The sequence below is a fragment of the Protofrankia sp. Cr2 genome, assembly GCF_963555885.1.
In the GTDB taxonomy this organism is placed as follows: Bacteria; Actinomycetota; Actinomycetes; order Frankiales; family Frankiaceae; genus Protofrankia.
Genome location: NZ_CAUVXG010000026.1, coordinates 3707 through 61377, shown reverse-complemented (window position 1 = coordinate 61377; position 57671 = coordinate 3707). Strand labels below are relative to the sequence as shown.

Genomic DNA, 57671 nt, shown 5'->3' with positions numbered 1-57671 from the left:
ATCCGCGGCATCGGCCAGCTCTACCGTGACCTGTGGACGAGCGCTCGGGGACGCAGGGTGCGGCTCGTGCTCATCCTGCTGGCGCTGATCGCATCGCGGCTTATCAAGTTGGCTGGACCGCTGCTGTTCGCGCTCGGCCTCAACAGGCTGCAGGAGTCATCGGGCCGATCGATCGGCCCGATGATGTGGTCCATCGCCGCGGTAGCCGGGACGATGGTCGTGTATCTTTGCTTATACGCCCCGGCCCGCACCGCGGAACGGTACCTGGCCCTCGAAGTGCGCCGGCTGTTCACCGATGCGCTCTACGGACATCTGATCAAGCTGCCGCTGGGTTGGCACGCCCAGCACCACTCGGGTGAGCTCGCCCACCGGGTCCGTAGTTCGTCGGAAGCCTTGTTCGAGTTCGCCCAGAATCAGACATTCTATATCCAGATAGTCGCGACCGTCGTTGGCTCGATCGGCACGCTGCTGTTCTTCGATCCGCTGACCGGGTTGATCGCACTGGTCGGCTATGTGGGTATCTTCATCCTCCTGATCCGCATGGACCGGTCACTCGTGACTGAGATATTGGCCCAGAACGAGGCAGAGGCTCGACTTTCCGCGGAACTCTCCGATCACACCGGAAATGCTGCGACGGTGGTCGCACTTGGGCTGGCGGAAAACAGCCGCACGATGTTGCGTGAGCGTCTCGCCGAAGTGGTCCTGGCGAGCCGCGGGGTGTTTCGGCTGCAGCGGCGCAGATGGACGACGGTGGACGCGTTCAACGAGATGATGTGGTGCCTCCTCGTCGCGACCGCGGTTTTGTCGCGGTGGCTCACCACCGGGCAGGTCGCGGTGGGCACGCTCGTCCTCGTGAGCCAGTACGCCCGCGAGATCACCTTGTCCGTGTCCATCACCGTCGTCTACTGGCAGCAGCTCCAGACGTTCAGCGCCGACCATGCGAACGCCGACCCGATCCGGCAGACCGCCCAAGAGCACCGGATTGAGCACCGGTTGTCGCGAGGGTGGCGCGACGTCGAGGTCCATGAGTTGACCTTCAACTATTCCGGCGGAGGCCGCGGCTCCGGCGAAAGCGGCGGGGTGCGCGATGCGTCGCTCGTGTTGGGCCGAGGGGAACGCGTGGCGGTGGTCGGGTCGAGCGGATCAGGCAAGAGCACCCTGCTGCGGGTACTCGCCGGGATATATCCGGCCGAGACCGGACGCATCCTTGTCGACGGCGTGCCCCTTGTCACGCCGGACCTGCGCGGGGCTGCCACGCTCGTGCCGCAGGAGCCGGAGATATTCACTGCGACGGTCCGGTACAACCTGACTCTGGGCGTCGAGTTGCCCGAGGAGGTGGTGCGGCGCGCGTGCGACGTCGCCCAGCTCAACGCAGTGCTCGCCGACCTCCCGGACGGGCTGGACACCATGCTCGCCGAGCGGGGAGCGAACCTGTCCGGTGGGCAGCGGCAGCGGATAGCTCTTGCCCGCGGCCTGCTTGCCGCGCGCGACCGGTCCATACTCCTGTTCGACGAACCCACCAGCAGCCTGGACCCCGCGACGGAACTCGATCTCTACCAGGCCGTCTTCGCCGAGTTCACCGACGCCTGCATCGTGTCCGCCGTCCACCGGCTGCATCTCCTGCCGTCGTTCGACCGGGTGATACTGATGGATTCCGGACGTGTCGTCGACACCGGCACCCATATTGATCTGCTGACCCGCCAGCCCGTCTTCCAGGCGATGTGGACGCGCTCTCAGGGCAACCGCCAGGAAGTCGGCCAGCCCCGGTCGCTGCGCCTGGTCGCGTGATAGTCGGCACCGAAGCCGGCGGCCCGGGGTATCTCACCCCGGGCTCCACACCTGGTACCAGCGCAGGGAGGCACCGCGTGTCATGGCACTGCCATGGCGTGTCATGGCATGATCGGCAACGGTACTTCATCACGTTCACCGTCCGGCCACACCACGGTCGCGCCACCCGGCGTGGCCTCGACCGCGATCCGGACGTCCGCGCTCCACATGTCCGCGCTCCGGACGTCCTCCTGCTGTGCGCCAGCCCCGCGTAGCAGGACCAGCGCGGCGTACACTTCGCCCGGCCGCGCCGGCCCCTCGGTGGCGACCCACGGCGTGACGCTGTGTCGACCGAGCGCGTTGCGCCCCTCGGCGCGGTGGCATCCGGTGACCGTGAACCCGCGCAACCCGATCACGGTCGAGGACAGGCCGTCGGGGCGCTCGGCGCGCGACGTCGCGCCTGCCATGGCAACCTGCGGTGGCAGGTCGGCGGCGAGCGCCCAGCCCCCGATGCGCAGCGGCCATCCGGGCTCCGGCGCACCGACCACGGCGAGACGCACCTCGTGCGCACCGCGTAGCACGGAGGCGGTGGTGAGCCAGGGGCCGGTCCGGTACTCGCCCTGCTCCGGCCACAGGTACGGCTGCGGCTCCTCGCCGGCAAGCCAATGCGCGCGGTGCCGGGAGACCGCCACCCGCCCGGCCAGGTACAGCCGCTGCCAGGGGCGGCGCAACGACGGGCGGCCATCCGGGGCGAGCAGCGCGACGTGGTTGTCCACCGGCGCCGCACGTTCGACGTCGGGCGCCGCGTGCGTCGCGTATCCGTGCCGGGCGTACCCGGCGTCGTCGATGCTCGGGCGATCCGGCCGGGCGCGGTCACCACCGTGCTGCACGATGCGCACGATGCCGTCCGCCGCGGTACCGGAGACGAGCCAGCCAGGGGCGGGGAGAGCCAGCGCCACGTCGTGCTCTTCGATCGGGAGCAGCTCCGCGGCGTCCGTCCACACCGGATCGTCGGCCGGTAGCACCAGGCCGGCGAAGCCCTTGCTCGCCCAGTAAGGCGACCCGGGACCCGAGTACGGCTCGCGCATCAAGGGGAAGGCGCGGTGCCAGCCGAGCGGCAGCAAGCCGGACTCGTCGAGGCAGCCGGCATCGACGAAGTGACACAGCACCTTGCCGGCCAGGCGCCGGGTGCGCCCGGGCGGCAGCGGCGTGGCGTCGAAGATGGCCCCCGCCCAGAACGGCGCGAGCATCGCGAAGCGGTAGGTCTGCGAGCGCCCCTGCAGCAGCGGCGCGCCGTCGGCGCCGACGAGGTGCTGGGCGTCCTGGAGGAAGCGGGTAAGCCGCCGCCGGTACCGGGAGGCGAGCGCCGGGTCCGCATCGGTACCGGAGATCCGGCAGTACCACAGCGGATAGAAGTGCATCGCCCACCAGCAGTAGTAGTCAAAGCTGCGCAACTGGCCGGGGAGCAGCTCGCCGTCGGAGTACCAGCCGTCTCCGGCGTACCAGGCCTCCGTGCGCGCCACGGTCAGCTCGATGTCTGCGGGTTCCCATGGCCCGCCCACCGAGCGTAAGAACGCCTCGGTTACGGCCTGGAACCAGCGCCAGTTGTTGTCCCAGACGGGCGCGCCGATGATGGGTGCCATCCAGTCGACGACGCGCTGGCGGGTGGCGTCGTCGAGCCGGTCCCAGATCCACGGCCGGGTCTCGTGCAGTGCCAGGGCGATCGAGGCACACTCCACTTTCGCCTGGTTCTTCTCGGCGAAGGTGGGCCATCGGTGTGGCGAGCCGGGGTCGGTACCGGCGGCGAGCCCGGCCGCATACCACTCGGCGAAGTTGTGCGGGTCCTGCTCGCCCGACTGAGCGAGCCGGAAGGCAGCAAGCAGGAAGGTGCGGGCGAAGCCCTCCAGCCTGTCACTCCACCTGCCGGAGTGGCTCTCCGGGCCGGGCAGGTCGATCAGCGCGTGGTCGGGGGTGGCGTGCGGGCGCACCGCGAGCAGCATCCGGTCGGCGAGCGCCTCCCAGTCGCGGCGGGTCCAGTCGGCGCAGGGCAAGGCCACGCGGCCACGGTACCGCCGGGGCTGCGCCAGAACATTCCAACGCCGAGATCACCCCCAACCCCAGCGGGCAGGCGTCCCAGAAGAACCCGCTTGACGTGGTGCGCCGCCCGGGTCTCGGTGACCGACCCGGCCGGCAGCACCGTGCTCCGGTACCACGAGCGACCTACGACCGCGACTCACCCGCCGGCAGCTACCAGACCGAGTCTGCCTCCAGGACCGGGCGTCCTCAATCTGTCAGGTCGTCTTCCACCTGCGAATGGGAACGAGAGGCCGCCACGAATTCGGCGGCGACCGGCCAGTCCGTCGACCTCGGGTGACGGGCAGGACCCGCCCACCCGGAGAGACGCTCACCACAGGCCCGGCCAACGGCGCCGGCTACACCGACGACCTGTTCGGGCGCACCACCGGGCTGACGGTCGCAGGTGGGGCGATGGCCAGCGTGGGCTACTACGTCAACGACATGGTCGTCTCCCAAACCCAGGGATCGACCAGCCGCAGCTACGCCCTGGACCCGGCGCGCCGCATCCGCTCGTGACCGCAAGTCTCGACCACCTCGACGAATCATTACGCTGACGGCGGGGACAGTCCGGCGTGGATCGGGGTCTCCGACGACACCTGGACGACGCCTATTGGTAACTGCGTCAGGTTCTCTGAGGGTGACAGGGGAGTGGATGGCGGGCTTACGGACCCGTCCCGGCGGACGTCGAGGCGGTGCGGGGGAGGAACCAAGCGGAGTGGCCGCCCCGACGGCAACGGCACGGCTGTCGGCTGTATGGAGCTGGGTGCTCATCGCCGCGATGGGTGTGGTCGCTCATCCCGTCGCCGTCGTCGTCGGCATGGTGCTCATCGGGGTGGTGCTCTTTGTCCCAGATGTCCCCAATCGAGAACTTCTGGTGATGCCGATCGCGGGGACGGTGTTCAACGTGCTCGGCGCCGCTGCCCGCCGTAACCGGCCCCCCGGCCGGGTGGTGCGGCCGGCTGAGGAACCCGAACTCGCCGCGCTGGTACGCGGTGTGGCCGCGCAGCTTGACTTCCATGCCCCTCTGCTCGTCCGGGTCCTCCCCGTACCGGAAGTGGGCCTGGTGCCGGTGAAGGTCTCCAACCAGCGCGGGTACGCGCTCGTGCTCGGCTGGCCGCTCCTGCGCCGGCTCACCGCGGTGCAGCTCACCGCCGTGGTCGCGCACGAGATCGCCTACCAGCAGAATCTGCTCTCCCGGCGTGACCGTATGTTGGGCGTCACTCGCGGCATGGTTGAAGCGAGCCTGGACAACCGGATCCGCGCGCCGAGAGCCGTCTCCGGGTGGCTGCTGCGCGCCACCCAGGAATACCTCTGGCGTGCCGAGATCGTCGCCGACGCCCGGTCCGTGGAGGTTGTCGGCACTGCCGCCGTGCTCGGCGCACTGCGGCAGGTTCCCGTTATCACCACGACGTTCGAGCACTTCGTGGACGACTGGGTTTCCGTGCTCGCTGAGGACGGTTGTTATCCGGAGGATCTCTACGACGCTCTTGACGCGGCGTTGGACGACCCGCACGTCGTGCGGCGAACGCTTGCCGCGGTGGCCGACGACGAAACTGTGGACCCCTACTCGGCCGCCAGCCACCCACCGCTGCCGGTCCGCCGTGCCGCGTTACCCGAGGGGGTGAGTGCCGGCCGGGACGACAGCCGGCCTGTGCTGCTGCGTCAGGCCGACAATGTGCAGCGGTGGTGCCTGCGGGAACTTTTCCCCGCCGGAAGAGAAGATCTCAAAGTCGATAAAGAGGACGGCGCGGACAGTGCGGAGGGAGTCGGTGCCGGGAGTGAGGGGCTACGGCCCACCCGCGTGCTCGACACCTCCCCGGAACGCTTCGACATCGCCGTGGATGCCGGCGCGGAGCTGATGCGTGCGACCGGGCAGGATTCGATCTCCAGCGCTGTCGCCACCGCGGTCGACGCTCTCGCGGAAGGCAGCTGGCCACGGCTGGCCCGGGCGATCGAACCTGGTGTCGGTTCGGCGCCCCCGCCGCTGCGCGCCACCGCCGTTCGGGACGTCATGGTCGGTTGTCTCGCTCACACGATCAGCGGTCTTCTGCGTGATGCGGGGTGGGAGTCGGCGAGCCGGTGGCTGACCACTGTGCTGCTCGACCCGGACGGTGCGGTCGTCGACGTCCGCGAGTTGATCGAGCAGGCGGTCGACAGCGGTGACCCGGCCGCCGTGCGGGCGCTGCTCGGCGCTGTCACGCCCCGGGCCGCGGCATGAGTCGGCAACGCCCGGTCCTGCAGGTGGCCGTCCTCGGCATCGTGACCGCGATCGCCGGCTTCGCGGTCATCGCCGGCTACTTCGGCTGGCAGGTCCGCGACTATCAGGTGGCGCGGCACCGTGCCGTCGCGGTCGTCGACGGCACGGTCGTCGAGGACGGGATCGGTGATACCGGTGACATCCGGGTCCGGTGGATCGACCAAGCCGGCGGGGAGCACGTGCAGCGCTTCAGGATCGACAACACCGACCGGTACAGGCGGGGACGCGTGTTCGCCGTCGGCTACGACCCGACCGATCCGACACCGGCCGGTTTCCCGGCCGATCCGCAGGAGAGCGCAGCCGAGGAGGACCTGGTCGTACCGATCTGGCTCGTCGGCGCCGCGACAATGATGATTCTTGGATGGTGGATGTTGCGGGGCCTGCTGTTCCGGCGTTCCGCGGGGCTGCCCGGCCAGCCGATGGCGGCCGCGGTACTGGCCGGGCAGAGAGCCAACGGCGGGTGGGCGTTCCTGGGCATCAGTACCTGGATCGCGCTGTCGGCTCCGGACGGAGCCGACAACCCCCACAGGTCCGATCGCTGGCAGCGGGTGATGTGGCACCCGGCCGTGGATACGGTGCCCGACCGGATGGATGTGCTGGTCCACGGCGACATCTCATCAGGTAGGCGGGTTGTCGTGGAGTTGGCGGACTGCATCCGCCTGGTACCCGTCGGTCGCCTGCGACATCGTCCGCCCAAACGGATGCTTCTCAACGAGCATGCCGATGTACGCGTCAGTGTTGTGGACTCCTTCATCCTTCCGGCGGACGTGCCTGCGTCGTCGGCCTACAGGTGGTGGCGGTGGGGGATGGTGCTCGCCCTCGTCGGTGCGGCCGCTGGTGCGGTGATCAATGTTGTCTTCGCCGGGGGTACTGCCGTTCTCCCGTTCGCTGTCGGGATTTCCGCGCTTCTGGTCAACGGCTGGACGCTTGCCGGTACCGAATCCTGATCGCTTATGGGATCCGGTCGGGTGTGAGGGACGGGATATGGACTCTGGTTCAGGTCACAAGAGAGATATAATCGCCGTTCAGTCGTGGAACTGCGTACCTCACAGGACGCGCCGTGAAGTAAGAAAATATGCGCGGAAGGGGCGTCTTCATCCCGATCCTCGGGTTACGGAGATGTCCATAAAATGGGCGGAAGCCGTCCTTCGCAAGGTGCCGCGAAAAGAGCGTAGAATCGAGTTCGACGTGAACTTCATGTACATGACCGTGTACATGGTTTTTTTGGGGGTTGCCGATTTTCTGACGGGGGCGGACGGTGCTTTTCTCGGTGGCTCATCGGGGAACCGGGGGAAGCACAGTCTTCTTGAGAAGAGAACTGCTCGGCGAATTATGAACCTGCGTGACTAAAAAAGTCAGCCACCGATGATCATCTTTTCCTCCGCCAGCACCAGGGCGCAGGACGCAAGGTCGAGGAACACCTTTTCGTCCCGGATCAGCCGCGCTGACGCCTCCTGCGACTCCGGTGTGCTGACCAGCATGTCCGCCAACGAGTCCCACCATAACTCCGCGACCCCGTCGAACGGTCTGACCGCGCCGCGGGAACTGGCGAGAGTGGCCGAGATCCGGTCACCGACTATGTGCGACTGGACGTAGCGCCGGATGTGCAGGAGGTCGGCCACCTCACGGACGAGCGGTGCGTGCCTCTCGTACCAGTAGGCCGCGAACTCGTCGTGGGTCAGGTCGTTCCTGCGGACAAGCCCGAATATCACCTTTACCATCTGTCAACACTCCTCGGGGTTCCGGTGGTCGGCGACTACGTGCCCGGCGGCGATGGTGAGGGCGACCAGGTCGGCGGACAGCGTCCGCAGCGCGATGCGGCGGGGTGCTGCGAGCAGACAGAGGTCGGCGGGAGCGCCCGGGACGATCCGTCGCGAGGGTCCACCGGGCCGGGCGGGGTCGCCGAGATACAGGGCGAGCGCGGTGGCGGCGTCAACCGCTTCGTCCAGGCCGATCGGGCTGCCGGCGGTCGTGCGCCGGGCCACCGCGGCGCGCATCGACGACCACGGGTCCAGGTCGCCGAACGGAGCGTCGGTGCCCCCAGCCACCGCGACCCCGGCGCGGCGCAGTCCCGCGCAGCGGTACAGCCATGGAAGGTCCACGGGGTCGACCTCACGCAGGTACTCTTCGCCGCGTTCGGCGATGAAGTGCGGCTGGGTGACGACGGTCAACTCGCGCTCGACGAGCTGATCCAGCAGATCGGGCGGGATGACGGCGCCGTGCTCGATGCGGTCACCCGGGTGAGCGACCCCCGGTTCGTCGTCGGCGGCTTCGAGGACGGCGATGGTGAGGACGAGGGCGGCGCGGGTCACGCAGTGCACGGCCACCGCCCGTCCAGCGGCCCGCGCGCGACGTACGAGCGCAACCAGTTCGTCGAACTCGACCGGGGCACCATCGTCAATCACGATCTTCACTGGTCCCAGCCGGAGACGCGGGTGCGCTGGCGCCGCGAGCTCGGGGCCTCCGGTCACGGTCAGCCGTTGCGGGAGGTCACCGCGGGTCACGGCGGCGGTGAGCAGGTCGACCTCGGCCGGTCCGGTGCCGGCGGTGGCATCGGTCACGCCGGTGACGCCGAACCCGGCCAGCCCTCGCCCGACGGTTGTCAGATCGGGTGCCGGCGACGGCGGAAGGCGCTCGCGCAGCCAGCCGTCCAACCGGAACAGCCGGCCGTCGGGACGTCCATCCGGGCCGCGTCCTGCTCCGGGCGGTGCGCCGGCATGATCGTCGAGGCCGACCGCGGCGACAGCGGCGGAGTTGAGCATCCACAGTGCCCCGGAGCGGTGCTGCACCCGCACGGGGACGTCCGCGATCATCGCGTCGAGATCGGCTCTGGTCAGTGCGCCGGCAACGCTGTCGTGATAGCCGATGCCGCGGACCCAGCCACCGGGTTGGACCGTTGCTGCGGCTGCGGCTGCGCGCAGGGCCGCGGCCAGTTCCTCGCGGTTGCGCACGGCGGGCGGACCGCAGCACACCGAGCCGTCGGCCGCAGCCACCGCGAGTAGATGGATGTGATGGTCGTGCAGGCCGGGTAGGAGCATCCCGCCACCCGCGTCCACGACACGTTCGCCGAATGCGCGGGACAGATCCGGGCCGACGGCGGCGATCCGGTCACCACGGATCCGCACGGACATCCCGGATCGTCCGCTGATTTCGGCGTTTCGGATCAGCATCGGGTCACCGCGGTCGGGATCCTGCCAGCTCCGCGAGGACGCGCGCGGTGTCCGCGCCCAACGCCGGCGCCGTGCCGGGCGGTGTCCGGTGGCGGGGCGGTAGCACGGGCGCCCGGGCGCCGGCGGCGTCCACGAACCATCCGCCGGGTTTGCCTGCGCCCTCACCGGAGTCGGGAGACCACCGGGCGGCCGGGTCGCGTCGGGGGAGTCTCGGACGGGTCCCGAGCAGCGAACCCGCGGCCTCCCGCAGGGCGATGTCGACATGATGGCCGCCGCCGCCGCCGCCGACCACGCACGCGAGCGCCGCCACCGCCGCGTACAGCCCGGTCACCGGGTCGGCGATCGCGTCGGCGAGGAACATCGGCGTCCCGTCCGGCCCGACCGCGACCAAGCCGGCGGCGGCCGCAGCGTCGTCACCGAAGGCCACCCGCTGGCACCACGGGCCGGTCCGGCCGTATCCGGTGATGCTCACCCACGTCAGCGTCGGGTTCCGGGCGAGCAGCTCGGCCGGGTCGATACCGAGCTGGGTCAGCGCCCGCGGTCGGGACGCCTCGATCACCACGTCGGCCCGGCCGATCAGCCCGATGAGCGCCGACCGGCCGTCGGGCGTGTGCAGGTCCAGCGCGACGCTGTCGTGGCCGGCGTGCAGCAGGTCGAAGAACACCGTCGGCCCGGACCGCGCCCCGTCCGGACGCCGGGCGCTCTCGACCTTCACGACGCGGGCCCCGGCGAGCCCCAGCAGGTGCGCGCACAAGGGGCCGGCCCACAGCGACGACAGGTCGACGACGAGGATCGGTTTCGTCGACGGGACGGGTCGGTGCTGCTCCCCAGGCGGGCCATCGTCGATCGCTGTGCCGCTGATCGCTGTGTTGTGGTTCGGTGCGTTGTCGATCGGTGTGCAGTTGATCGGGGCGCCGTCGAGCAGGAACGGGGCGAACGGGAAGCGCTGGCCACGGGCGTGGGCCTGTTCGTCGTGGGCCGCGGACTCCGGCTGTGCGACCTCGGCCACGGGCAGGCCGAGCAGCTGCCCCTGCTCGACCACACATCGGGCGGACAGCCTGGCGAACGCGGTCGTGACCGCATCCCATGGCCCCACCGGATGGTCCTGATCATGATCATCGCCGGCGATCGACAGCCACGCCGGCAGCAGGTCCAGGTCCGAAGGGCGGGCCAGGTTCACCGCAACCCAGCCGTTCCGGGTGGGCAGTAGGCGGGCGGCGCCGCCGGCGGAGCGACGTCCGCCGCGGGTCAGCCCGCTGATCGCGGCCCGTTCGCCGAGCAGCGCCCCCGCGTCCACATCCACCCGCTGGCCGCGTGTCGCCGCGAGTAGCCGGAACACCGCCATGGCGCCGTCCAGGCGCGCCATGATCGCCACGTCGGGCGCGAGCGGTGCGCCGTCCGTCGGGCCCGTCAACGCCATGGCGCCCGATCGTGCCCAGGCCAGTGCCGATGGCGGATCCACCGTCAGGGTCGGGTCGATCACGCCCGCCGCCGGGTCCTCGGCCGCCTGCCGGTGGACGACCCTTCCACCGAGGCCATGCAGCAGTTCCCGCGCGGCGGACCACATCCCGCAGCCGCCCTGCGTTTCCTGCTGTAGGTCGGTCGGGGCGGCAAGGAAGGTCATCCCGGACAGCGGGAGGCCCACCGCGCCACCTCCCATCCGGATGCCCGTCTGGAGGCTATCGGGAGCCTGGTTGTCCCCGCATCCACCACCGGGGTCACCGGCTACCGTGTGCCCGTGCCGCTCTCGTCCGGTTCCCAGCCAGCATCTGCCCAGCCAGCATCGCTCACCCCGGTACCACCGGTCGACTTCTTCCCGGCGGACGTGGCGGCAGACCTGGTGGACGCGGTGTTACCGGCCGATCTCCTCGACGTCCTCGGTGGCGTGCCGCTGCTGGCGCTCGAGTTGACCGACACCGATTCCCCCGGCATGACCGCGGCGCTGGACCGCCTGCTCCAGGCCCGCCCGCCGGTCGTGATCGTCGGGGCGATCGATGGTGGGAAGCTGCCCACCAGCCTCGCCGTGGGCGCGCCGGATGTCCTGCTCACGGCAGGCAGAGAGAAGATCGCAGGGGCCGGCACCCGCGAGCGAACGTCCGGTGCGGTCGAGGTGGACGACATCGACGCTGCGTTGGCGAGCCTCGCCGGCAAGGTGCGGGCAAACCCACTCGCCGCGGTCGCCCTTGCCGGTCTGCTGCGGCTGACCACGAGGTTGCCGCCCCTTGACGGGCTGGTCGCCGAGTCGCTGGCGTATTCGACGCTGCTGGCCGGGCCGGAGTTCGCCACGTGGCTCGCGCGTCGCGGCCCGATGCGCCACCGCGACAGCGCCGAGCCGGTGCGGGTCCGTCGGGTCGGCGGTCACCTGCGCCTCACGCTGAATCGGCCCGAGGTCCGCAACGCCTACGACACCGCGACCCGCGACGCGCTCGTCGCCGCGTTGCGGGCGGCGCGGTCCGACGGGGGTGTCACCGAGGTCGTCCTGGACGCGGCCGGGCCGGCGTTCGGCAGCGGCGGCGACCTCAGCCAGTTCGGTACGGCACCGGATCCCGCGACCGCGCACGCCGTCCGGGTCGGCGCCAGTGCAGCGGCTGAGATCGTCCGGTTTCCCGGCCGGGTCACGGCACACGTCCACGGGGCGTGCGTGGGCGCGGGCATGGAGCTGCCCGCCTTTGCCGACCATGTGGTCGCGTCCCGGGACGCCGTGTTCGCGCTGCCCGAACTCGCGATGGGGCTGGTGCCCGGGGCCGGCGGCACGGTCAGCATCACCCGCCGGGTGGGCGCATCCCGGACCGCGTGGCTCGCCCTGACCGGTGCGCCCCTGGACGCGGTGACCGCCGCCCGCTGGGGCCTCGTCGACGAGCTTGTCGAGTCTTGATCCGAGTCTTGATCCGAGTCTTGATCCGAAGTTTTGGCAGGTGCGCGCGGACGTTTCGGCGCCTACTATGTGGACATCCTATTATCTGTTGTCCAACTACTGACGGCGGAGCGTACCTGCCGTGGTGCTCGGAGGTCAGACGGATGAGTGCAGCCGACCGGTCCGCCCTGCATGTGCCGACGAACCCGGTGCGGATCGTCACCGCCGCTTCCCTGTTCGACGGGCATGACGCGGCGATCAACATCATGCGCAGGATCCTGCAGTCGCAGGGCGTCGAGGTGATCCACCTCGGCCATGATCGTGGTGTCGACGAACTCGTCACGGCCGCGGTCCAGGAGGACGCGAGCGGGGTGGCCTTGTCGTCCTACCAGGGTGGGCATGTCGAGTACTTCACCTACCTGGTGGAGCGGCTGCGCGAGCGCGGCGCCGGCCATGTACGGGTGTACGGCGGGGGAGGGGGCGTCATCGTCCCCGAGGAGATCGCCCTGCTGCACTCCCGCGGCGTCGCCCGGATCTTCTCGCCTGAAGACGGCCAGCGCCTCGGCCTGCCCGGGATGATCAATATGATCGTCGCCGCCTGTGACACCGATCTGACCGAGCAGCCCCCACCGCTGTCGGCGGTCCTCGCCGGTGAGCAGGCCGCGCTCGCACGGGCGATCACCGTGCTTCAGGCCGGCAGCTCGCCCGAACTCGCGGCCGAACTCCGGGCGGCGGCGCGGCCCGAGGTTCCCGTGCTCGGCATCACCGGGACGGGCGGGTCGGGAAAGTCCTCGCTCACCGACGAGCTGCTGCGCCGCTTCCGCGTCGACCAGCAGGACAAACTGCGCATCGCCGTCATCGCGGTCGACCCGACCCGCCGTCGGGGAGGCGGCGCGCTGCTCGGTGACCGCATCCGGATGAACGCGCTCGGTGATGCCGAGGGTGCGGCCACCATCTTCTTCCGCTCCCTGGCGACCCGGGGTGCCGGCGGTGAACTGCCTGAGCGCATCGGTGACGTGATCGCCGCGTGTCGGGCCGCCGGCTACGACCTGGTCGTCGTCGAGACACCGGGTATCGGGCAGGGCGACGCCGGGATCGTCGACCTCGTCGACGTCTCGCTCTACGTGATGACACCGGAGTACGGTGCCGCATCCCAGCTTGAGAAGATCGATATGCTCGACTTCGCGGACGTCGTGGCGATCAACAAGTTCGAGCGGTCCGGGGCGGATGACGCCCGCCGCGACGTCGCCCGCCAGCTGGTGCGCAACCGGGAGGCGTTCGGTGTGTCCTGGGCGGACATGCCCGTCTTCGGGACGAGCGCGGCCAGGTTCAACGACGACGGCGTCACCGCGCTCTACCAGCACCTGACCGGTCTGCTCGCGGCCAAGGGCCTGCCACTGGCAGCCGGAGTGCTACCCAAGGTGACGGTCAAGGCGTCCTCGGGGTTGGCCACAGTGGTCCCATCGGCCCGCGTCCGGTACCTGGCGGAGGTGGCCGAGACCGTCCGCGCCTACCACCAGCGCAGCGCCGAGCAGGCCGAGGTGGCCCGCCGGCGCCAGCACCTGCTGACCGCTCGGCGTGAACTCGCCGCCGCAGGCCACGATCAGGGCGCGCTCGACGGCCTCGACAGTCTTCTGGACGATGCCGAGAAGGCCCTGGACCCCGGCATCGGGGCACAGCTGGAGAACTGGCCGGCCACGGTGGCGGAGTACTCCGGCGACGAACTCGTCTACACGGTGCGGGGAAAGGACATCCACACGCCGCTGCGTCGGGTCACCCTGTCGGGCACATCGATACCGCGGGTGGCACTACCGCGCGTCAGCGACCACGGCGAGCTCGTCCGCTTCCTGCGGGCGGAGAACCTGCCCGGCCGCTTTCCGTTCACCGCCGGGGTGTTCCCGTTCAAGCGGGCCGGTGAGGCACCCGCGCGGATGTTCGCCGGTGAGGGCGACCCGTTCCGGACCAACCGGCGGTTCCATTATCTTTCCCGGGGGTCGGCGGCCACCCGGCTGTCCACGGCGTTCGACTCTGTGACGCTTTATGGCCGCGACCCGGCGCCGCGTCCGGATATCTACGGCAAGGTCGGCACCTCCGGGGTGTCAATCGCGACCTTGGACGACATGTCGGAGCTCTACGCGGGCTTCGACCTGTGCTCGCCGACGACGAGCGTCTCCATGACGATCAACGGCCCGGCGCCGACGATCCTCGCGATGTTCCTCAACGTGGCCGTGGACCAGCGCCTCGACGCGTTCCGGGCCGACCAAGGCCGCGAGCCCACCACCGAGGAGGCCGCGGGCATTCGGGCGCACGCACTGGCGACCGTGCGGGGCACCGTGCAGGCCGACATCCTCAAGGAGGACCAGGGCCAGAACACCTGCATCTTCTCGACCGAGTTCGCGCTGCGGTGCATGGCGGACGTGCAGGAATGGTTCATCGCCCACAGCGTCCGCAACTTCTATTCGGTGTCGATTTCCGGATATCACATCGCGGAGGCCGGGGCGAATCCGATCAGTCAGCTCGCCTTCACCCTCGCCAACGGTTTCACCTATGTGGAGGCATACCTCGCCCGCGGTATGGCCATTGACGACTTCGCGCCGAACCTGTCGTTCTTCTTCTCCAACGGGCTGGACGCGGAATACACGGTCATCGGTCGGGTCGCCCGGCGGATCTGGGCGGTGGCGATGCGCGAGCGTTACGGCGCGTCGCAACGGTCCCAGATGCTCAAGTACCACGTGCAGACATCCGGGCGGTCCCTGCACGCGCAGGAGATGGACTTCAACGACATCCGCACGACCCTGCAGGCCCTGTGCGCCATCTACGACAACTGCAACAGCCTGCACACCAACGCCTATGACGAGGCGGTGACCACCCCGACCGAACATTCCGTCCGTCGGGCCCTGGCCATCCAGATGATTATCGACAACGAATGGGGTCTGGCGGGCAACGAGAACCCGTTGCAGGGCTCCCATGTCGTCGATGAACTCACCGATCTCGTGGAGGAGGCGGTGCTGGCCGAGTTCGAGCGGATCTCCGAGCGTGGCGGCGTGCTCGGTGCGATGGAAACCGGTTACCAGCGCGGTCGCATCCAGGACGAGTCCATGCTGTACGAGCAGCGCAAGCATGACGGCACACTGCCGATCATCGGGGTGAACACGTTCCTCGACCCGGATGCCGACGCCAACCCGCGCGGCCCGGTGGAACTCGCGCGTGCCACCGAGGACGAGAAACGCTCCCAGCTGGCCCGGCTCGCCGACTTCTCGGCCCGGCACGCCGAGGAGGCGCCGGCGGCGCTACGCCGGCTGCGGGAAGCCGCAGCCGCTGGCCAGAACACCTTCGACGTGCTCATGGACGCGGTCCGCTGCTGCTCGCTCGGCCAGATCAGTGACGCGTTCTTCGAGGTTGGCGGCCAGTACCGGCGCAATGTCTGATTCATCTGACAGGTACTGATCATTCGGTTGACAGGCGCTGATCATTCGGTCAGGTGGTTCGGCTTCGGGCGGCGTGGGGAGAACGGTGTGCGCGCCGCCTTCGGTCAACTACGCTGGGCGGGAGCCGCGTGTGTCCGAGGTTGTCAGGAGTCATCTGCCCGTGTCCTCCCCGAAGCCGCTGCCGTTCGACCCCATCGAGGAGGCACGGCGGCAGTGGACGGCACACGGGTGGGCACAGGCCGCCGACGGCATGGCTGCGGTCACCTCCGTAATGCGGGCGCAGCAGATCATTCTCGCCCGGGTGGACGAGGTGCTGCGCCCGTTTGACCTGACCTTCGCCCGCTACGAACTGCTCATGCTGCTGCTGTTCAGCCAAGCCGGATCACTGCCGATGAGTAAGGTCGGCAACCGTCTGCAGGTGCATCCGACGAGCGTGACGAGCGCGGTTGACCGGCTCTCCGCCCAAGGGTTCGTCCGGCGCATTCCACATCCGACGGACCGGCGGGCCACCCTGGCCGAGATCACGCCAGCCGGTCGGGACGTCGCGACCGCGGCGACCGACCGGCTCAACGAGAGCGTCTTCACCAACCCGGATCTGTCACCTGATCAGATCACCTCGCTCGTCGAGGTCCTGACGGAGTTCCGCGGCCGCGCCGGCGACTTCTGAGCCGGCCGCTGAACCGGCCGCCTTCGGACCACGCACATCCCGACCCGGCGGTATTCACCTGATGTACCGACCTTGTCACGATCCGACCTGGTGTGTATCGTCGTCTTTGGATCTGCTGACAAGCAAAATACACAGGGGTGTGTATGTTAATGACCATGACGGACGTGCGGACCAACATCGTTGTCGACGACGAGTTGATCGAGGAGGCGATGCGCATCTACAACGTCAGGACACGACGCGAGATCGTCGACATGGCGTTGAGGTATCTCGTCATGAGCGACGAGCGCAGGAAGATCCTCGAGCTTGAGGGCATGGGTTGGGAACTCGACATTAACGATCTTCGGGCGGCGAGCCTACCTGAAGATCCGTTTGGATCGCGTTCGGAGTCAGACGATGATCGTCGTTGACACGTCCGCCTGGATCGAGCTTTTCCGCGGCACCAGATCGCCGGCCCATCGCCACCTGCACTGGCTTGTCGAGAACAAGGCACCTCTCGTTACCACCGAGATTGTCTGGTTTGAGCTCCTTGCCGGGGTCCGGTCACCAGGCGACGGCCAGCTTGTTGAGAAGCGGCTTACTCCATTCCCGGTTCTTCCACTGGCGGGAATTCCCGACTACCAGCGGGCTGCCGATCTTTACCGGCTGGCTCGTGCCCGCGGGGTCACGGTTCGTTCGCTCGCGGACTGCCTGGTCGCTGTCCTGGCCATCAAGGCGGACGCGCGCCTGTTGCATGCCGACCGCGACTTCGATCACCTCGCCCGGGTCACCGACCTGCGTATCGAACCCGTGGAGTGAACGGAGGACGTCCGAGCAGGGGATGCCCCGCCTGAACGCGACCGATTGTCAGCGCCGGACGGACAGTGGGAGCAGGCGCTTGGCACCGGGATTGCGACTGTGGTCGTTGTCGACGGTGGGCAGGCTCGCGGGGTTCACCGCGGCCAGCGCGGCCTCGCCGTGGCCGAGGACGCATTCGGGGTCGGGGCCGTCCAGCGGCAGACCGGTGAAGAACTTCGCCGCCATGCAGCCACCCTGGCACGCGTCGTAGTGCCCGCAGGATGCGCATGCCCCGGCACTGCCCGGTTCCCGTAGCTCGGTGAACAGCTCCGATCCCCGCCACACCCCCGCAAAGCCGCCGGGGTCCAGCACGCTGCCGGCGCGGAAGTGCTCGTGCAGGGCGAACGGGCAGGCGTAGACGTCCCCGACCGGGTCGATCAGACAGACGACCCGCCCGGCGCCGCACAGGTTCAACCCGGGCAGGGACTGGCCGTAGGCCGCCAGATGGAAGAACGAGTCGCCGGTCAGCACGTTCGGCCGGGCCAGCAGCCAGGAATGCAGGTCGCGCTGTTGGACGGCGGTCGGGTGCAGCTCGGCCCAGGAGTCTCGACCCCGACCGGACGGGCGTAGCCGGGTGATCCGCAGTTCGGCGCCGTAGTCCCGTGCCAGCGATTCGAACGAGTCGAGCTGGCTCGCATTGTGCCTGGTCACGACCACGGACAGCTTGAACGCGCCGAACCCGGCGGTGGCGAGGTGATCCATCGCCGCGCGGGCCCGGTCATAGGAGCCGGTACCGCGGACCGGGTCGTTGGTCATCGCGTCCGCGCCATCCAGGGAGATCTGGACGTCGACGTAATCCAGCGAGGCGAGCCGCCGCGCCTTCTCAGCTGTGATCATACCGCCGTTGGTGGAGAACTTGACCCCGACCCCATGGTCGACGGAGTACTCCAGCACCTCGAAGAAGTCGGGCCGGGTCATCGGCTCGCCGCCACCGACGTTGACGTAGAAGACCTGCATGTCGGCAAGCTGGTCGACGACCGAGCGCATCTGGTCGGTGGTCAGCTCGCGTGGGTCCCGACGACCGGAGGACGACAGGCAGTGGACGCACGCCAGGTTGCACGCGTACGTCCATTCCCAGGTCAGGCAGATCGGTGCGTCGAGGCCGCGCAGCAGTTCGCCCTGTAGCGACCGGCTCGCAACCGCCGCTGGTGCCTGCTCGGCAATGTCAGTGACGCTCACGGACAAACCCCGTTTCCACCAGGCGGGCCAGCGCCCGCTCCACCGCCGGCCGTTTCGCTGTGGGTACCGCGCCGAGTGCGGCATCCGCGGAGGGCTGGTCCGCGAGTGCCCGCACCACGGCGACCAGATCGAGATCCTTCAACAGGGACAGCCGCCGGGTGTCATAGGAGTAGGCGAGTGCGCCGAACCGCTCCGGGCGCAGCGCAACCTTCGGATGCAGCTCGTAGGCACGGTCGCGGTCAAAGGCGCCGGTCGTGACCGGCGCGGCGGCGTGCGGGGGCGAGGCCGTCAATGCTTGTGCCGCCGTCCTCGGCTGTGGCCGCTTGATGTCGGTGGCTGGTTGATCAGTAGACGCCGCACATGCCGTCGATGGACACGTCCTCGACCAGGAGATCCTCAAGCACCGGCTCGATTGTCGGCACCTCGGCTGCGGCGATGGGACTGTCGCTGTCGACGTCGACGGAATCCATACGGTTCCTCCTGTGCGTCATACGGACGGAAACACCAACTGTGACGGTAGCCGGCTGCCCGGGCCCGCGCCTGTCCCGCTACCCGATTGCTTCTCGGTTCAGTGTGAACCGGACCTGCGGGTCCTGTCGCGTGGTCGGGTGCTGCTGGGCGGATCGCCGCTGCGGCTGCTCACCCTGAGTCGCGCTGGCGCAGCCGTGTTCGATGCGCTCGCGGGCGGTGCCACGGTGGCGGAGGCCGGCGCCTGCGCCGGTGCAGGCGCGCTCGCCCGCCGGTTGGTGGATGCAGGCCACGCCGATCCCGTGCCGCCGGCCGCGGGTGGGCCGGGCGTGCCTGGTCCGGATGACGTCACCCTTGTCATCCCGGTCCGCGACCGGGCGGCGGAGCTGTCGCGGTTGCTCGCCACCGTCACCGGGACCTGCCGGGAGGTCATCGTCGTGGATGACGGCTCGACCGACTCAACCGCCGCAGTCGCACGGCTGGCCGGCGCCCGCGTCATCCGGCATGCCTCGCCGCTGGGGCCCGCGGCCGCCCGCATGGCCGGGGCGCGAGCCGCGGCAACCCCGCTGATCGCCTTTGTCGACTCCGACGTGCTGCCCGGCCCGGACTGGTTGCCCAGGTTGCTACCGCAGCTGGCCGATCCGATGGTCGGTCTGGTCGCGCCACGGGTGGCGTCCGCGCCTGGCCGGGATCTCCGCACGCGATACGAGATGTCGCGGTCACCGCTGGACCTGGGCCCGCGGCCCGGTCCGGTCCGCGCGGGCAGCCGCCTGTCCTACGTCCCGGCTGCCGCGCTGCTGCTCCGCCGGGAGCTGGCCGACTTCGACCCGGCGATGCGCTACGGCGAGGACGTCGACCTGGTGTGGCGGCTCACCGCGGCCGGCTGGACGGTCCGCTACGAACCGGCCGCGGTGGTGCTCCACCAACCCCGGTCGTCCTGGCGGGGCTGGGTCACGCAGCGGGTCGGGTACGGATCGTCCGCAGCGCCGCTCGCACTGCGTCATCCCGAACCGTTGCGGCCGGTGCGGGGCGCCGCGGGGGCTGTTGCGGGGGGTGTCGTCGCCGCGACCGGGTCCGCTGCGTTGGGTGCCGCCGTCGCCACGGCCGCTGGGCTCAGCGCGGTGGTCAGGGCGATGCGGCTGCGTCGGACATTCATGAATGTGCCGACGCCCGTGCCGCGGGCAGGGCTGCCCGCGGCGGTACTGGTCGCCCGGGGCCGCAAGCACGCCGGCTGGGCTGCCGCGGACACTGCGCGCCGGGTGTGGCTGCCGCTGCTCGCGTTCGCCGCGGGTCGGCCGGGCCGTCGGGTCCTACTGGTCACGGCGATCATGCCTACCGCCTGGGAATGGTGGCGAGAACGCCCGGACGTCGGGCTCGTCCCCTACGTCGCGTTGCGGATGGCGGACGACGCCGCCTACTGCGCCGGGGTCTGGTGGGGTTGTCTGCACGCCCGCACCACCCTCCCGTTGCGCCCGGCCCTCCCGTTGCGCCCGGCTCTCCGGTTGCGCGGAGCCGACCTGAGAGCCGGGTCGGTGGCCGGATCGGGTGCGTCCGGGTGAACGGGCCGGCATGCTCAGGCGATATGGCCGACGTATTAGTCGATGTACGCGCACCCGCAGCGGTTGTCACGCTGAACCGCCCCCACGTCCGTAACGCGATCACTCCTGAGCTGATCGAGGAGCTGCGCGCGGCGATAGTCGACCTCAACGCCCGGGATGACGTCCGGGCGATCGTGCTCACGGGCGCGGACCCGGCCTTCTGCGCCGGTCTGGACCTCGTCGCGGTGGGCCAGGGCAGGTTCAGCGCAGCCGCGAACTGGGATGAACTGCCCTTTGACCAGGTTCTGGAGACCACCAAGCCGTTGATCGGTGCGATCAACGGGGCGACCGTGACCGGCGGCCTGGAATGGGCGCTGTGCTGCGACTTCCGTATCGCCTCGGAACGCGCGCGGTTCGCCGACACCCACGCGCGGGTCGGCGTGATGCCGGGCGGCGGGATGACCTGGCGGCTACCCCAGGCGGTCGGGTTCGGGTGGGCACGTCAGATGTCGTTCACGGGCGACTACGTGGATGCGGCGCAGGCGCTGCGGATCGGTCTGGTCAACGAGGTGGTGGCACACGAGACGCTGCTGGCGCGGGCTCTGGAGATCGCCGCGACCATCGCCACCATCCCCGCAGGGGATCTTGCTGACATCCGGGCCATGTATCGCCGGTCGGAGTTCGGCACCGCGACCGACGCGATCGCGAACGAGAAGGATGTCGCGCGCCGGCGTTCGTTGGATGCAGGCGAGGTAGCCCGACGGCGCAGCGCAGTGATCGAGCGCGGCCGAGGCCAGGTCGGGTAGCGCCGATCGGGCTACGTCACGGCTGTGAGCCGCCTTCGCAGAACAGCTGTGCCCGGCTGGATGGTCATCAGTCGGGCACATTCGGCTCGATACCGAGACCAGGCAGGATCGGTATGAGGCATGTGGATGCTGATGTCAACCCGCATCCCGCGGTGTCCCTGTTACAGCGTCGAGCGCGTCCTCGGCGAACAGCCGACTCTTGTCCGTCAGAGGCTCCTGCGGGAAGACGTCCGCGCAGATTCGCTCCACGTCATCTACCGTCGTGATTCGCAGAATGCGGAGAAGTTCGATCGTGTCCGCGAGATCGGCGTAACGGCGAGCGGAGAGGATCTTCATTGCGAGGAGGTGTCGTGGTGAGGCTGCGCTTACTCGCAGACCTGGGTGCTCGAAGACCGGCCGCGCCTCCTGATCGGATTTCGTCGATATATAGACGCTCGCCTGCTCGTTGATCCAGCTTCTCGGAAGTCCCAACCTGCCCGCGACGAACGCCGCCTCTTCGAGCACGACTCCGTGGGGCGTGAACAGCGCGTCGACGTCACGAGTCGCGCGGCGACTGTCATAAGCGAGCATCATGGCTGCCCCGCCGACGATGTAGACATCCGCTACAATCCGACGCTGAGCGAGTCGTTCGCCGAGCATCGTGAAGGCTGCGGTGAGCGCAGCGCGGTCGAATAGGGGATAGCTGTTCATACCCGCTCGAGGTCCTCGGCCGCGATAAAAATACCCCTTCGCCGGAGAGCTGCCGGGGAATGGACAAATGCCCACGCTCGGGCCGCCGGTGTGTCGTCGGGAAACCAGAATCGATCCAGGATCCTGTCCTCCACCCAGGCAGGACCGGGCCGGCCCTGTTTCGCGCAGACGTGTTCCGCGATACCCGCGAGAAGCACGTCCCACTGTTCGTCGCCGGTCGGCGCGGGTTCGGCTTGTACCAGGGCGGGACGTGCGGAATCCTCTGCCCACTTCCAGCCTTCAAGGAACTCCAGCAGTAGCCGCCGCCGAGTCGACTCGTCACCGTTCATGCCAATATATCCAGCGAGATCGGCCACCGTCAGTGGTTGGAAGCCGGAGCCGCCGAACTCGTCGGCCTGAGGGTGGGTAGTGGTCATGGTTCCTACGATAGGACGTCCACGGCAGCTGTGATCGGCTCGTGAGCGGTCAGGCGGTCAGGCGGTCAGGCGGTCAGGCGGTCAGGCGTGCGCCGTCGACCGGGTGGTGGTCGGGTGGCGGCACGGGTCACAGCGTGGCGTCGGCTTGCCGACCTTGGTTGTCTCCAGGGGTACGGTGGCGACACGCGGATATCCTCAGTGATGTGACCTACCTCGACCACGCGGCGACCACGCCGATGCGTCCTGAGGCCGTGGCTGCTTATACCGCGGCGCTCGCTGAGGCCGGGAACGCGTCGTCGCTGCACGCCAGCGGCCGTCGTGCGCGCAGAGTAGTTGAAGAGTCGCGCGAGGCGCTCGCCGCGGCACTGCGCGCCCGTCCGTCCGAGGTCGTCTTCACCGCTGGGGGGACCGAAAGCGACAACCTGGCCATCAAAGGTCTGTACTGGGCGCGGCGGGCGGCCGCGCCGCGCCGGCACCGGGTACTGGTCAGCGCGATCGAGCACCGGGCCATCCTCGACGCCGTGTTCTGGCTGGCCGAGGCGCAGGACGCCCAGGTCGAGCTCCTGCCCGTGGACGCCACCGGGATGGTGCACCCCGACGTCCTCGCCGCGGCGATCGCCCGTGATCCCGACAGCGTCGCGCTGGTCAGCGTCATGTGGGCGAACAACGAGGTCGGCACGGTGTCGCCGATCGCGGAGCTTGCAGCGGTTGCGCACGGCTACGGGATCGCGTTCCACACCGACGCCGTCCAGGCGGTCGGGTCGATCCCGGTGTCGTTCGAGGACAGCGGCGCGGACGCGCTGACGGTCAGCGCCCACAAGCTCGGCGGCCCGATCGGCATGGGCGCGCTGCTGGTGCGCCGGGGTCTGGCCCTGGCACCGTTGACCCACGGCGGTGGGCAGGAACGCGATGTACGATCGGGAACGCTCGACACACCGGGAGTCGCGGCGTTCGCCGCGGCCGCGACCTCGGCGGTCAGTGAACGGCCCGTCGAAGCGGAGCGCCTCGCAGCCCTGCGTGACGACCTGGTCGCACGGGTGCTCGCCGCGGTACCGGACGCGGTGGTGAACGGAGCGCCCCCGGGTCCGGGGCTCCTCCCCGGGATCGCTCATCTGACCTTTCCCGGCTGCGAGGGCGACTCACTGTTGCTGCTGCTCGACGCGCACGGGATCGAGTGCTCGACCGGTTCGGCCTGCTCGGCAGGGGTCGCCCGGCCGTCACACGTCCTGCTGGCCATGGGCGTGGACGAGGCATGCGCCCGCGGTTCGCTGCGCTTCTCCCTGGGACGCACCTCCGAGCGTGCCGATGTGGATGCCCTGGTGCGGGTGATCATGCCGGTGGTGGGTAGGGCGCGCCGCGCTGGAGCGCTGTCCGGCCTGTCCGGACGGTCCGGGGGGTGAGCGGGATGCGGGTACTCGCGGCCATGTCCGGCGGGGTCGACTCGGCGGTCGCTGCCGCCCGTGCGGTCGACGCCGGCCACGACGTCACGGGCGTGCACCTGGCGCTGGCGAAGTCCCCGGAATCACACCGGACCGGCGCGCGGGGCTGCTGCACCGTCGAGGACGCCCGCGATGCCCGCCGCGCCGCCGACGTCCTCGGAATCCCCTTCTACGTGTGGGACCTGGCCGACCGGTTCGAACAGGACGTCATCGACGAGTTCGTCACCGCCTACGAGGCCGGTCGGACGCCGAATCCGTGTGTGCGGTGCAACGAGCGGATCAAATTCGCGGCGGTTCTGGACAAGGCGTTGGCGCTGGGTTTTGACGCGGTGGTCACCGGGCATCACGCTCAGCTGTCCGGCGCGGTGCTGCGCCGCTCGGTGGATCCGGACAAGGACCAGTCCTACGTACTGGGGACGCTGCGCCCCGAGCAGCTCGCGCATGCGATCTTCCCGTTGGGGGACACGACCAAGACCGAGGTCCGGGCCGAGGCCGCTCGACGCGGTCTCGCGGTTGCGGACAAGCCCGACAGCCACGACATCTGCTTCATTGCCGACGGTGACACCGGCCGGTGGCTGCGTGAACGGCTGGGATCGCGGCCAGGCCCGGTGGTGGACGCCGTCACCGGCGAGACGGTGGGGGAGCACGACGGGGCGTTCGCCTTCACCATCGGGCAGCGTCGGGGTCTGCGCCTGGGCCGGCCCGCGCCCGACGGCAAGCCGCGCTACGTCCTCGACATCGCGCCCGTCACCGCCACGGTGACGGTCGGCCCGGCCGAGGCACTCGACGTCCACAGCCTCGTCGCAGACCCGGTGGTCTGGCCGTACGAGGGTCCGGTGGTGTGCACGGCCCAGGTCCGCGCACACGGGCGGGCGGTCCCGGCCACGGCGCAGGCCGTCGGGGACGAGCTGCACGTGCGGTTGGACGAACCGGTCCGCGGTACCGCGCCCGGCCAGGCCGTCGTCCTCTACGACGGTGATCGGGTCCTGGGCGGGGGTCATATCCGCCGGTTGGGTGCCGGCGAGTCCGGTTCCGGCCCGCGCGGTGCCGGCCGGCCCGGTTTCTGATCCTTCGCATACGGGAAGTTTCGATCATGATTTGGATGACCACATGACGATGACCATGACCTCATGACACAGTCAGCTGCTACCCCCGTCAGCACCCGGCTGTGGGAGCCCGGGGCGGCGACCGGGGTCGGGTCGTTGCCGGGGACGGACCCGGTCGAGGCATGCCGGCTGGTCTTCGACGAGCTCGGCGACCTGCCGCACCTGCCTGAGCTGCCCGGCCGCGGGGCCGGCGCCGACATGATCGGACGTGCCGCGGGTCTGCTCGCGGACATGCCGGTCGACCTGCAGCCGTCCGGATGGCGGCTGGTGCCGCGTCCCGGCATCGACCTGCGTCGCACCCGTGACCTGATGGCTCGCGACCTCGACGCGCTCGGTGAGGTCGCCGCCGGCTACACCGGACCGTTCAAGGTTGCCGTCACCGGGCCCTGGACGCTCGCCGCCACCATCGAGTTGCAGCGGGGGCACAAGGTCCTCAAGGACGCCGGGGCCGCCCGGGACATCGCCGAGGCCCTCGCGGAGGGCATCGCCCGCCACCTCGGTCAGATCGCGCAGGTCCTGCCGGGTGCCCACCTGATCGTCCAGCTCGACGAGCCGGTTCTGCCGGCGGTGCTCGCCGGTCATATCCGTACGCCCAGCGGGTTCGGGGCGCTGCCTGCGGTCGAGGAGGGTGTCGTCGCCGACCGGCTGCGCAACCTGCTCGCCGGTGTCCTGCTCGCCGGCGTCGCGGTGCCGGCCGGGGTGCACTGCTGCACGGCATCGCCCCCGGTCGGGCTGATGCGTCAGGCTGGTGCGGTCTTCGTCAGCGTGGACGCGACCCTGCTCACCCCCGCCGATGACGACATGATCGGTGAGGCGGTCGAGGCGGGGGTCGCGCTGATGCTCGGCGTGGTGCCGGCGCGGGACACCGAACTGTCCGACGTCCGCCGTACCGTCGAGCCGGTCCGGTCGATGTGGCGCCGGCTGGGGTTCTCGTCCGAGCAGCTTCGGGAGGTGGTCGCGGTGACGCCGACCTGCGGTCTTGCGGGTGCGACACCCGCCTACGCACGGGTGGCGCTGCGACGCTGCCGCGAGGCGGGGCGGGCGCTGGCCGACGATTCGACATGATTTCGCCCGCTGCGCCGAGCCCGGACGCGACCGGGACGGCCCCCGGCGCGGTCGTCGAGGATGCCGGCCAGGATGTCGATCCGGTTGTCGATGACGTCGGCTCGCTTGTCGAGGAGCTGCCCGCACGGGTACGGGCGCGCGCCGCGCAGCTGGCCCGCGAGCTGGACGAACACGCCTACCGCTACTACGTGCTGAACTCACCGACCGTCTCCGACGCTGAATACGACCAGCTCATGGGTGAGCTGGCGGAGATCGAGACCCACTACCCGCAGCTGCGCACCCCGGACTCGCCGACCCAGAAGGTCGCTGGCTCGTTCTCCACACTGTTCACGCCGGTGGAGCATCTGGAACGGATGCTCTCCCTGGACAACGTCTTCACCGATGCCGAGCTTGAGGCATGGGCGCTGCGGGCGACGCGGGACACCGATGTCGGGGCCTGGCTGTGCGAGCTGAAGATAGACGGGCTGGCGGTCGACCTGGTCTATGAGGACGGCTATCTGGTCCGCGCGGCCACCCGCGGCGACGGGCGGGTCGGTGAGGACGTCACCCCGAACATCCGCACCCTCTCGGCGGTGCCGACCCGCCTGCGTGGGCCGGGTATCCCGGCGCTGCTGGAGGTCCGGGGCGAGGTTTTCTTCCCCACGGCGGCGTTCGCCGAGCTCAACGTCACCCTGGTCGCGGCGGGCGAGAAGCCGTTCGCCAATCCGCGCAACGCAGCCGCCGGCTCGCTGCGACAGAAGGATCCCCGGGTCAGCGCCAGGCGTCCGTTGTCCATGACCGTCCACGGGCTCGGCACCCACCAGGGTCTTGACGTCGAGGCACAGTCCGCGGCATACAGCCGGCTGGCCGAACTCGGCCTGCCCGTCTCCCATCACCACGAGGTGGTGGGCAGCGTCGCCGAGGTCGAGGCGTTCGTCCGTCGGTGGGGGGAGCACCGTCACGACGTCGAGCACGAGATCGACGGAGTGGTGGTGAAGGTCGACGCGTTCGGGTTGCAGCGCCGGCTCGGCGCCACCTCGAAGTCCCCACGCTGGGCGGTGGCCTACAAGTATCCGCCGGAGGAGGTGACCACCAAGCTGCTCGACATCGAGGTCAACGTGGGCCGGACGGGCCGGGTCACTCCGTTCGGCCGCCTCGAGCCGGTCAAGGTCGCGGGCTCGACGGTCGGGCTCGCCACCTTGCACAATGCCGACCAGGTCGAGCGCAAAGGGGTGCTGATCGGCGACACCGTCGTGGTCCGCAAGGCCGGTGATGTGATCCCGGAGATCGTCGGTCCGGTTGCCGACCTTCGGGACGGCTCCGAGCGTGCCTTCGTCATGCCCACCCGTTGCCCGGAGTGCGACACCGAGCTCGTGCGGCCCGCCGACGAGGTCGACATCCGCTGCCCGAACGCGGTGTCCTGCCCCGCGCAGCTACGAGAGTCGATCTTCCATTTCGCCTCCCGGGGCGCGTTGGACATCGACGGGCTCGGTTATGAGACCGCGATCGCCCTGCTCGATGCCGGCCGCGTGCACGACGTGGGCGACGTCTTCCACCTGAGCCCCGAGTCGTTCGAAGGACTGCGCGGGTTCGGCCAGAAGAAGATCGACCAGATTCTGCGTGGGGTGGAGCAGGCTCGGGGCCGGCCGCTGTGGCGGCTGCTGGTCGGCCTGTCCATCCGCCATGTCGGGCCGAGCGCGGCGCGCGCGCTGGCGCGTGAGATGCGCTCGGTGGACGCTGTCGCCGCCGCATCCACCGAGACCCTGGCTGTGGTCGACGGTGTCGGCCCGACCATCGCCGCGGCCGTGGCGGACTGGTTCGCTGATCCTCGCCACCGCGAGATTCTCGAACGGATCCGCTCCGGTGGGGCGCGCCTGGCCGACGTCGGCGCGGACGACGGGCCGGGTCCGCTGCACGGTGTCACCGTTGTCATCACAGGGACCCTCACCGACTGGAGCCGCGACTCCGCCGCCGAGGCGGTCCAGGCCCGCGGCGGCAAGGTCACCGGCTCGGTGAGCAAGAAGACGACTTTTGTGGTCGTCGGTGCCGACCCCGGGGCCGGCAAGTACGACAAGGCGCGGGCCCTGAAACTCCCGATCCTCGACGAGGCCGGGTTCACCGTGCTGCTCGACGCCGGGCCGCAGGCCGCCGGCGCGCACGCCCGTCCCGCCCAACCGGCCGACGACGATCCGGGTGGGTGATCGTCAACTGCTGCTGCTGCTGCCGCCGGCTCGGCTCGTCAGCCCGTTCCCTGCGCGGCGAGCGAGACATCCCGGTTGTGTGCGATCGTCGCGGCGATGCCGGCGAGATGCGCGAGCCGCAGCACCTCCGAGGCCCGGAATGCCGGCCCGCCCGGCCGTCCGATCAGCACCGCGCGGTCCGGACCTCCCACCGGAGCGACCGCCAGCTCCATGTCGAGCGCGGTCCAGCGAGGCGGCAGCCAGCCCGCGTGGCGGTCCAGCCGCTGCGCGCGGTCCAGCGGCAGCCACAACAGCGTGGATCGCACCCGCTCCGGGACAGCGAGGTCGCCGCCACCGAGATCCGGGGCGCCCACGGAGGTCTCCACAACCCGCAGATCGTCGGGCCCGACCCGTTCCAGCAGCACGGCCCAGTCGGCGTGGAACACCGCCCCGACGAACTCGGTCATGACGGCGAGCGCCTCGTCGGGCCGGGAGGTCATGGCTTCGACGAGGTCCAGGTCATGTTGAATGCCGGCACCGTCGGACAGGTACGGGCGTAGGGATTCCACGCTCACCCCGGGCACGGACTGCACGGCGGTCAGGACGGTGTCGACGAGCCCGTACGGCGGGAGCGCGACGACGATGTCGTCCACGGCGCCGTTCGGGCCGCGTTCGACGACGTCCAGGCTGACGATGTCGATGCCCGCCTGGCCCAGCGCGGTCGCGACCGCGCCCAGGGCGCCGGGGCGGTCCGGCAGGAGGAGGCGAAGCAGATATGACATGTGGCCAAGAATGCAGTTTGGAGGTGTCGGTGCCGTAGCGCAAAAATCACAGGCAGGTATCGTTGCTGGTCACCGTCCTGGCGTCGATCGTTGCTGTGAGCAGGGCCGCTGCCCGTTCAGCTGGGGCCGAGAACGGCGCCGATCCGCTTGCGCACCTCGGTCTCGCCCAGCGCACCCGCGACCAAGTGGAGGGCAGGGCTGCGGGTGGAGCCGGTGAGCAGCACGCGGACCACCTGGGATGCCTCCCGGATCGATCCGACGTAGGAGCCGGGGTCGCTCTTGTACTCCTTGACGCTTGCCGCGAAGCCGTTGTCCCTGGCCGTCACGCGGATCTGGTCGAACCAGCCATCCGAGTCGGAAAGGTCCTGGTAGACACGCAGTAGATCCGCGCACAACCGCCGCACCACATCGGGCGCGAGGCCGCCGAACCTGCTGTCCGCGAGATCGGCCACCGGCTCGAACAATGCGGTGAAGAAATAGCCGTAGATCGGCCGGAAATCCGACCACTTGCGCAGGTCCTTGCGCGGGTTGTCCACGCCTGTCCGCTCGATGTCCAGCGCCCGCACGGCGAGGTCCTGCTCAGCGCGGACAGCCTGCGCCAGTTCGGTGTCGTGGGTGTCCGCCCACGTCAGCACCTCGTCCAGGACATTCTGGCTCGGCAGCGTCGCTACGTAGTCCGCCGCGATGTCCGCCAGCTTCACCAGATCCACCAGCGCGCCGGACACGCCACACTCGGCCAGACCCAGTGGGGCGGTCAGCGCCTCGGTCAGCGCCATCTCCGCCAACCGCCCGTTGATCAGCCCGCGGAGGTAGTAGAGCACACTCGGCGCCGGGTAGCCCGCTTTGATGTAGAAATCGACGGACGCCTCGGGATCCTTGCGCTTGGACAGTTTCCGCTTTCCCGAGCCGTCCACCTTCAGCAGCGGTGCGATGTGCGCGTACGGAATGTGCTCGAAACCCGCCGCGTCGAACAGTTGCAGGTGCACCGGGACCGAGGACAGCCACTCGTCGCCTCGAATCACGTGCGTGACCCGCATCAGGTGGTCGTCCACGACGTGCGCGAAATGGTACGTCGGCAACCGCAGCGGGCTGTCGGAACTCTTCAGGATGACGATGTCGTTGCGGTTCGCATCCGTCTCCAGGCCCCCGCGCACCAGGTCGGTGAAGGTGATCCTGCCCGGCTCGCCCGGCGACCGGAACCGCACGACGTAAGGCTGTCCGGCGCCCAGCCGCTCGCGTACCTGTTCGTCGGTGGCATCGCGCCAGGTCGCCCAGCGGGCGTAGTAGCCGGTGGGCACCTTCTCAGCGCGCTGTTCCTCGGTGGCCGCACCCAGCTCCTCCTTCGTGGCGAAGCACAGGTATGCCTTGCCTGCGCGGAGAAGCTCGCGGATGTAGGTCAGGTAGATCAGTACCCGGTCCGACTGCGTGTAGGGGCCGTAGGCACCGGTCTGGTCGGACTCGTCCGAACCGACGCCGAAATAGCCGAAGGCCGCGTCGAACTGTGCGGTCGCGCCCTCTACCGTCCGCGCCTGATCAGTGTCCTCGATCCGGATGAAATAGGCGCCGCCGGACTGCCGGGCGAGGTCCTTGTCCAGGATCGCCACATAGACGCCGCCGAGATGGGCGAAGCCCGTCGGGCTCGGGCAGAAACGGGTGACCATCGCGCCCGGCGCCAGGTTCCTCGGCGGGTACCGCTCCTCCCAGTGCTCCGGGTCGGGCAGGTCGGCCGGAAACAGCGCGTCAATCTCATCGGGGTCAAGCATTGCAGAGGGTACCTCCACGGGCCCTGGACAGTTCTGAAACCGCGGTGATCACCGTCGCCAGGCGGTCCCGTGGTGGGCGCTACCCGCAGGCCCGTCTGCGATGCTAGCGGGCACCGGGTCCCCCCCGGTGGAGGGCGGGTCAGGCATGCGGCGCGGTTTCTCCAAGGTGGTGATGGCCGCCAGGCCCGGGGGTGCCCCTGCGCGCCGGCCCGTACGATGACCACAGCGTCATCCGCCAGGCAGTAGACACAGAGGTGGCCGCGAGGTCACCGGGAAGTCAGAGGGTCGTAACCGGTATGGCGATTACCAGGGATGAGGTCGCGCATCTTGCCCGCCTGTCGCGGCTGGCCTTGTCCGACGAGGAGCTCGACACGCTCGCCCCTCAGCTTGACGTGATCATCGGTGCGGTCGCCCGGGTCGCGGAGGTGGTTGCGGATGACATCCCGCCGACGACCCATGCCGTCCCGCTGACGAATGTGTTCCGGGCTGACATCACCCGCACGTCGCTGTCGCAGGCTGACGCGCTCGCCGGCGCGCCCGCCGTTGAAGACGGCCGTTTCCGGGTGCCGCGCATCCTCGACCTGGACGAGTGAGGGTACCTCCCGTGACCGACGTCATCCGTTTCTCCGCAGCCCGAACCGCCGCCGCGATCGCCGCGGGTGAGCTCAGTGCCCTGGAGGCGACCCAGGCCGCGCTCGACCGGATCGCGAAGGTCGACGATCGGATCAACGCGTTCCTGTACGTCGACGTCGACGGTGCCATCGCTGCGGCTCGCGACGTCGACCGTCGCCGGGCTGCGGGGGAGCGCCTGGGACCGCTTGCGGGCGTCCCGCTGGCGCTCAAGGACGTACTCACTGCCCGCGGCATGCCGACGACCTGTGGTAGTCGAATGCTCGAGGGTTGGAAGCCGCCGTATGACGCGACCGTGGTGTCGAAGCTGCGGGCCGCCGGTGTGGTGATCATCGGCAAGGTCAACATGGACGAGTTCGCGATGGGGTCGTCCACGGAGAACTCCGCCTACGGGCCGACCCGCAACCCGTGGGACACCGATCGCATCCCCGGCGGCAGCAGCGGTGGCAGCGCAGCCGCCGTGGCCGCCTTCGAGACGCCGATCTCGATCGGGACCGACACCGGCGGCTCGATCCGCCAGCCCGCGGCTGTGTGCGGGCTGGTCGGGGTCAAGCCGACCTACGGCGGGGTGAGCCGCTACGGCCTCGTCGCCTTCTCGAGCTCGCTGGACCAGGCCGGGCCGCTGGCCCGCACGGTGACCGACGCGGCTCTGCTGCATGCCGCCATCGCCGGTCACGACCCGCTGGACACCACCAGCATCGAGCTGCCGGTACCCGGCGTGGTGGCTGCCGCCGCCAGCCGTGATCTGCGCGGCGTGCGGATCGGCGTGGTCCGTGAGCTGTCCGGGGACGGCTACGACATCGGGGTGCGGGCGCGCTTCTCCGACGCTCTTGAGGTGCTGGTCGGTCTGGGTGCCGATGTCGTCGAGGTGAGCTGTCCGCATTTCACCTACGCGCTGCCCGCCTACTATCTGATCGCGCCGAGCGAGTGCTCGTCCAACCTGGCCCGCTTCGACGCGATGCGGTTCGGCCTGCGCATCGGTGACGACGGCGAGGCCGGAGCCGAGGAGGTCATGAGTCGCACCCGCGGCGCCGGGTTCGGGGCTGAGGTCAAGCGGCGGATCATCCTGGGTGCCTACGCATTGTCGTCGGGTTACTACGACGCCTACTACGGCCAGGCGCAGAAGGTCCGAACGCTGATCAGCCAGGACTTCGCCGCGGCCTACGAACGGGTCGACGTGCTGGCCTCACCGACCACGCCCACCGTCGCGTTCCGGCTGGGTGAGAAGATCGACGATCCGGTGGCGATGTACCTGTCCGACCTGTGCACGATCCCGTCGAACCTGGCCGGCGGACCGGCGATGAGCCTGCCGATCGGCCTGGCCGACGGGCTTCCGGTCGGTTTCCAGATCATGGCACCGACCTTCGCCGACGACCGGCTCTACCAGGTCGGTGGCGCGTTGGAAGCGGCTCTCGACGCCGCCCGCGGCCATCCCTTCCTCGACGACGCCCCACCTCTGTAGGGGCGGGAATGCGCGACGGCGGCCCGTTCCCCGCCCGGGCGGCCCCGGCGAGACTCGGAGGGACACTGGGCCTGATGAGTTATGAGATGTGCGGAACGAGGGGAGAGGCTGATGGTTGCGCTACGTAGCAGGCGGGCGGACCGAGCGCCGCTGGTGGCGGTCTGGGTCCTGGGCTTGGCCGTGCTCGGGGTGGGCATCGCGGCGGCCTCGCCGATTTTGATCATCTGGGGTGTGCTCGGCGTCGGCGGATCCGCCTTCGCCACCAGGATCCACCTGCGTGACACCGGTATCCGCCGGTCGCGCGAGGATATCGAGACCTCGAACCCGACCCAGGCCGGCTCATCGGCGCCATCGGCGCCATCGGATTCATCAGGCCCGTCAGAAGGCCCGGCAGATTCGTCCGGTCGGGCAGGCCCGGTTGAACAGGAGCACCTGCGTTGACATCCCCGGCCAGCGTGGCGGTCACGACCCCCACCTTCGACGACGCCGTCGCCCGCTACGAGCCGGTGATCGGGCTGGAGACACACGTCGAGCTCGGCACCGCCTCGAAGATGTTCTGCGGCTGTTCCACGGTGTTCGGCGCGGAGCCCAACACCCAGGTGTGCCCGACCTGCCTGGGGCTGCCGGGCTCGCTGCCGGTGGTCAACGAGGCCGCCGTGCGGTTCGCCGTGATGATCGGCCTGGCACTGAACTGCTCGATCTCGTCCTGGTGCCGATTCGCGCGCAAGAACTACTTCTACCCGGACATGCCGAAGAACTTCCAGATCAGCCAGTACGACGAGCCGCTGTGTGAGAACGGCTGGCTCGACGTGGAGGTTGACGGGAAGATCCATCGGGTCGGCATCACCCGCGTGCACATGGAGGAGGACACCGGCAAGTCTCTGCATGTCGGTGGGGCCACCGGGCGTATCCACGGGGCCACGCACTCCCTGGTCGACTACAACCGGGCCGGGATCCCGCTCGTCGAGATCGTCACCGAGCCGGACGTCCGTTCACCGGAGGTCGCCCGCGCCTACGTCGACGAGCTGCGGGAGCTGTGCCGGGCGCTCACCGTCTCCGACGTCCGCATGGAACAGGGTTCGCTGCGCTGCGACGCCAACGTTTCGTTGCGGCCGCGGCCGGCGCCCGGCGAGCCGGTGGCACCCTACGGCACCCGCTCGGAGACCAAGAACCTCAACTCGTTGCGGTCGGTGGAGCGGGCTGTCCGGTACGAGATCGTCCGGCAGGCGGGTCGCCTGGACGCGGGTCTTCGGATCGTCCAGGAGACCAGGCACTTCGACGAGGCGTCCGGCACGACGTCGACCGGCCGATCGAAGGAGGAGGCGACCGACTACCGGTACTTCCCCGAGCCCGACCTGACACCGCTGGCGCTGACCCATGAGTACGTCGACGCGGTCCGGGCGACCATTCCGGAACTGCCGGCGCAGCGGCGCGCCCGCCTTGCCGTCGACCACGGCTTTTCGCCTACCGACATCGTGAACATGGGAAATGCGGGTGTCCTCGACCTGGTCGAGGAGACCATCTCGGCGGGCGCGCCGGCCGAGGCGGCCCGCAAGTGGTGGCTGAACGAGCTCGCGCGCCGGGCCGCCGACGCGGGCGTACCACCGACGGGCCTTGCGATCGGGCCGGTGGATGTCGCCCGCATCACGGAGCTGGTCGCGGCGGGTGAGCTCACCGACGCCCTCGCCCGTAAGGTCATCGACGGCGTTCTCGCCGGCGAGGGCGCACCGGACGAGGTGGTGGCCAGCCGCGGTCTGAAGTTGGTGTCAGACGACGGCGCGCTTTCCGAGGCGGTGGACGCGGCCATCGCCGCCCAGCCCGCCATCGCGGACAAGGTCCGGGGCGGCAAGCTGAACGCGGTCGGCCCGCTGGTCGGCGCCGTCATGAAGGCCATGAAGGGTCAGGCCGATGCGAATGCCACCCGCACGCTCCTCTTGGAGCGCCTGAAGGAGTAGGTGGATTCTGTCGCTCTGGCGACATTTCCTACCTATGCCTGGCGACGGTTGGTGTTGGCGTTAGGTGGAAATGGTCATCAGGGCGGCGATTTCCACCTAACGCTCGAACGGTGCGCGACGGTAATGCCATATTTTTGTGACAGCCTCCGGTGTGTCGCGGGGCTGGAGGTGGGTGGCCGTCCGTAGACTTAGCCCCGTGTCCGGAGGCGGACCTGGAGCAGGGCGCCGATGAGTCCTCGGGATGCATGATCATGTTGTTGCGCGCCGAGGGCCTGGCGGTCGCCAGGGACCATGGCGCGCCCGATCACCGTTTTCGGGAGGAGTGCACGCCACGGTGCCTCTCACCCCCAGTGGGTTCACCGCCTCGACCTCGCGGCGACGTGGGCCGAGCCGCACCCGAATCCTCGTTGCGCTGCTGGTCGTCCTTGTGCTGCTGGCCGCGGCCGGCGTCGGCTACTTCCTGAAGACCCGCGCCGATGCGCGTGCCGCGGACCGGGCGGCGACGAGTGCCGCGCAGGCTTATCTTTCCGGCTGGCAGAGCCTGGGCGCACCGGGCGACGCGGGCGGCGACGCCAGCGCTGCCGCAGCAGCGCAGGAGCGGGGTAAGGCCGGCGTGACGGCCGTGAGCGTGCCGGGGACGATCGCGGTCGACCAGCTCGTGGCGACGATGGTCGACGTCCGCACGAAGCTGAACGTGACCGGGGCCCGATTCGTTGCCGGAGCCCTGACGCGCCGCGACTCGAACGCGACGGTCGGCTACTCTGCGTCGCTCACCCTTGCAGGCTTCGGCGAGCCGTTCACCTACGACGCCCTGCTGCACCTCGTGCAGCAGGGCAAGGCATGGAAGGTGCAGGCGCGTCCCGACTCGGTCAACCCGGCCCTGACGCCCGGTCTACGGCTGGACCGCACCTCCTCCACGGGCAAGCGGGGCCAGCTGCTCGACGCCAACGGGCAGCCGCTCGGTGCTGACGCGGAACTTGCCGGCAACCTGATCGGTCAGGTCGCCCCGTCGTCCGGATTGCAGCGCGTTTATGACACCGACCTCGCGCCGCAGGGCGGCACGGTGGTCGTCCGCAACGATCGGAACGAGACTGTCAGCACGCTGCGGACGTATCCGATGACGGATGGCAAGGATGTGCAGACCACGCTCGACCTGAACGTGCAGCGCGCCGGCGAGGCGGCGATGGCGGCCGCCGCCAAGCCCAACGGAGCGCTGGTCGCCATCGACACCCGGACGGGCGGCGTCTTGGCCCTGGTCAACCATCCGCTCAACGGATACAGCCGGGCCGTGATCGGCAGATACCCGCCGGGTTCCACCTTCAAGATTGTCACCGCGACCGCGGCGTTGATCGCAGGCAAGGACCCGAACACCTCGCTGGACTGTACGCAGACGGTAGCCATTGGCGGGCGTACGTTCCAGAATGCCGAGGCTGAGCAGTTCGGTCCGATTCCGCTGCGGACGGCGTTCGCCCGCAGCTGCAACACCGCGTTCATCCGCTTGGAGCAGTCGTTGCCGGACTCCGCGCTGGAGCAGACCGCGAAGCTGTACGGCTTCGACGGCAGCCAGCCGCTGCCGATCGCGAGCGTCGGCGGTTCGTTCCCGACGCCCAAGGATGCGGTCGAATCGGCGTCCGCGGCGATCGGGCAGGGCAAGGTGTCCGCGAGCCCGCTGCAGATGGCAAGCGTCGCGGCGGCCGTCGCCAGTGGGACCTGGCGCCAGCCGTTCGTGGCCGGCACCACGCCCAGGAGCAATGCGTTGCCGCCGGCGGCGGTCGCGCCGCTGCAGGATTTCATGCGCGCGGTCGTGACCGAGGGCACCGCGAACGGGGTGGCGTTCCCCGGTGAGGTGCGCGGCAAGACCGGTACGGCCGAATACAAGGACGGCACTCCGCCGCCGACACATGGATGGTTCGTGGGCTATCGCGGCACCGTGGCCTTCGCGGTCATCGTCGAGGACGGCGGCTTCGGAGCGCAGTCGGCGGCGCCGGTCGCGGCCCGTTTCCTCGCGGGCCTCGCCGCCCCCTGACGCCGCGGCTCCGTGACGCCGCCGCCCCGTCCTGTCGGCCGGTCACAGCGGGCACGCTGACCGGTCAGCGGGTCAGCGGGGGCCCCGGTCAGCCGCGACCAGGGCGATCTTTCTAGGTTTGTGCGATCAACAAGGCCGTCTCCGGCGTACAAACCTCGAAAGATCGTTGATCAACGTAGCTGTCCGGCTGGGACCACCGGGCGTCCGCCGTCCCACGCCGCGCCCGCCATCTGTATCAATGGCCCGCCAACAGATCGCTGTCTGGCGCTGTGAATGCGCAAACGCCCGACTCGGCGACGTTGCGCATGCAATGCTTTGTACCGTGAACAAACCGGTGCTCGGCGCATTCGATCAATCTGATCAGAGGATTCTGGGTAGCCGTCTGTTGATGATCTGATCGACGCCGCGACCGCAGATCGCGGCGCGGTGTCCACGTGGACGTCATCATCTGCGTTCTTTCCCGCACGTTCGTTCCGCTGTCCGTTCATCTGGACGGGCAGTCTTCGGGTTTTCCTCTCACGTGTTCTCACGTGTTCTCACGTGTTCAGACGAGAACCCGGGTCTCGCCTTATGCCCACAGACCTTCGGAGTACGCTCATGCCTGGCCGGTGCCATGCCGCTCGCTACCCACAGATATCCTGCCGCGTTCTTCCGTGGTCGGCCGGTCGATGACCGAGGGAAAGGCGCTGTCCCGATTCGGTCCCGATGGATCCGGCGGACCGTCCGGCCGGGCGCAGGCCGCTTCTGTCCCCGAAGCCACCCCCTGCCCGGCCGTTCCTGTTTCCCGCCGCAGGCGGGCCGAACCTGTCCGGGTGCCGTTCGGAACGGTGTCAGGCGTGCCGCTGGCGTCTCGGCCACGTAAGACCACGATCAATCTCACCCTCGCCGAGGAGGACGCCCTTGAGGACCTCATCCGCGAGCTGCGGCGCCGTACCGGCCGGTCGGTGTCGAAGGACGAGACATGGCGGGCACTGCTTGTCTGGGGCGCCCGCGAGGACAACGCCGCCGACGCTCTCGCGGACATCCTCGACCAGTCAGCGGTGCAGCCATGACCTGTTTCCCGTCAAAATGGGGAATCCGTTGAACCGTTGTGCTGGGAATAAATTCCCCCGTCATCCCGTCATCCCGTCATCCCGTCATCCCGTCATTACGTCATTACGGAATGCATCATTTTTCTTGCGTGATCGTGAAAGATTCGTGTACAACATTGATATCCGTTTGGTCAGTCTCGTGTGCGAGTCAACCGTCGAGAAATTCGACTGAGATCTCTGCATCGGGGATCGACGTGGCGCCATCGATGACCACTCGGATCTGGAGGTGATCTGAAGGAAAGTCAAGATGCCTGACTCATGACGTTTCTTTCGAAAGAGATAAGGAGAAATTTCGTGCCTCTGAACTGGTCTCTTGCTGGCCGTGCCGATAATCATCGTGGCCACCACAACGGTAAATCTCCCGGTTCACCACCGAGCGGTGCTTTCCCAGCAATCGAGCAATAGCCGACCCGGAAAATCCCTCCGAAATCCCACGAGAAATCTCCTCGCGGTCTTCCGCGGTCAACGCCTGACCCCGCACCCAAGTCTCCCATCAGTGAGCCACAAGATTTATCGCATGTGGCGCACTGACTCCTTGATGCCGCCGGGAACAGGCCATCGGGCACTGGCCCGGGACTATATCGCCGGTATAAGCCGGCCCTCCTTCCGATACATCCATTTGTAACGTGCGACCTCGTGTCGCACTTCGGCGACGTTGTTCGTGAACGGGACCGTGAGGTCCGTCGCGAACCGTAGGATCATGTCTTCGTAGCGGCGGAACCGGGCGACCAGGGTCCGGACATCTTTGGCGAGCGGACTGCGTTTGTCGAGGTTGTCGGTGTCGCCGCGGGCCAGGGCGCCGAGGTAGTGGTTGCGGATCCGGGCCAGGCCGCCGTCATGGACACCCGGCGCGGCGCGGCACACGGGCGGCCGTCAGGCTCTCGCGGGTCTTTTCCGTGCTGACGATGGATATGAGACCTACGCCGCGGTCCGCGTCACCAGTGCCGTCCCGGACACCAGCGTCTCCATCTTCTATCGGCATCATCGGGTGTCTGGAACTATGATCACGATTGACTTGTTGTGATCGAAGGCGAGGCCTGCGCAGGGTCGTCCTGCGGCCCATGGTTGGCCGAATCCACTGTCGTCGATCCGCCAGGACTGTAGACTGTGAGCATCCAATTTCTGCCGGATGATTTCGATGATCTCTTCTCGGGGACGACAGTGATCCGCCGTCACAGCGGTGATCGTTTCATGCTGGAAAGCGGCGAACTCGCGGGCCTTGTCCGATATTCCCATAAACGGCCTCAGCCCCAGCGTGCGGCAGGCATCCTTCGACGGAAAAACCGCGACGGCCCCTGCCGGGATAACACAGGTGGCCAGTTCCGACGGCACGTTCCTTCCGGTAGATTGCCACACGTTCCGGCAGGATTCCGCCGGGTCCGCAATCCCGTCGGCGCCGACAACGTCCGTGTCGCCATGGAAGCTTACCGTCGCATAGCATGAAACGGTCGTAGCCTGTGTCGCCAAACCACCGGGAAGCAACTCCTGACCTGCGGCCGTAGCAGCGACAAGCACTGTCACCGCAGTCGGAACAATCACCAGCTTTCGTCGCCACCACGGTTTGCGGGTGGGCACGGCCGACGCCACCACGTGGCGTTCGAGCAGCCGCTGACGGTGCGCCAACCGCTCCGCCGGGATAGTCCGCTGCGGCGGAAGCCGCGGAAAATCTAGATTGGACATGTCACACCACTTCCCGACCGTGCTGACCCTTGACCGGCGTCGCCGAACCAGCGGGATCTTTGAAGGCGCCTGTCGCATCACCCCGGACCTTCAGAAGCCGAGCGCGGGCGCGCGCCAGGCGCGACCGCACTGTTCCTACCGGTATACCCAGAGCGACCGCGGCTTCGGTATAACTCAGACCGGCCATCGCCACCAGAGCGACGACCTCCTGCTCGTTGCGGTTCAGTAACGCGAGCTCGCGCAGAATTTCCCTCATCCGCCGCTCGTCGTCGAGGCGTGCAGTGACAGCCTCGGAGGGATCAGGCTCCACCTCGGGAAGCGGCAGTCGGTACAGCGCCGCGTCGTACCGGCGAGCAGCCCGCATCTGGTTGCGCACCACGTTCGTCGCCACCCCGAGCAGCCAGGGACGCAACGACCCGGACATGACAACCACGTCGGCCCGCCGCCGCCACGCCTCCAGGAAGACCACGGACGTCGCATCCTCTGCCGCGCTCCACGAGCCGAGTCGGTGGAAGCAGTAGGTGTAGACGGCGCTGGAGTGCTTGCGGAACAAAAGCCCGAACGCCGTCCCGTCACCGGAGCTGGCCCGCGCAAGCAGGTCACCGTCAGAGACGGACTCATCCGTCATATGTCGCCCTCATGCCCTGTAATGTCCGCCCGGGGCCGCCGGGTTCCCGGTGCACCCCCACCATCCCGGCGGCACGAGCGTCGGCGATGACTCCTCCGGTGACCCACCCGCCCGCGCTGGGCAGCTTGCCGCCGATGGCCCGCGCCGCGCGTCTGCCGGTGATCGTCTGTCGGTGATCGCGGCTATCCGTGGCTGCCCGGGCCCGCCGCCTTGGCCCTCGTGCGAGGTGGGCGATCTTTCTAGGTTTGTGCGATCAACAAGGCCGTCTCCGGCGTACAAACCTCGAAAGATCGCCGGTGGCCGGTGGCCGGTGGCCGGTGGCCGGGGGAGACGGGGGAGCGAGACGGTCGTCCGGGCTACGCTGTTTCGCTGCGGTTGCGACAAGGACCTTGACGGGCGCGCGGATGTCGGGGAAGGTAAGCGCATGGTCCCCGGCATCCTCGTACGTGTAGAGCGCGCGTAGGCGAAGCAAGACTGCGCGCGCCGCCCCTCAGTGCCTCCTGGCACGGGGGGTTTTTTTATGCCCGGCGCTACCAACCCGTCACCACCGCGGAACGTCAAGGAAGACGATCAGATGAGCAGAGAGATCACCGGAGCGCAGTCGCTCGTGCTTTCCCTCGAGGCGGTCGGGGCCGACGTGGTCTTCGGCATCCCCGGCGGCGCGATCCTGCCGGCCTACGACCCGCTGTACGACGCCGAACGCCTCCGCCACATCCTGGTCCGCCACGAGCAGGGCGCCGGGCACGCCGCAGAGGGTTACGCCCAGGCGACCGGACGGGTCGGCGTGTGCATCGCGACGTCCGGGCCGGGCGCGACGAATCTGGTCACGCCGATCGCGGACGCCTACATGGACTCGGTGCCCATGGTGGCGATCACCGGCCAGGTGCCGAGCGCGGCGATCGGGACGGACGCCTTCCAGGAAGCCGACATCTGCGGCATCACGCTGCCGATCACGAAGCACAACTTCCTCGTCCACTCCGCGGACGACATCCCCCGCACGATCGCCGAGGCCTTCCACATCGCCGCGACCGGACGTCCCGGGCCGGTCCTGGTCGACCTGCCCAAGGACATCCTGCAGTCGGCGACGGCGGTGCTGCCAGGTGACATCTGGCCGCCCACGCTGCAGCTACCCGGCTACCGACCGGTCACCCGGCCGCATGCCAAGCAGGTCCGGGAGGCGGCGAAGCTCATCAGCGCCGCCCGCCGCCCAGTCCTGTACGTCGGCGGTGGCGTGCTCAAGGCGCGGGCCGCCGGGCAGCTGCGCACGCTCGCCGAGCTCACCGGCATCCCGGTGGTGACGACGCTGATGGCGCGCGGCGCGTTCCCCGACTCCCATCCCCAGCACCTCGGTATGCCGGGCATGCACGGGTCGGTCGCCGCGGTCACCGCGCTACAGAAGTCTGATCTCCTGATCACCCTGGGTGCCCGTTTTGATGACCGGGTGACCGGGAAGCTCGCCTCCTTCGCGCCGAAGGCCGCGGTCATCCATGCAGATATCGATCCGGCCGAAATCGGGAAGAACCGGGTCGCGGACGTGCCGATCGTCGGCGACTGCCGGGAAGTGATCATCGATCTCATCGCCGCGTTGCAGGCGGAGACGCGGCCGGACATCACCGGCTGGTGGCGCCAGCTCGACGGCTGGCGCCGGACCTACCCGCTGGGTTATGACCGGCCGGCGGACGGTTCGATCGCTCCCCAGTACGCCATCGAACGGATCGGGAAGATCGCCGGTCCGGAGGCGCTGTATGTCGCCGGGGTCGGCCAGCATCAGATGTGGGCGGCGCAGTTCATCTCCTACGAGCACCCGTACACCTGGCTGAACTCCGGTGGCCTGGGCACCATGGGCTACGCCGTGCCCGCGGCGATGGGCGCCAAGGTCGGTCGGCCGGACGCCGTCGTGTGGGCGATCGACGGCGACGGCTGCTTCCAGATGACAAACCAGGAGTTGGCGACCTGCGCGCTGGAAGGTATCCCGATCAAGGTTGCGATCATCAACAACGGATCGCTGGGAATGGTCCGCCAATGGCAGACCCTCTTCTACGACAAGCGTTACTCCAACACCGAACTGGGCACGCATCCGGACCCTTCCACCCGACGTCCGCGCCGGGTGCCGGACTTCGTGCGCCTGGCCGAGGCGCTCGGTTGCGTGGGCATGCGGTGTGAGTCGCCGGACGAGGTCGACGCCACCATCGAGAAGGCCATGGCCATCGACGACGCGCCGGTCGTGGTGGATCTGATCGTCCACCAGGATGCGATGGTGTGGCCGATGGTCGCCGCCGGTGCGAGCAATGACGAGATCAGGGTCGCTCGCGACATCGCCCCCGACTTCGACTACGAAGAGCTCTGAGGATCTGAGGAGAGGTCTGGTCAAGGTGACCACGCATACACTGTCGGTGCTGGTGGAGAACAAGCCCGGCGTCCTCGCCCGCGTTGCGGGGCTGTTCTCCCGGCGCGGCTTCAACATCGAGTCACTCGCGGTCGGACCGACCGAGCACGATGACGTCTCCCGGATGACGATCGTCGTGGCCGTTGATGAGCTGCCGCTCGAACAGGTCACGAAACAGCTCAACAAGTTGGTCAACGTGATTAAGATCGTCGAAATGGACCCGACGGCGTCGGTGCGGCGGGAGTTGGTTCTGATCAAGGTGCGGGCCGACATGTCGGTCCGTTCACAGGTCCTGGAAACCGTCACGCTGTTCCGTGCGAAAGTGGTCGACGTCGCGCCCGACGCGGTGACGGTGGAGGCCACCGGTACCCGTGACAAGCTTGACGCTCTCATCCGGATGCTCGAACCGTTCGGTATCAGGGAGCTGGTCCAGTCCGGCATGGTCGCCCTCGGTCGAGGCTCCCGGTCGATCACAGATCGCAGTCTGCGTTCTCTCGAGCGCACCGCGTAGCTCGTCGTCTTTTCTCCGTGCCTTTCTCTGCTTTTCCTGCCTTTCTTACCTTCGCTACCTTTCCCGCCTTTCCCGCCTTTTCTACGGACAGAAAGAAAAGAGTTGCCCACGATGGCCGAGATCTATTACGACGCCGACGCGTCGCTCGACAACATCAGCAATCGGAAGGTCGCCGTCATCGGGTACGGCAGCCAGGGCCATGCGCATGCGCTCAACCTGCGCGACAGCGGTGTCGACGTCCGGGTCGGTCTGCCGGAGAACAGCCGTAGCCGGGCGAAGGCCGCCGAGCAGGGCCTGCGGGTGCTCACGCCGGCGCAGGCGTCCGCCGAAGCGGATGTGATCATGCTGCTCGCGCCCGACACGGCCCACCGCAAGATCTATGCGGAATCCATCGCCCCGCACCTCTCACCGGGCAAGGCCCTCGCCTTCGGGCATGGTTTCAACATCCGGTACGGCCTGATCGAGCCGCCGGCCGGGGTGGACGTGTTCATGGTCGCCCCGAAAGGCCCCGGGCACCTGGTCCGGCGGACCTTCACCGAGGGTAAGGGCGTTCCGGTGCTGGTCGCGGTGGAGGCGGACGCGTCCCGCAGCGCCCTGCCGCTCGCGCTGGCATACGCCAAGGCGATCGGCGGCACCCGCGCCGGCGCGCTGCGCACGACGTTCACCGAGGAGACCGAGACGGACCTCTTCGGTGAGCAGGCGGTCCTGTGCGGGGGCGCGAGCGCGCTGGTGCAGGCTGGTTTCGAAACGCTGGTCGAGGCCGGATACCAGCCCGAAGTGGCCTACTTCGAGTGTCTGCACGAGTTGAAGCTGATCGTCGACCTCATGTACGAGGGCGGCATCAGCCAGATGCGGTACTCGATTTCCGACACAGCCGAATACGGCGACGTCACCCGCGGCCCGCGGGTGGTCACCCCGGCGGTAAAGGACGAAATGCGCCGCATTCTCGGTGAAATCCGCGACGGGACGTTCGCCCGTGAGTGGATTGCCGAGGACGACGCGGGACGCCCGCAATTCACCAAACTTGTCGAGGAGGGCAAGGGCCACCCGATCGAGCAGGTGGGCGCCCGGCTCCGTCCGTTGATGTCCTGGATCGCGACACCCACCGACTGACCGGTGCCGACCGGTGCCGACCGGTACCGACCGGTGGGCCGCCACACGCGGGGACCCCACCGGTCGGTACGCTGACCGCGCCCGCAGGTACGCCGCGCCCGCGGGCGAGCCCTCGTGCCGTTCTCTAGAGGGCCAAAGGCGATGCGATGGTGGTTCTGTCGCATCACTGGAGGCCGCAGTCCCCAGAGCATTCAAGGAGCCCTACCGTGCCCGTCGTCCTGGTTGCCGAGGAGCTGTCACCAGCCGGGCTGGAGCTGCTGTCCAGCGAGTTCGAGGTCCGTCACGTCGACGGGGCCGACCGGGCCGCGCTCCTGGACGCGGTGGGTTCCGTCGACGCCCTGATCGTGCGCAGCGCGACCAAGGTGGACGCGGAGGTGCTTGCGGTGGCCCGGTCGCTCAAGGTCGTCGCCCGCGCCGGGATCGGGCTGGACAACGTCGACGTCGCCACCGCGACGACCCGCGGTGTCATGGTTGTCAACGCTCCGCTGTCGAATATCGTCAGCGCCGCCGAGCACGCTGTCGCGCTGCTGGTGGCGGTGGCCCGCCGGATTCCCGCGGCCAACGCCGCGCTGCGCGCCGGTGAGTGGAAGCGGTCGAAGTACGTCGGGGTCGAGCTCGCGGACAAGACAGCGGGTGTGGTCGGGCTCGGCCGTATCGGCGTGCTGGTCGCGCAGCGGTTGTCGGCGTTCGGCATGCGGATCGTCGCCTACGACCCCTACGTCTCGGTGGCCCGCGCCGCTCAGATGGGCGTGCGCCTGGTCGAGCTCGACGAGTTGCTCCGCATCAGCGACGCCATCACGATCCACCTGCCCAAGACCCCGGAGACGCTCGGCCTCATCGGCAAGAACGAGCTTGAGCGTGTCAAGCCGGGTGTGATCATCGTCAACGACGCCCGCGGCGGGCTCATCGACGAGTCGGCCCTGGCCGACGCCATCCGCGACGGTCGGGTCGGTGGCGCCGGTATCGACGTGTTCGCCACTGAGCCGACGACATCCTCGCCCCTGTTCGAGCTCGACAACGTCGTGGTCACTCCGCACCTGGGGGCCTCTACCCAGGAGGCTCAGGACAAGGCGGGCCTTGCGGTCGCCCGGTCGGTGCGCCTGGCCCTTCAGGGTGAGTTCGTGCCGGACGCGGTGAACGTGCAGGCAGGCGGGGTGGTGGCTGAGGATGTGCGCCCCGGACTGCCGCTCGCGGAGAAGCTCGGGCAGCTGTTCACCGGCATCGCCGGGGGGCTTGCCGCCGCGATCACCGTCGAGGTCCGCGGTGAGATCGCCGCCCACGACGTGTCGGTCCTGGCGCTCGCCGCCCTCAAGGGGGTGTTCACCGACGTCATCGAGGAGCCGGTCACCTACGTCAACGCGCCGCTCCTGGCCAAGGAGCGGGGGGTTGACGTCCAGCTCGAGACGTCCGAGGACAGCCCTGACTATCGCAATCTGGTGACCGTGCGCGGGGTGCTGGCGGACGGTGCGCCCGTGTCGGTCAGCGGCACGCTCACCGGCCCCCGCCAGGTCGAGAAGGTCACCGCGATCGACGAGTTCGAGGTGGACCTCCGCCCCCAGGCGCATCTGGCGTTCTTCCGCTACTCCGACCGGCCGGGCGTGGTCGGAGCGGTTGGCGCGCTGCTGGGCGAAGCGCAGATCAACATCGCGAGCGCGCAGGTCAGTCGGCGCAAGGCCGGCGGGGAGGCTCTCATGTCGCTCGCGCTCGACGACGCGGTCCCGCAGGACATCCTGACCGAGATCGCGAAGATCATTGGAGCGTCCGTGGCGCGCGCGGTCAGTCTCGGCGACGAGTAGACGAGTAGACGAGTAGTAGACGAGTAGTAGACGGCCGGTTATTGTTCGGCCCCGGGCCGAAGGTAAGGCTTCCGGTCGTACCTTCAGGCGTCACTCTGGGCAAAACCTCGGTTGTGATGGCGGTCGCCCGTCCGATCGCGTGTCGGAATCCGGGGTGGTGACCTGTTCCCGGGTTCAGCGGCCATGCTGTGGAAACCGGCGTTACGGGTTTACCGTGAATGCCATGGCTCGGGACGGTTATCAGGATCCGTTCGAGGGGTTGCGCCTCGACGACGGTTTTGTGCGCGGGGCGCGTTTCGTCGAGCCGTCTGCCGACGAGCGTGCGGTTACACATGGTGAGGTCTGGCCGCGGCATTGCCGGGTGCAACCCGCCCATCGTGGCGTCCCCGGGGCCTTCCACCGCTGGATGTGGGCGCCGTATTCGCCGCGCGGCCGCCGGGCCACCAGGTTTGTGGCACTTGTGACGCTGGTGGCCGGGGTGGCCGGTCTCGGGCTGTTCCTGCTCCGCCACGGTGGCCCACGCACGGCGGCGGTCTCGGCGCCGGCGCCGTCGGCGGGTATTCCGGCTCGGGCACATGACGGCGCCACGGTCGCCGGGCCCGACGCGAGCCCGGCGACGAGCCCGGCCGGCCCGGTGCCCGGAGGTGGCCAGCGGTTCGGGGTTGACGCGGCCCTGCTGGGCGCCTTGCGGGAGGGCGATTGCCTGTTCTGGACGCCCGATCCGGTTCGCGCGGTCGTGCCGATGCGGGTGTCATGCGACCAGTCGCATGTCGACCAGGTCACCCGGGTCATCAACCTCGCCGGCCCATTCCCCGTCTGGCCCGCTTGGCCGGGTTCGGATGGCCTGGCGACCGCGACTCTGACGAACTGCCCGGACGCCGCGCGGAACCTTCTGGGCAGCACCGGGATGGCCACGGACATGAAGATCGCGTCGATCTATCCGGAGGAGGCGGAATGGCTGGCCGGCGCGCACGGCCTTGTCTGTACGATCCGGCCGGACGATCTACAGCCGCGGGTCGGGCCGGTACGAGCCGTGGGCGTGTCTGCCTGAGGGGTGTCTGCCTGCGGTGCGTGTCTCATGATCCACTCTCCTCGTGTCGGGAGCTCTCAACGTGAAGTCGCTGCGGATACCGGCGTCGAGGGAGTAGGCTCAGCGCGCCATGTATGCGCTTCTGCTTCTTAGCTGCCGCGGCGGGGCCTGAGACAGGTCGGCTTCCTCGCCGCGGAGTTCGGTGTGCGCCGGCCACCGCAGGCTTTTCTTCCGGAAGCAGGAGCAGCAGCGCAGTGACTACCTCTCAGCAGCCTTCGGGCATGCCCATCGACAAGTACCGGCCGTTCCCTGCAGTGGATCTGGCGGACCGCACATGGCCCGCCCGTACGATCACCCACGCACCCCGGTGGTGCAGTGTGGACCTGCGTGACGGCAACCAGGCGCTGATCGACCCGATGACGCCCGCGCGCAAGATGCAGATGTTCACGCTGCTGGTCCAGATGGGCTACAAGGAGATCGAGGTCGGCTTCCCCGCCGCGAGCCAGACGGACTTCGACTTCATCCGTCAGCTGGTCGAGGGCGGCCACATCCCCCCTGACGTCACCATCCAGGTACTGACCCAGGCCCGTGAGGAACTGATCGAGCGGACGATCACGTCGCTGATCGGGGCACCCCGGGTCTTGGTGCATCTGTACAACTCGACCTCGACGCTGCAACGCCGCGTCGTGTTCGGGCTCGATCGCGAAGGCGTCACCGACATCGCCGTTCAGGGCGCGCAGTGGTGTGCCCGCTATGCGGACAAGCTCCTGAGCGCAAGCGACGTCCGCTGGCAGTACAGCCCGGAGTCGTTCACCGGAACCGAGCTGGAGTACGCCCTCGAAGTGTGCGAGGCGGTCATGGACGTCTGGCAGCCGACGCCGGACCGGCCGGTGGTGCTGAACCTGCCCGCGACGGTCGAGATGTCCACGCCGAACGTCTACGCCGACCAGATCGAGTGGATGTCGCGCAACCTGACCCGCCGGGAGCACGTCGTGCTGTCCCTGCATCCGCACAACGATCGTGGCTGCGCCGTGGCCGCCGCGGAGCTCGGGGTCATGGCCGGCGCCGACCGGATCGAAGGGTGTCTGTTCGGCAACGGCGAACGTACCGGCAACGTCTGCCTGGTGACGCTCGGGCTGAACCTGTTCTCCCAGGGAATCGACCCCGAAATCGACTTCCATGACATCGATGAGATCCGTCGCAGTGTCGAGTACTGCAACCAGATTCCGGTGCATCCCCGCCACCCCTATGGTGGTGACCTCGTCTATACCGCATTCTCCGGTTCACATCAGGACGCCATCAAGAAGGGCTTCGAGGCGATGGAACGGACCTCCCAGCGGCGCTGGGAGGTGCCCTACCTGCCCATCGACCCAATGGACGTGGGTCGGTCATACGAGGCTGTCATCCGGGTGAACAGCCAGTCGGGTAAGGGTGGGGTCGCCTATCTGCTGAAGTCCGAGCACTCGTTGGACCTGCCGCGCCGGCTGCAGATCGAGTTCTCCCAGGTCGTCCAGCGCCACACCGACGGTGCTGGTGGTGAGGTCACCGGCAGTCAGCTGTGGGAGATTTTCTCGCGCGAGTACTTCCTCGCCGCGGACTCCGGTGAGGCCGGGGATACCGGGGATGCCCCGTTGGAGCTGCTCGGTTCCCGCACCACCGCGGCGCACGGGGAACGCGACGAGGTGAACGTCTCGGTGCGCATCCACGGTGGCGAAGAGGTCATCAGCGGCACCGGCAACGGTCCGATCGACGCCTTCGTGACCGCTCTCGCCGAACGAGACGTCAGGGTTCGGGTGCTGGATTACCACGAGCACGCCCTGGGGTCGGGTGCGGACGCCCGCGCTGCCGCCTATCTGGAGGTGGCTGTCGGGGACGTGGCTGCCGGGGATGCGGCTGTGGGGGACCGGGTGTACTGGGGCGTCGGGATCGATCCCAACATCGTCACAGCGTCGCTGCGCGCGGTGGTGAGCGCGGTCAACCGGGCTGCGCGGGACCGGCGCATCGTCACCGCACCCTGAACGGGACGTCTGCGCATCCTGGCGGCGACGTCGAGCGGGACGCCGCGACGTCGCAGGAGACGTCGGGAGCGATGTCGAGCGGGTCCATCGGGCGGCGGGGGGTCGGTTGGCGCGGAATCCAGCCCACCGCCGTCCGCGGGTCCGGATACGGCCTGGCCAGCTCGGCGAGGCGCAGGACCAGGCGCTCGACCCGGACCAGGCCGATGGGGCGCCCCATCTCGGTGACGACGACGACCGGGTCGAAGCGGTGCTCCGGCGTGCGGTTCATCGCGCGGCGGGCCACCTCGGCGACGTGTTCGTCGGGCCGGGCGCACATGTTGGCCGCGATAGCCGGGGTGACGCCGGTACCGGTGCCCCTGTCGTTGCAGCTGCCGGCACCGGCACCGCCGGTTCGGGGCCGGGAGGCCACGTCGAGCCGGCGGGATGCCGGTGGAACCCGGTGGCTCGTCTCCGCAGCGACGTTGCGGCGGTGGTCAGGCCCGTGGGGGACGTGGGGGATCGGTATTTGTTCGAGCAGGCTGCCCACGCCGTCGCCGCGCGCTGTCCGTTGGGCAAGTAGCCGGATGCGCCGGGATATCGCCGGGTCGAGGCGCTGCCAGGTCGCGGCTGGCCGGCCGAGATGCCATCCCTGCCCGAACGGGATGCCGAGCTCCACCAGCGTCGCCAGCTCCTCGTCACGTTCGACCCCCTCGGCGATCACCAAGGCGCCGAGCCGGCTGGCGAAGACGTTGACGAGCTCGGTCAGCGTCCGCCTGACCTGGTCGACGTTTGCGTGGGCGACGAGATCGCGATCGAGTTTGACCAGCTCGGGACGGATCCGCGCGAGCTGGCGTAGACCGGCGTAGCCGGACCCGACATCGTCCATGGCGATGACGCCGCCACGGGCGCGCAACGCCTGGGTGGTGGCGATGATTTCGGGCGCCTGCTCGGTGCTGACCGCCTCGTTGAGCTCCATGACCAGTCCGCTGAGGTCGGCGTCGAGCCAGACCTCGGCGACTTCCGGGGTGGTCAGCAGATGCGGCATGACATTGACGGCGAGAAAGCAGCTGGGCGGGAGCCGGTCACGCGCCGCGAGCGCCTCCCGGAGAACTCTGGCCTCGAACCGCGCGGCGACCCCGGCCCGATCGGCGGCGGCGAACCACAGGTCGGGTGATGGCGCCGCGTTGGCTCCGAACCGCGCGAGCGCCTCGTAACCGGCGATGACACCGCGACGGAGGTCGACGATCGGCTGGAAGACGACCCGCGGCTGACCGGGATCGGCCAGTGCCCGGCGCAGCGCGTCAGACCATCCGCCGGTGCTGCCGGTCGTCCTATCGGCATCGGGGATACTCGTAGACGGGATCTCTTCGAGGATCATGCGCCGTTCACCCCTTTGTGTCGTCGCATGCTGTATCGGTCCGTCGGTGTGAGGTTCCTGTCATCGTCGCTCACGCCACGTACGGCTGCCTGACTGACTGTGACATGTGATCGATGGACTGTACTTGATGATTATGGTTGTGTCCGACGTGTCGTCCTGCGTGTCGCAATGCGTCTTCCCTGCTCAGGGGCACACTGCTCGGTAGGCGGGCGACACCGGTGGGTATGAGCGACTGGCAACAGGGACGCGGTGTCGCGGGGCCGGATCGGGCCCCGACCGGTGGCCGGCGGGGGGTCACGATGCCGGTTCACGGTGTCGGTTTACAGTCGCGCCCATGAGGCTTGCGGTTATCGGCGGGGACGGCATCGGACCAGAGGTTGTCGCGGAGGGGCTGCGCGTACTGCGCGTCGTCGAGCCCAAGGTGGAGACGACCGACTATGACCTGGGTGCGCGCCGCTGGCATGCCACCGGCGAAACCCTGCCCGATTCGGTGCTCGACGAACTGCGTGAGCACGACGCCATCCTGCTCGGGGCCGTCGGTGACCCCACTGTGCCCAGCGGTGTGCTGGAACGCGGGTTGCTCCTGCGGTTGCGTTTCGAGCTCGACCACTACGTGAACCTGCGTCCGGTGCGGCTCTACCCGGGTGTCACCACGCCGCTGGCGGGCGAACCGGATATCGACATGGTGGTGGTGCGGGAGGGAACCGAAGGTCCGTATGTGGGTGCCGGCGGCACCCTGCGTCGTGGCACACCCTTCGAGGTGGCCACCGAGGAGAGCATCAACACCCGGTACGGTGTCGAACGCGCTGTCCGCGACGCGTTTCGCCGGGCACAGGCCCGCCCCCGCCGGCGGCTGACGCTCGTCCACAAGACCAACGTCCTGACCAGGGCCGGTGACCTGTGGCTGCGTACGGTCACCGATGTCGCGGCCGAGTTCGCCGACGTCCAGGTCGACTACCAGCATGTGGACGCCGCGTCGATGTTCTTCGTCACCGATCCGGGACGTTTCGACGTCGTGGTCACTGACAACATGTTCGGCGACATCCTCACCGACATCGGTGCCGCGATCACCGGTGGTATCGGGCTGGCGGCCAGCGGCAACCTTGACCCGTCCGGGGCGCACCCGAGCATGTTCGAGCCGGTACACGGCAGCGCTCCCGACATCGCAGGGCAGGGGATAGCGGACCCGACGGCCACCGTGTTGTCCGTCGCGATGCTGCTGGAACACCTGGGTCGTCTCGACGACGCAGCCCGGGTCGAGACCGCGGTCGCCGCGGCGTTGGCCGACCGTTCCCGGCTGGGCGCCGGTCACACGGGCACCCTGTCCACCCGCGCGGTCGGCGAAGACCTGGCGGCCCGGGTCGCCGGGTGACAACGACCGGAGGCCGAAGTCCCCGGAGCAGCGTCCGGACGCTATCCTCGGAAGGGCCGTAGATCCGGTACGACGGCAGCCGACGGGGCCTGACCACGGCGAAGATCGGCACGATCGTCACTCGTCCGTGCGTTAAGAGCCCCCACGCCTGGAGTCACACATGGCCATTACACCGACGTCAAAGATCTGGATGAGCGGTCAGTTCGTCGACTGGGACGATGCCCGCATCCACGTTCTCAACCCGACCCTGCACTACGGTTGGGGTGTTTTCGAGGGCATCCGCGCCTACTCCACCGCGCATGGCAGCGCCGTGTTCCGGTTGACCGATCATGTTGCGCGGCTGTATCGCAGCGCCAAGATCTACATGATGGAGCCGCCGTACACTCAGGCGGAACTGATTGCCGCGATCAAGGAAACGGTCGCGGTCAACGAGGTCGACGCCTGCTACATCCGGCCGCTGGTCTATCTCGGGTATGGCGAGATGGGCCTGAACCCGTTGCCGTCCTCGATCGAGGTGATGATCGCGGTTTGGCCGTGGGGCGCCTATCTGGGTGATGACGCCGGCGAGACGGGCGTCCGGGCCACCGTCTCGGCCTGGCGCCGCAATGACAACAACATCATCCCACCGGCGGCCAAGGCGTCCGGGCAGTACCTCAACTCGTCGCTGGCCAAGGTCGCCGCGCTCAAGGCCGGTTATGACGAGGCCATTCTGACCAGCCCCAACGGACATATCGCCGATGGCTCGGGCGAGAACGTCTTCATCGTCGCGGGCGGAATGGTGATCACGCCGCCGCTCAGTGACGGTCCGCTCGGCGGCATCACCCGGGCGTCGATCATGCAGATTGCCGCCGACCAGGGCTATGAGGTCCGCGAACAGCACATCGTGCGCACCGACCTGTATCTGGCGGACGAGGCATTCTTCACCGGGACCGCGGCCGAGATGGTGCCGATCGTGGAGATCGATGACCGGCCGGTCGGATCGGGCCGGCCAGGGCCGATCACCCGCGAGCTGATGGACCTGTTCCACCAGGCGACCCGCGGGGAACTCGACCGCTACAAGATCTGGAACGAACGCGTCCACGACGCCTGAGGTCGGGCAGCCACCACCTGCCACCCACTCACCCGTCACTCACTACCCGGTACGCGCCACGCTGAACACCCGATGGCCTGGTCAACGGCCCCCGCTGCGCCTAACGTCTCCTGTCACGTTCTCGTTTCACACGTTTACAAGCTCCAGGGAGACCGTGATGCGGGTTTGCGACGGAATGAGCGCTCTCGTCCTGATGATCGGGCCTCAGCATACCTTGCGTCAGGCGGCGCGGCTGATGGCTACCCGGAAGGTCGGCGCGGCCATTGTGCACGACGTCGATGGCCAGGGATATGGGATTCTCACCGAACGTGATGTCCTGACGTCCGTGGCGGCGGGCCAGAACCCCGATGCCGAGCTGGCTGGCGATCACATTACCCGTGACGTCGTGTTCGCTGATCCAGACTGGTCTCTGGATGAGGCTGCCGCGGCAATGCTTCGCGGCGGATTCCGGCACCTGATCGTCTGTGATCGCGGTGAGGTGGCCGGAGTGCTGTCCATGCGGGATGTTGTGCGTTGCTGGAGCATCCAGCGTTCGACTGTTTAGCTACCAGCGTTCGTCCGTTTGATCAACTGGTGCTATCGGCAGTTTTTTCGCTCCACCGGCGCACATCACTGCCAAAGTGGGGCGCCGGACGCACACGATTCCCGACATTGGCGCTACGGTCTCGGTGTGCAGGAGGAAGAAGCGGTCGCGTTGCTCCGAGCGACCACGTTGCTGAAGGAACTGGACGAGCCGGCTCTGGCGCGCCTGGCCGCACGCTCTGTCGTGCGCCGGTATCGCCGCGGCCAAGTTGTCTTTACTGAAGGTGATCCATCTGACACGTTGCTTGTGGTGGCCGTCGGGCGGCTGAAGGTTCTGACAACAGCCGATGACGGTCGTGACCACGTTCTCAACATCGCAGGCCCAGGTGACACCCTCGGTGAGCTCAACATCGTCGAGGCCGGTCCGCGGTCTGCCAGCGTCGAGGCGCTGGAGCCCAGCGAGGCGCTGGTCCTGGACCGCGCGGCCGTGTGGGAACTGGTGCGGGAGCGGCCGGCCGTCGCCGAGCAGCTCATCCGCGCGCTGGTCGCCCACGTCCGCCGCCTGACCGGGGCAAACGCAGATCTGGTCTTCCTTGATCTGCCCCGTCGGGTCGCCAAGCTGCTGCTGTTGCGGATGCGGGAGTCCGGGCGTCCGCTGATCGAGCTGGGCCTGACCCAGACCGAGATCGCATCCCTGCTCGGTGGCTCGCGCCAGTCGGTCAACCAGGCCCTGCGGGAGTTCGAGAAGCGGAACTGGATTCTGGCCGAAGGGCAGACGATCACTATCCTCCAGGTTGAGCGCCTGCGCCGCTTCGCCGGCGACTGATGCCGACCGATGTCAGCCGATGTCAGCCGATGTCAGCCGATGTCAGCCGCGAGGATCGGCAGGGTTTCGGCAGGCTCTCGGATGGGTTTCGGCAGGGTAAAAATCTGACCGTGGAGCTGGCGACGCCGTAAAGTGGGCGGTCGGCGGTGAACCTGCCCTTGTCGCGCGTACCGGCTGCTCACCCATGCCGCCGGACGCGTGACACCCAGAGTGGCCAGGGCAGTGGCCCGCCAGATCCGCAGGTGAGAGGCGCGTTGTGCTTCCAGATGACCCAGGCTCCTTCCACGTCTATGACACGACGCTGCGTGATGGGACCCAGCAGGAGGGCCTGTCGCTGTCGGTCGGCGACAAGCTCGCGATAGCCCGCCACCTCGACGACATAGGCGTGGGCTTCATCGAGGGCGGCTGGCCCGGGTCGAATCCCAAGGATGCCGAGTTCTTCCGCCGCGCCGCTACCGAGCTCCGCCTGGACCACGCCACCCTCACCGCGTTCGGCGCCACCCGCCGTGCCGGGCGCACAGCCGCCGACGACCCCCAGGTCGCAGCCTTGCGGGAGGCCGGAACCGACGTCGTCTGCCTGGTCGCGAAAGCCGACCGCCGCCACGTCGAGCGGGCACTGCGCACCACGCTCGCCGAGAACCTGGCGATGATCCGGGACACGGTGACACATCTGCGTACCGAAGGTAAGCGGGTGTTCGTCGACGCCGAGCATTTCTTCGACGGCCACCAGGCCGATGCTGACTACGCCCTGGAGATGGTCCGGGTTGCCGCCGATGCCGGTGCCGAGGTCGTCGTCCTCTGCGACACCAACGGCGGCATGCTGCCGACCCGGATCGGCGAGGTTGTCGCCGCCGTGCGCGACGCAACCGGTGCGCGCCTGGGTATCCACTGCCACAACGACACCGCCTGCGCCGTGGCGAACACCCTCATCGCGGTCGAGGCCGGGGTCACTCACGTCCAGGGGACGGCCAACGGCTACGGCGAGCGGTGCGGCAACGCCGACCTGTTCAGCGTGGTCGCCGGGTTGGAGACCAAGCTCGGGCGTCCGGTGCTGCCCACCGGGAAACTGCGCGAGCTGGTGCGGGTCTCGCACGCCATCGACGAGATCACCAACCTGGCCCCTTACAGCCACCGCGCCTATGTCGGTGCGAGCGCGTTCGCGCACAAGGCCGGGCTGCACGCGAGCGCGGTCAAGGTCGACCCGGACATGTACCAGCACATTGATCCGGCCGTGGTCGGCAACGACATGCGGATGCTGGTCTCGGAGCTCGCGGGCCGCGCCACGATCGAACTCAAGGGCCGGGAACTGGGGCTGGATCTATCCGGCCAGCGCGAGGCCCTCGGGCGGGTCGTCGATCTGGTCAAGGAGCGGGAAGCCGCCGGTTACGCCTACGAGGCGGCGGAGGCGTCCTTCGAACTGCTGCTGCGCGACGAGATCGAAGGCGAGCGGCGTTATTTCACCCTCGAGTCGTGGCGCGTGATCGTCGAGCGGCGGCCCGACGGGGAGGTCGTGAGCGAGGCGACCGTCAAAGTGATCTCCCGCGGCGTGCGGCACGTGTCCACGGCCGAGGGCAACGGCCCGGTCAACGCCCTGGACCGGGCGCTGCGGGAAGCGTTGGAGAAGGGCTATCCGGGCCTGGCAGACCTCGACCTCGTCGACTACAAGGTGCGCATCCTCGACGGCAGGTCCGGCACGGGCGCGGTGACCCGGGTACTGGTGGAGACCAGCGACGGCCGCGACCGGTGGGACACGATCGGCGTGGACGAGAACATCATCGCCGCGTCCTGGGAGGCGCTGGCGGACGCCGTCACCTACGGTCTGCGCCGCCAGGGCGAAGGCGTCGAGACTGATGGTGCCGCGCGCGAAGCGTGACCGGCGGCCTGGGTAGCGGTATGTCAGGTTCTGGCACACGTTGGCGATGATCATCCTGAAGGTTATGAATTATTAGCATAGGTCCCGTCCGATCATGATGTGATCGTTTCGGGAGAAGGTACCTGTGTCGCGGCAAGCTTCTGTGCGTCGGCGTCCGGCCCCACGGCTGGTTGATCCGAAGATCCCCGGCATGGTGGCCGCCGTCCTCCTTGTCGCCTCCATCACGGCGGCGCCCCAGACATCGCCGCAGGGGCCGCGCCACGATGATCGCGGTCCGGTCGCCGGGCGGCCGGCGCCAGCTGGCGATCGTCCGCTGCCCGTCGTCGGGGAATCGGTCCTCGGCGAGGCGGTGGGGAGCGCGGACGCCGACCGGCTCGCCGCCTCGGTGACCGTGCTGCCTGACTCGACCCGACCGACCGCGTCGGTCGCCGACGTGTCCGCACAGACAGTGTCCGCACAGACGGTGTCCGCACCGACCACGCCCGCGCCGGGTGCCAGCCCGACCGGTCCGAGCGGGGCCGCGACCACCGGGGTGGGTGGAAGTAGCGCGGCGATCCCCAGTCGGATGCTGACCGCCTATCGGACGGCGGCGCTCCGGATCAACCTCGAGCGGCCGGGATGTCACCTCCCGTGGTCGGTGCTGGCGGGAATCGGCCGGGTCGAGTCGAATCACGCCGCCGGCCGGCAGATCAGCGCGGACGGGACGGTCACTCCGACGATTCTCGGGCCCCGTCTCGACGGCTCCGCCGGCACTGCCCTGATCGCGGACACCGATCAGGGCATGCTCGACCACGACACCGAATTCGACCGGGCGGTCGGCCCGATGCAGTTCATCCCGTCGACATGGCGGTGGGCCGGGCGGGACACCGACGGCGACGGTACGGCTTCCCCGGACAACATCGGCGACGCGACGCTCGCCGCCGCGGGCTACCTGTGTCGGTCGGGTGACCTCAGCGTGCCCGAACGGCTGACCGCGGCGGTGTACAGGTACAACCCGTCGAACGCCTATGTCCGGACCGTGCTCGCCTGGGCTGATGAGTATGCGGGCGGAGACGATTCCGGCGCCGGCGATTCCGGCCCGGACAATGCGGGCGCGGGCACTGCGGTGCTGGCCAGCGCGGTGACCACAGCGGATCCGGCCGCTACCCCGAGCCCCACCCCGACCCCGAGTCCGACTGGCACACCGACTCCCACGCCGACTGGCACACCGACTGGCACACCGACTCCTACGCCGACTGGCACACCGACTCCTACGCCGACTGGCACACCGACTCCTACGCCGACTGGCACACCGACTCCTACGCCCACCGCTACCTCTACGCCGAGTGCGGCTGGCAGCGCGTCGCCGGAGCCGTCCGGCCCGAGTGTGGATGGCCCGCCAGCCCCGCCGCTCGGCGTCGTCCCCGATGGCGTCGCGCCCGCGGACGTCATACCCGCGGACGTCGTCCTCGGGGAAGTCGTCATCGGGAAACCGGACGTGGCCACCTTGGTGAGCAGACTGACCACTTAGTGCGCTTATGATCCCCCTGTCTGCCGACAGCAGGGGGATGGCGTGGGGGATGGCACTGGCAACAGTGACGGTGGCGGTAGCGCTGCGGCGACAGATCATCCGCCGCGGGTGTTTCTCTCCTACGCACACGAGTCGCCCGAACACGAGAACGTCGTCCGCGATCTGTGGATCTTCCTGAGATCCCGGGAGATTGACGCGAAGCTCGACATGCCGGCGGCCGAACGCCGGCAGGACTGGCCGCTGTGGATGCTCACCGAGGTCCGCGCGGCCGACTACGTGCTGATCCTTGCCTCGCCGCAGTACCGCCGCCGCAGTGACGGCGAAGCCGCCG

General features: G+C 68.8%; 49 protein-coding genes and 1 pseudogene (1 of these 50 cut by a window edge). 34 read left to right on the top strand and 16 right to left on the bottom strand.

Translation table 11 applies throughout. The features are described 5' to 3' along the window. Positions 1 to 1788: the 3' portion of an ABC transporter ATP-binding protein gene (locus U9978_RS13780; RefSeq protein WP_322761509.1), read on the top strand. It extends 159 nt beyond the left edge of the window; the window shows 1788 of its 1947 coding nt (coding positions 160-1947); its start codon lies beyond the left edge, outside the window; its stop codon occupies positions 1786 to 1788. A 101-nt stretch (positions 1789 to 1889) separates the two neighbouring features. On the opposite strand, the gene U9978_RS13775 is transcribed toward U9978_RS13780, so the two are convergent. Then, on the bottom strand, positions 1890 to 3824 hold the full coding sequence (locus U9978_RS13775; protein ID WP_322761508.1) for a DUF2264 domain-containing protein: 1935 nt from the start codon (positions 3822 to 3824) through the stop codon (positions 1890 to 1892). 313 nt (positions 3825 to 4137) lie between these two features. Here U9978_RS13775 and U9978_RS13770 point away from each other — a divergent pair, with 313 nt between their 5' ends. The 3 genes from U9978_RS13770 (at position 4138) to U9978_RS13760 (ending at position 7047) form a co-directional block, all read left to right on the top strand. Beyond that, positions 4138 to 4359 carry a hypothetical protein gene (locus U9978_RS13770; protein WP_322761507.1) on the top strand — a complete coding sequence of 74 codons (222 nt, stop codon included), beginning with the start codon at positions 4138 to 4140 and terminating at the stop codon, positions 4357 to 4359. Positions 4360 to 4480: 121 nt separating this feature from the next. Then, entirely contained in the window at positions 4481 to 6061 is a 1581-nt protein-coding gene (locus tag U9978_RS13765) for a hypothetical protein (protein WP_322761506.1), read from the top strand. Continuing rightward, complete coding sequence (locus tag U9978_RS13760) at positions 6058 to 7047, top strand: hypothetical protein (protein ID WP_322761505.1); 990 nt, start codon at positions 6058 to 6060, stop codon at positions 7045 to 7047. The genes U9978_RS13765 and U9978_RS13760 overlap by 4 nt, the downstream gene beginning before the upstream one ends. A 408-nt stretch (positions 7048 to 7455) precedes the next feature. On the opposite strand, the gene U9978_RS13755 is transcribed toward U9978_RS13760, so the two are convergent. Genes U9978_RS13755 through U9978_RS13745 form a run of 3 tightly spaced genes read right to left on the bottom strand, consistent with a single transcriptional unit; the run spans position 7456 to position 10915 of the window. Next, positions 7456 to 7821: an EthD domain-containing protein gene (locus U9978_RS13755; RefSeq protein WP_322761504.1), complete on the bottom strand. Its 366-nt coding sequence runs from the start codon at positions 7819 to 7821 to the stop codon at positions 7456 to 7458. Between the two features lie 3 nt (positions 7822 to 7824). Further along, a complete protein-coding gene (locus U9978_RS13750; RefSeq protein WP_322761503.1) occupies positions 7825 to 9270 on the bottom strand; it encodes an amidohydrolase family protein in 1446 nt (481 codons plus the stop codon). A 4-nt stretch (positions 9271 to 9274) separates the two neighbouring features. Continuing rightward, positions 9275 to 10915 carry a CoA transferase gene (locus U9978_RS13745; protein ID WP_322761502.1) on the bottom strand — a complete coding sequence of 547 codons (1641 nt, stop codon included), beginning with the start codon at positions 10913 to 10915 and terminating at the stop codon, positions 9275 to 9277. Positions 10916 to 11008: 93 nt separating this feature from the next. Here U9978_RS13745 and U9978_RS13740 point away from each other — a divergent pair, with 93 nt between their 5' ends. The 5 genes from U9978_RS13740 (at position 11009) to U9978_RS13720 (ending at position 17014) form a co-directional block, all read left to right on the top strand. Then, on the top strand, positions 11009 to 12145 hold the full coding sequence (locus U9978_RS13740) for an enoyl-CoA hydratase/isomerase family protein (protein WP_322761501.1): 1137 nt from the start codon (positions 11009 to 11011) through the stop codon (positions 12143 to 12145). A 143-nt stretch (positions 12146 to 12288) separates the two neighbouring features. Continuing rightward, positions 12289 to 15552 carry a fused isobutyryl-CoA mutase/GTPase IcmF gene (gene icmF / locus U9978_RS13735; RefSeq protein WP_322761500.1) on the top strand — a complete coding sequence of 1088 codons (3264 nt, stop codon included), beginning with the start codon at positions 12289 to 12291 and terminating at the stop codon, positions 15550 to 15552. A gap of 160 nt (positions 15553 to 15712) precedes the next feature. Then, on the top strand, positions 15713 to 16219 hold the full coding sequence (locus U9978_RS13730) for a MarR family transcriptional regulator (RefSeq protein WP_322761499.1): 507 nt from the start codon (positions 15713 to 15715) through the stop codon (positions 16217 to 16219). Between the two features lie 149 nt (positions 16220 to 16368). After that, the gene (locus U9978_RS13725; protein WP_322761498.1) at positions 16369 to 16626 is read left to right on the top strand and encodes a type II toxin-antitoxin system VapB family antitoxin; all 258 of its coding nucleotides are present in this window, start codon (positions 16369 to 16371) and stop codon (positions 16624 to 16626) included. Continuing rightward, on the top strand, positions 16613 to 17014 hold the full coding sequence (locus U9978_RS13720) for a PIN domain nuclease (protein WP_322761497.1): 402 nt from the start codon (positions 16613 to 16615) through the stop codon (positions 17012 to 17014). Before U9978_RS13725 ends, U9978_RS13720 begins: the two co-directional genes overlap by 14 nt. A gap of 48 nt (positions 17015 to 17062) precedes the next feature. Here U9978_RS13720 and mftC read toward each other — a convergent pair whose 3' ends face one another. From mftC to mftA, 3 genes are read right to left on the bottom strand one after another with little or no spacing between them, the layout of a single operon-like run. After that, positions 17063 to 18232 (bottom strand): mycofactocin radical SAM maturase, encoded by a 1170-nt coding sequence (gene mftC, locus U9978_RS13715; protein ID WP_416210959.1) that lies wholly within the window; start codon positions 18230 to 18232, stop codon positions 17063 to 17065. Then, positions 18219 to 18524, bottom strand: a complete 306-nt coding sequence (mftB, locus tag U9978_RS13710; protein WP_322761496.1) for a mycofactocin biosynthesis chaperone MftB — start codon at positions 18522 to 18524, stop codon at positions 18219 to 18221. The genes mftC and mftB overlap by 14 nt, the downstream gene beginning before the upstream one ends. 52 nt (positions 18525 to 18576) lie before the next feature. Then, positions 18577 to 18702, bottom strand: a complete 126-nt coding sequence (gene mftA / locus U9978_RS13705) for a mycofactocin precursor MftA (protein ID WP_322761495.1) — start codon at positions 18700 to 18702, stop codon at positions 18577 to 18579. Positions 18703 to 18714: 12 nt separating this feature from the next. Between mftA and mftF the strand changes: the two genes are divergently transcribed. Further along, positions 18715 to 20259: a mycofactocin biosynthesis glycosyltransferase MftF gene (mftF, locus tag U9978_RS13700; RefSeq protein ID WP_322761494.1), complete on the top strand. Its 1545-nt coding sequence runs from the start codon at positions 18715 to 18717 to the stop codon at positions 20257 to 20259. Between the two features lie 23 nt (positions 20260 to 20282). Continuing rightward, the gene (locus tag U9978_RS13695) at positions 20283 to 21044 is read left to right on the top strand and encodes an enoyl-CoA hydratase (protein WP_322761493.1); all 762 of its coding nucleotides are present in this window, start codon (positions 20283 to 20285) and stop codon (positions 21042 to 21044) included. 135 nt (positions 21045 to 21179) lie between these two features. Here U9978_RS13695 and U9978_RS13690 read toward each other — a convergent pair whose 3' ends face one another. Both U9978_RS13690 and U9978_RS13685 read right to left on the bottom strand, forming a co-directional pair. Further along, positions 21180 to 21734, bottom strand: coding sequence for a DUF6036 family nucleotidyltransferase (locus tag U9978_RS13690; RefSeq protein ID WP_322761492.1), 555 nt, complete (start codon positions 21732 to 21734; stop codon positions 21180 to 21182). Next, entirely contained in the window at positions 21731 to 22150 is a 420-nt protein-coding gene (locus U9978_RS13685) for a hypothetical protein (RefSeq protein ID WP_322761491.1), read from the bottom strand. The genes U9978_RS13690 and U9978_RS13685 overlap by 4 nt, the downstream gene beginning before the upstream one ends. Before the next feature lie 203 nt (positions 22151 to 22353). Here U9978_RS13685 and U9978_RS13680 point away from each other — a divergent pair, with 203 nt between their 5' ends. The 4 genes from U9978_RS13680 to ligA all read left to right on the top strand — a co-directional run bounded on the left by U9978_RS13680 (position 22354) and on the right by ligA (position 27940). Continuing rightward, a complete protein-coding gene (locus U9978_RS13680) occupies positions 22354 to 23550 on the top strand; it encodes a cysteine desulfurase family protein (protein WP_322761490.1) in 1197 nt (398 codons plus the stop codon). Between the two features lie 5 nt (positions 23551 to 23555). Next, a complete protein-coding gene (mnmA, locus tag U9978_RS13675) occupies positions 23556 to 24656 on the top strand; it encodes a tRNA 2-thiouridine(34) synthase MnmA (protein ID WP_322761519.1) in 1101 nt (366 codons plus the stop codon). A gap of 63 nt (positions 24657 to 24719) precedes the next feature. Then, positions 24720 to 25760, top strand: coding sequence for a methionine synthase (locus tag U9978_RS13670; RefSeq protein WP_322761489.1), 1041 nt, complete (start codon positions 24720 to 24722; stop codon positions 25758 to 25760). After that, complete coding sequence (gene ligA, locus U9978_RS13665) at positions 25757 to 27940, top strand: NAD-dependent DNA ligase LigA (RefSeq protein ID WP_322761488.1); 2184 nt, start codon at positions 25757 to 25759, stop codon at positions 27938 to 27940. The genes U9978_RS13670 and ligA overlap by 4 nt, the downstream gene beginning before the upstream one ends. Positions 27941 to 27978: 38 nt before the next feature. Here ligA and U9978_RS13660 read toward each other — a convergent pair whose 3' ends face one another. Both U9978_RS13660 and U9978_RS13655 read right to left on the bottom strand, forming a co-directional pair. Continuing rightward, positions 27979 to 28701: an ACT domain-containing protein gene (locus tag U9978_RS13660; RefSeq protein ID WP_322761487.1), complete on the bottom strand. Its 723-nt coding sequence runs from the start codon at positions 28699 to 28701 to the stop codon at positions 27979 to 27981. 116 nt (positions 28702 to 28817) lie between these two features. Next, complete coding sequence (locus tag U9978_RS13655; protein WP_322761486.1) at positions 28818 to 30464, bottom strand: glutamate--tRNA ligase; 1647 nt, start codon at positions 30462 to 30464, stop codon at positions 28818 to 28820. Positions 30465 to 30760: 296 nt separating this feature from the next. Here U9978_RS13655 and gatC point away from each other — a divergent pair, with 296 nt between their 5' ends. The 6 genes from gatC to U9978_RS13625 all read left to right on the top strand — a co-directional run bounded on the left by gatC (position 30761) and on the right by U9978_RS13625 (position 37589). Next, on the top strand, positions 30761 to 31057 hold the full coding sequence (gene gatC / locus U9978_RS13650) for an Asp-tRNA(Asn)/Glu-tRNA(Gln) amidotransferase subunit GatC (RefSeq protein ID WP_322761485.1): 297 nt from the start codon (positions 30761 to 30763) through the stop codon (positions 31055 to 31057). Positions 31058 to 31068: 11 nt separating this feature from the next. Then, entirely contained in the window at positions 31069 to 32556 is a 1488-nt protein-coding gene (gatA, locus tag U9978_RS13645; RefSeq protein WP_322761484.1) for an Asp-tRNA(Asn)/Glu-tRNA(Gln) amidotransferase subunit GatA, read from the top strand. Between the two features lie 111 nt (positions 32557 to 32667). Next, positions 32668 to 32997, top strand: a complete 330-nt coding sequence (locus tag U9978_RS13640; protein ID WP_322761483.1) for a hypothetical protein — start codon at positions 32668 to 32670, stop codon at positions 32995 to 32997. Between the two features lie 14 nt (positions 32998 to 33011). Continuing rightward, complete coding sequence (gene gatB / locus U9978_RS13635) at positions 33012 to 34511, top strand: Asp-tRNA(Asn)/Glu-tRNA(Gln) amidotransferase subunit GatB (RefSeq protein WP_322761518.1); 1500 nt, start codon at positions 33012 to 33014, stop codon at positions 34509 to 34511. A 334-nt stretch (positions 34512 to 34845) separates the two neighbouring features. Next, entirely contained in the window at positions 34846 to 36537 is a 1692-nt protein-coding gene (locus U9978_RS13630; protein ID WP_322761482.1) for a penicillin-binding transpeptidase domain-containing protein, read from the top strand. A gap of 668 nt (positions 36538 to 37205) precedes the next feature. Continuing rightward, the gene (locus U9978_RS13625; protein WP_322761481.1) at positions 37206 to 37589 is read left to right on the top strand and encodes a hypothetical protein; all 384 of its coding nucleotides are present in this window, start codon (positions 37206 to 37208) and stop codon (positions 37587 to 37589) included. Positions 37590 to 37884: 295 nt separating this feature from the next. Here the strand turns inward: U9978_RS13625 and U9978_RS24065 are convergent, their stop codons facing one another. The 4 genes and pseudogenes from U9978_RS24065 to U9978_RS13610 all read right to left on the bottom strand — a co-directional run bounded on the left by U9978_RS24065 (position 37885) and on the right by U9978_RS13610 (position 39936). Next, positions 37885 to 38109, bottom strand: a complete 225-nt coding sequence (locus U9978_RS24065; RefSeq protein WP_416210958.1) for a helix-turn-helix domain-containing protein — start codon at positions 38107 to 38109, stop codon at positions 37885 to 37887. Positions 38110 to 38273: 164 nt separating this feature from the next. Continuing rightward, positions 38274 to 38456: pseudogene (locus U9978_RS13620) on the bottom strand (IS66 family transposase); the annotation flags it as partial. A gap of 153 nt (positions 38457 to 38609) precedes the next feature. Next, positions 38610 to 39251: a hypothetical protein gene (locus U9978_RS13615; protein ID WP_322761480.1), complete on the bottom strand. Its 642-nt coding sequence runs from the start codon at positions 39249 to 39251 to the stop codon at positions 38610 to 38612. 58 nt (positions 39252 to 39309) lie between these two features. After that, on the bottom strand, positions 39310 to 39936 hold the full coding sequence (locus U9978_RS13610) for an RNA polymerase sigma factor (RefSeq protein WP_322761479.1): 627 nt from the start codon (positions 39934 to 39936) through the stop codon (positions 39310 to 39312). A 520-nt stretch (positions 39937 to 40456) separates the two neighbouring features. Between U9978_RS13610 and U9978_RS13605 the strand changes: the two genes are divergently transcribed. The 6 genes from U9978_RS13605 to leuA all read left to right on the top strand — a co-directional run bounded on the left by U9978_RS13605 (position 40457) and on the right by leuA (position 48790). Continuing rightward, on the top strand, positions 40457 to 42283 hold the full coding sequence (locus U9978_RS13605) for an acetolactate synthase large subunit (RefSeq protein ID WP_322761478.1): 1827 nt from the start codon (positions 40457 to 40459) through the stop codon (positions 42281 to 42283). Positions 42284 to 42308: 25 nt separating this feature from the next. After that, positions 42309 to 42833 carry an acetolactate synthase small subunit gene (gene ilvN, locus U9978_RS13600; RefSeq protein WP_322761477.1) on the top strand — a complete coding sequence of 175 codons (525 nt, stop codon included), beginning with the start codon at positions 42309 to 42311 and terminating at the stop codon, positions 42831 to 42833. Positions 42834 to 42944: 111 nt separating this feature from the next. Next, positions 42945 to 43946: a ketol-acid reductoisomerase gene (gene ilvC / locus U9978_RS13595; RefSeq protein WP_322761476.1), complete on the top strand. Its 1002-nt coding sequence runs from the start codon at positions 42945 to 42947 to the stop codon at positions 43944 to 43946. A 206-nt stretch (positions 43947 to 44152) separates the two neighbouring features. Beyond that, positions 44153 to 45742, top strand: a complete 1590-nt coding sequence (serA, locus tag U9978_RS13590; protein ID WP_322761475.1) for a phosphoglycerate dehydrogenase — start codon at positions 44153 to 44155, stop codon at positions 45740 to 45742. Positions 45743 to 45965: 223 nt separating this feature from the next. Beyond that, the gene (locus tag U9978_RS13585) at positions 45966 to 46793 is read left to right on the top strand and encodes a septum formation family protein (RefSeq protein ID WP_322761474.1); all 828 of its coding nucleotides are present in this window, start codon (positions 45966 to 45968) and stop codon (positions 46791 to 46793) included. 260 nt (positions 46794 to 47053) lie between these two features. Beyond that, on the top strand, positions 47054 to 48790 hold the full coding sequence (leuA, locus tag U9978_RS13580; protein ID WP_322761473.1) for a 2-isopropylmalate synthase: 1737 nt from the start codon (positions 47054 to 47056) through the stop codon (positions 48788 to 48790). Here leuA and U9978_RS13575 read toward each other — a convergent pair. Beyond that, positions 48777 to 50147: an EAL domain-containing protein gene (locus U9978_RS13575; protein ID WP_322761472.1), complete on the bottom strand. Its 1371-nt coding sequence runs from the start codon at positions 50145 to 50147 to the stop codon at positions 48777 to 48779. The genes leuA and U9978_RS13575 overlap by 14 nt on opposite strands. Before the next feature lie 334 nt (positions 50148 to 50481). Here U9978_RS13575 and U9978_RS13570 point away from each other — a divergent pair, with 334 nt between their 5' ends. From U9978_RS13570 to U9978_RS13540, 7 genes are all read left to right on the top strand, one after another. After that, entirely contained in the window at positions 50482 to 51519 is a 1038-nt protein-coding gene (locus U9978_RS13570) for a 3-isopropylmalate dehydrogenase (protein ID WP_322761471.1), read from the top strand. 160 nt (positions 51520 to 51679) lie between these two features. Beyond that, a complete protein-coding gene (gene ilvE, locus U9978_RS13565; RefSeq protein WP_322761470.1) occupies positions 51680 to 52609 on the top strand; it encodes a branched-chain-amino-acid transaminase in 930 nt (309 codons plus the stop codon). A 157-nt stretch (positions 52610 to 52766) separates the two neighbouring features. Further along, positions 52767 to 53153, top strand: a complete 387-nt coding sequence (locus U9978_RS13560; protein ID WP_322761469.1) for a cyclic nucleotide-binding/CBS domain-containing protein — start codon at positions 52767 to 52769, stop codon at positions 53151 to 53153. 126 nt (positions 53154 to 53279) lie between these two features. Continuing rightward, positions 53280 to 53957 carry a Crp/Fnr family transcriptional regulator gene (locus U9978_RS13555; protein WP_322761468.1) on the top strand — a complete coding sequence of 226 codons (678 nt, stop codon included), beginning with the start codon at positions 53280 to 53282 and terminating at the stop codon, positions 53955 to 53957. A 256-nt stretch (positions 53958 to 54213) separates the two neighbouring features. Next, positions 54214 to 55830: a citramalate synthase gene (gene cimA / locus U9978_RS13550; protein ID WP_322761467.1), complete on the top strand. Its 1617-nt coding sequence runs from the start codon at positions 54214 to 54216 to the stop codon at positions 55828 to 55830. A gap of 190 nt (positions 55831 to 56020) precedes the next feature. After that, entirely contained in the window at positions 56021 to 57340 is a 1320-nt protein-coding gene (locus U9978_RS13545) for a hypothetical protein (protein WP_322761466.1), read from the top strand. 42 nt (positions 57341 to 57382) lie between these two features. Continuing rightward, the coding region (locus U9978_RS13540; protein WP_322761465.1) for an SEFIR domain-containing protein at positions 57383 to 57671 on the top strand (289 nt) is incomplete at its 3' end.

Coding starts and splice junctions, on each gene's coding strand:
- U9978_RS13545 (WP_322761466.1), top strand. CDS start 56,021: ATGGTGGCCGCCGTCCTCCTTGTCGCCTCCATCACGGCGGCGCCCCAG.
- U9978_RS13610 (WP_322761479.1), bottom strand. CDS start 39,936: ATGACGGATGAGTCCGTCTCTGACGGTGACCTGCTTGCGCGGGCCAGC.
- U9978_RS13760 (WP_322761505.1), top strand. CDS start 6,058: ATGAGTCGGCAACGCCCGGTCCTGCAGGTGGCCGTCCTCGGCATCGTG.
- U9978_RS13605 (WP_322761478.1), top strand. CDS start 40,457: ATGCCCGGCGCTACCAACCCGTCACCACCGCGGAACGTCAAGGAAGAC.
- ilvC (WP_322761476.1), top strand. CDS start 42,945: ATGGCCGAGATCTATTACGACGCCGACGCGTCGCTCGACAACATCAGC.
- U9978_RS13625 (WP_322761481.1), top strand. CDS start 37,206: ATGACCGAGGGAAAGGCGCTGTCCCGATTCGGTCCCGATGGATCCGGC.
- ligA (WP_322761488.1), top strand. CDS start 25,757: ATGATTTCGCCCGCTGCGCCGAGCCCGGACGCGACCGGGACGGCCCCC.
- U9978_RS13695 (WP_322761493.1), top strand. CDS start 20,283: ATGGCCGACGTATTAGTCGATGTACGCGCACCCGCAGCGGTTGTCACG.
- U9978_RS13685 (WP_322761491.1), bottom strand. CDS start 22,150: ATGACCACTACCCACCCTCAGGCCGACGAGTTCGGCGGCTCCGGCTTC.
- U9978_RS13570 (WP_322761471.1), top strand. CDS start 50,482: ATGAGGCTTGCGGTTATCGGCGGGGACGGCATCGGACCAGAGGTTGTC.
- leuA (WP_322761473.1), top strand. CDS start 47,054: ATGCCCATCGACAAGTACCGGCCGTTCCCTGCAGTGGATCTGGCGGAC.
- U9978_RS13655 (WP_322761486.1), bottom strand. CDS start 30,464: ATGCTTGACCCCGATGAGATTGACGCGCTGTTTCCGGCCGACCTGCCC.
- U9978_RS13660 (WP_322761487.1), bottom strand. CDS start 28,701: ATGTCATATCTGCTTCGCCTCCTCCTGCCGGACCGCCCCGGCGCCCTG.
- U9978_RS13755 (WP_322761504.1), bottom strand. CDS start 7,821: ATGGTAAAGGTGATATTCGGGCTTGTCCGCAGGAACGACCTGACCCAC.
- U9978_RS13725 (WP_322761498.1), top strand. CDS start 16,369: ATGACCATGACGGACGTGCGGACCAACATCGTTGTCGACGACGAGTTG.
- U9978_RS13720 (WP_322761497.1), top strand. CDS start 16,613: ATGATCGTCGTTGACACGTCCGCCTGGATCGAGCTTTTCCGCGGCACC.
- U9978_RS13585 (WP_322761474.1), top strand. CDS start 45,966: ATGGCTCGGGACGGTTATCAGGATCCGTTCGAGGGGTTGCGCCTCGAC.
- U9978_RS13750 (WP_322761503.1), bottom strand. CDS start 9,270: ATGCTGATCCGAAACGCCGAAATCAGCGGACGATCCGGGATGTCCGTG.
- mnmA (WP_322761519.1), top strand. CDS start 23,556: ATGCGGGTACTCGCGGCCATGTCCGGCGGGGTCGACTCGGCGGTCGCT.
- U9978_RS13640 (WP_322761483.1), top strand. CDS start 32,668: ATGGTTGCGCTACGTAGCAGGCGGGCGGACCGAGCGCCGCTGGTGGCG.
- U9978_RS13690 (WP_322761492.1), bottom strand. CDS start 21,734: ATGAACAGCTATCCCCTATTCGACCGCGCTGCGCTCACCGCAGCCTTC.
- U9978_RS13670 (WP_322761489.1), top strand. CDS start 24,720: ATGACACAGTCAGCTGCTACCCCCGTCAGCACCCGGCTGTGGGAGCCC.
- U9978_RS13575 (WP_322761472.1), bottom strand. CDS start 50,147: ATGATCCTCGAAGAGATCCCGTCTACGAGTATCCCCGATGCCGATAGG.
- icmF (WP_322761500.1), top strand. CDS start 12,289: ATGAGTGCAGCCGACCGGTCCGCCCTGCATGTGCCGACGAACCCGGTG.
- ilvE (WP_322761470.1), top strand. CDS start 51,680: ATGGCCATTACACCGACGTCAAAGATCTGGATGAGCGGTCAGTTCGTC.
- mftA (WP_322761495.1), bottom strand. CDS start 18,702: ATGGATTCCGTCGACGTCGACAGCGACAGTCCCATCGCCGCAGCCGAG.
- U9978_RS13560 (WP_322761469.1), top strand. CDS start 52,767: ATGCGGGTTTGCGACGGAATGAGCGCTCTCGTCCTGATGATCGGGCCT.
- gatC (WP_322761485.1), top strand. CDS start 30,761: ATGGCGATTACCAGGGATGAGGTCGCGCATCTTGCCCGCCTGTCGCGG.